This window comes from Escherichia sp. KTE96, from assembly GCF_000408525.1.
GTDB classification, from domain to species: domain Bacteria; phylum Pseudomonadota; class Gammaproteobacteria; order Enterobacterales; family Enterobacteriaceae; genus Escherichia; species Escherichia marmotae.
The window spans coordinates 1,275,418-1,333,088 of record NZ_KE137149.1 but is presented as its reverse complement, the minus strand read 5'-3'; the positions used below and the strand labels follow the sequence as shown (position 1 = coordinate 1,333,088).

Genomic DNA, 57,671 nt, shown 5'->3' with positions numbered 1-57,671 from the left:
AATCCCTCCACCACAGCCGTTTTCCCGACGCCCGCCTCGCCGGTCAGCAGCGGATTGTTCTGCCGACGACGCAGCAGAATATCCGTCATGGTACGAATTTCGTGTTCGCGGCCGGTGACCGGATCAATATTGCCTTCACGCGCCAGTGTAGTCATGTCCTGACAGTATTTCGCCAGCGCAGATTTACTTCCGCTTGATTCGCTGGCAAATACCTGGCTAGCTTCCCCCGGTACTGCAGAATTCAAACCCGAGCCGTCATATGGCATTTCTGTTATTTCAGAAGATGATGTGATTAAAGACGGAAGGATATCTAATAGTTCATCTACCGGTAGCCCAGCCAAAGGCGCACAGATATTTTTTAACACCCGATGCAATTCTGGCGTGGTTAACCAGGCAAGTAATAACCAGCCACTACGAATTTTTTGATCACCAAAACGGATACTTGCCAACATCCAGGCTTTTTCGACAGATAGATCGATATGATGGGAAAAATCGTTAATTACACTCGCCCCGGCAGGCAATATCTCCAGTTGTCGAATTAACGCATTCTCTACATCAGCAGATGTTATTTGATAGTGTCGAAGCACATTGTGAATGTCATTCTCTGGTTGTTGTATGAGTTGATGCAACCAATGTGTCAGTTCGACATAAGGATTAGCACGTAATTTACAGAACGTTGTCGCGGATTCCAAAGATCTAAATAAAGATTTTGTCAGCTTTCCATATAGTGCACTGCGTGAAACAGGAGTGTCCATCTGTTACACCTGATGATGTAAAATCATATAAATGATACATAAGCATAACTGTATCGATTAAAATTCCTAATTAATAGAATCATCAAAAACCCAGAATGAAACAATGATGCATATCACAGAACACAATGTAATATAGCAGTTAGTATCTTTTTTATGGTGATATTCAATATAGCAATTTAATTTCATATATATTATGAATATATTACACTAAAAATCACCACTATATATTTCCGCGAAGACTAATATTGATAAAGCAAATTGATCAGTATTGCTTATCTAAAAATTTTAATTAATTATTCTGTTGAAAAAAACACTCTACACAGTGATATGCAATGAAACAAAATATTACCTGGGGACTACAAAAAATACAGGCGCATGGGATCTCCGATAACACAATTTATGCGACTGCAGGAACCCAAATTATCTTCACCGTTACCACTCCCTGGATCCCTGTTTTTGAGGCAAATGATGATGTAAAGATTACCCTCAGTCTGACCCGCCACGAAGAGGCATGGTGGATAATTAATCAGTCTGATGAATATTGTTGCACGGTAAATGATCAGATTGTCGAGCCGCATCACCGTATGCGCCTGAACGAAGGAGACTTGATTGAATGGGGATTATCTTCATGGTGTCTTGTGCGCGGTAACCTACCATCCACGGCTTTACACGTGGAAAAGACGACAGCGCAGATTACCGCTTCACCAAAAACAATGATTGAGTATCTCGATCTCGACTGGTTTCGACAACAGCAAACACAACCGCAAAACCCGTTCGATATCATTCCGATCCACGGCGCAGTCACCACAGAAGTTGCCCCAGAAACAGATAACCCACTCCCCCTTCTTTATCAAGAATACCGCCAGGCGTTGTCGTCCCCCGAACAGGATATTCATCACCATGTTGATCCTTTTCCCCTGTACGAAGAGGCAGTCACACAGGATCTGACCTCCTTATGCAGCCTGACCTCTGAAACTGATACATTGCAGGATATAGTCACTGGTGGGCTAAGTATTGACGCGATTCTCGATGTGCTGGATACCACCGGCGAAGAAGAAACCACCTGGCCTGTCGAAACGATTCTCCCCGATATCCTGCATCTGCTTTCCCCGGAATATGCACAGGAAACGATACATAACGCCATTCTACCCGACCTGACACAACGTGAGCACCGCATCATCGGCATTGACAGTCATTACCGGGTCACCCCGGTACAACACGGAGATATTTATCATGACAAATAATAACGTGCTACCGGCGATGTTGTCGGCGCTATTGCGGGATTATTCTGTAGCGGAAGGAATTCAGATAGCGGAGCAACAGGTAAAGAAGCAGCCGACGTTGGCTTCACATCGGCACAATCTGTTTCAGTTATTGTGCGTGACAGGCTGTTGGTCGCGGGCGCTACAACAAATTCAGCTTTGCGCCCGAATAGACGCTAATTATACCCGAGAGGCTCAGATATTTGGGGAGCTGATCCGCTGTGAGATATACCGCCACACCTGCTTTCAGGGGGAACAGCGTCCCGGTTTTATTCTCTCCCCGCCCGCGTGGATGGAGAATTTGCTGGCCGCCCTCACCGGTAACACCCGTGGTGAAGCGCAGGAAGCTGATGTCCACCGCAACCGCGCACTTGAGGCCATCACAGACACTACCGGGCAGTGGAATGGCGGTAAATTTGACTGGATTAGTGACAGTGATTCCCGTACCGGCCCGGTACTCGAACTGATCGCGGGCGGTGTATATATCTGGCTACCATTTTCACAAATTCGTTCGCTGAAATCGCCACGGCCCGTGCATCTGACCGATTTGCTCTGGAAACCCGTCAACATCACCCTGCATAACGGTGACACGCACAGCGCCTGGCTGTTTTCCCGCTACAGCGGTTCTGAAAGTTCTTCTGACACCTTACGCCTTTGCCGGGAAACCGTCTGGCAGGACGGGCCAGGAGATACCCTGGTTACGGCACTGGGACAAAAAATGTGGCTCACCAGTCACGGCGATATCAGCCTGCTGGATATGACCGCCTGTACCTTTAATGCGCCCGAAGGTAGTGACGCATGAGCGACTTTCGCCTGCGCCATAGCAACCACCTGATGCCTACATTGTTTGATCGACTGTGTGACGATGCTCCACAGCAGAAGCGCGACCACGATATCAGCGTCAGTCCGGTACAGCTCAGGGAGATCATCCGTAGGGATTTGTCATTTTTGCTCAACACGGTCAGTCATGAAGATAATATTGATGCCGCGCGTTACCCGCAGGCTGCGGCTTCCGTACTGAACTACGGTCTGCCGCCGCTGGCTGGCAGCTTTCTGTATGAACACAAATGGGACGATATCCGCAGGGCCATTTTACGTACCATCATTCGGTTTGAACCCCGCCTGAAAGCATCCACTCTGCAAATCATCCCGCTCCAGGATGAGCGCCGCCAGAGCGGTCATAACACATTACAGTTTGAAATTCGCGGCGAAATCCTCACGCAGCCGTACCCTACAGCATTTCGGGTACGCAGCGTGCTGGATATGGAACAGAGCCACATTACATTTTTTTAATACAGAAGGTGACCGATGGATCCACGGCTACTGGAATACTACAACCGCGAACTGAGCTATCTGCGGGAAACGGGAGCCGAATTTGCCGCCCGTCATCCTAAAGTCGCCGCCCGGCTGGGTATGCATGGAACGGATATTGCCGATCCGTATGTAGAAAGGATGGTTGAGGCCTTCAGCTTCCTGACCGCCCGCACGCAGCTTAAAATTGATGCTGAATTCCCCCGATTCACCCAGCGTCTGTTGGAGGTCGTCAGCCCTAATTACGTTACCCCCACGCCCTCAATGAGTGTGGCGCAACTCCATCCCGACCCGGAAGAAGGTGATCTGGCAAAGGGGTTCACCGTACCGCGCAGCACTGCCTTTTTTTCCGCCATCCCGGAAGGTGAAAGCACCGCCTGTCAGTTTCGCAGCAGCCAGGATGTGACACTGTGGCCACTCGCCATCGAAGAAGCACGTCTGACCGCCGCACCGCCAGATATGCCCGCCCTGCACCGCTACCTGCCTGCTAACATTCACGTTGCTGGCGCGCTGCGTATTACCTTGCGCACCTTCGGTGAACTGACTTTCAGCCAGCTTGCCGGGCTGGACAGGCTGCCGCTTTATCTCTGCGGCGAGGAACGCACGGCTTCACACCTGTTCGAACTGCTGCATACCAGCGCTATCGCCACACTGGTTGGCGTTCCGGGCCATTTTGACGGCATGTTGGATGTGAACCTGAAACAGCCCGTCATGTATGAGGGTCTGGAGCCGGATCAGGGACTACTGCCGCTGGCGTGGAACGTATTCCACGGCCATAACCTGTTGCATGAATATTTCGCCTGCCCGGAGCGATTTTATTTTTTCACACCAACGGGACTGTCTGCCGGGCTACAGAAAATTCACGGCGGCGTGGCGGAAATCGTCATTTTGCTGAACCGCCTGCCGCCGGACTGGCTTAGCCACCAGACGGATGCCACACAGCTCAGTCTATTCTGTACCCCGGTTGTCAACCTGTTCCCCCGAGTCACCGCCCGGATCGACGTCACGCACAGCACGACGGAGCAGCATCTGGTAGTAGACAGAACCCATCCACTGGATTATGAGGTGTTCTCGGTTCAGGAAGTGGAAGGGCTGGAAACTGACACCACACGGAAGATAGCCTTTCGCCCGCTCTACCACACGCGCAATAACGATGAAGGCAACCACGGGCGTTATTTTTCCCTGCGCCGGGAACCGCGCCGCTTATCAGAAAACGCCCGCCGTTACGGCACCCGAACCCCCTATACGGGTTCGGAAGTGTTCCTGTCACTGGTTGATCAGTATGAAGCGCCGTACCCGGAAAATCTGCGCCATATCACCATCACGGCCATGATAACCAACCGCGATCTCCCCTGTCTTATTACACGCAATGGCCGGAACGACCTGACCGTGGATGCGGCAATCCCGGTGGCGGGCGTCGGGCTTATCCGTCCACCGCGACCGCCGCAGCCCCCGCTGGCTGAACGTGAAATGGCCTGGCGGTTGATCCGCCAGTTATCTTTTAATTATCTGCCACTGGCCGATCTGGATCACCGCACCGGCGGCCAGGCGTTGCGCGATCTGCTGAGCCTGTTTATTCCGGCGCATGACAGCCCGCTGTCGCGTCAGGTGCGTAGTCTGGTTGGCTGCAAAACGACACCGGTCACACGTCGTCTGCCAGGTTCCGGTTTGCTGGTCTATGGTCGAGGCGTCAGTTGTGAACTGACCGTGGATGAAGAAGGCTTCTCGGGTATCAGTCCATATCTGTTCGGTCTGGTGCTGGAGCATTATATCGCCCGTCATGTTTCCATTAACACCTTCTCGCAAATGACGCTACACAGCATGCAGCGCGGCAGAATTATGACCTGGCCGGTCAGGGCTGGACAGCGGGGAAGCATATGAGCGGCAATTTCACGCAGGCGCAGGAAACTCCCTGGCGTTACGGTTTTCTGAACCTGATGCGTCGCGTTGATGTGCAGTTGTGCACCATCCCGGCTGGCGGCACATGGCAACCGAGGATGGAAAAATTTCGCCTGGGACAAACACCTGCGCTGACCTTTGCACCAAGGGAAATCGCCAGTGTGAGCTGGCAGGAAGGACGACTGAACATCAGCCTTTACAGCCTCGGGCTGTGGGGGCCGAACGGCCCGCTACCGCTGCACTACACAGAACTGGCACATAACCGGACCGAAAGCCGCCGCGATCCGACACTAACTCGTTTTTCCGATCTTTTTCATCACCGCTGGCTGACGCAATTTTACCAGGCATGGCGCAGCGCTCAGTCCGCCGGGGGCGGTCTGGATAATCCGCAACATGACCGCTTTGCCTTTTATATCGCCAGTCTCAGCGGACAGGATTTGCGGGAATGCGCCGACAGCCCGTTGCCGGATCACGTTCGCCTTGCGGCATCAGCTCATCTGGTGCGTGAATCCCGCAATCCGGACGGACTGGCAGCCACGCTGGCGCACTATTTCGGCGTGCCATTCCGGGTACAGGAGTACGTTTTGCACTGGATAGCCGTAGCAAATGACGAGATCACCCGACTGGGCATTCCTGCCCCCTCTTCCGTTATTGGCAACGGCGCACTCATAGGACAGGCCGTACCGGACATGCAGTATAAGTTTCGGCTGGTCATTGGTCCGCTGACACTAGAGGATTACCAACGTTTTCTGCCTGGCGGCAATAATTTGCCGGTGCTGACGGAACTGGTTCGCGCCTTCACCGGTTTTGAATACTGCTGGGAAATTGAGCTACAGCTTAAACCACACACTGCACCTCCGGTTGTTACAGGCGGCCCATACCAGCTTGGCTGGACTGCCTGGGCTGGAAAGGCCATGCATGATAACCCGGTGACGGGCATGATTTTCGAACCTGAACACTATCTGGCGTACTGAGGATAATTTAATGGAAACATCTCTGGCTGACCCTGTTTCGGCTGAATGCCCATGTGGCCCGGATCTGGAGTACGATCCTGAATACCTGCTGCTGTTCACCCGCGCAACGCCGCGTGAAGAAGCGCAATACGGCGATTTTGTCAGTACGCCGGAAACCATTAACTGGGCGGAGCTTGAGCGGGATGCCCGCCGCCTGCTGACGCGCAGTAAAGATATCCGTATTCTGGTTGTCCTGCTGCGCTGCCGGATCCAGCAGGCCGGTGCCAGAGGGCTGGCGGAGGCATTTACCTTACTGGAAATGCTGTGCGCCACGTACCCGGACACCATCCATCCACAACTGCTCGCGACTGAAGATATCACCGCCGAAGATGCTACAGTAGCACGCAGTAACGCGCTGTCGGCGCTGCTGGACCACGAAGGAGTAATGGCGGATATTCGTGGCATTATGCTGTCAAACAATGCTGCTATGCGCCTTCAGGTACGGGATGTGGAGCGTTCGCTGTCTGCATCACGCCCGACGGATGCGCTGGCACCAGAATCAGTACGCCAGCAACTGGCCGACCTGGAAGCTCAAGGCGCACTGCCGCTGGATGCCTTTCGCCAGGCCTCGGAAACCACAGAGCGCCTGCAATGTCATGCGCGTGCAACGCTGAATGATCATGCCCCGGACTTTTCGCGTCTTACACAGTTGCTGGCCCTATTGCCAGGAGCGGTGCAGAGCACCACGCCGGAGATCCCGCCGCAACCGCAGGCTGAACAGCCGGAGAACGCCGCCATCGATCATACTGAACAGATACAGGCAGAGCACGTTGTGCCACCGGTACATACTGCGGTGGGAATATCTCCGCTGCCCGGCGCAGAACCCCGGCAGATCCGTGACCGGAACGACGCGCTGGAACGTTTACGAGTTATACGTCGATGGTTTGAGCACAGCGAACCGAGCAGCCCGACTATTCCCTTGCTGCGCCAGGCGGAACGGCTGATTGGAAAACGCTTCTCGGAGGTAATAAATGAAATTCCAGCAGAACTGCTGGAGAAATGGGATGCGCTGGAATAACAGAAATGGACGGAATGTATAACGGCTGGCCATTATATTATGTGGCCATTTTTTAAATCATATCCGTTTTAATTCTGGGGCAACAAATTCCCTCAGCGTCCAAAACGACGAAAGCCCGAATCATTACTGATTCGGGCTTTCTGAATACTGGCGGAACGGACGGGACTCGAACCCGCGACCCCCTGCGTGACAGGCAGGTATTCTAACCGACTGAACTACCGCTCCGCGTTGTGTTCCGTTGGGAACGAGGCGAATATTACGGACTGCCTCGTTCTTCGTCAACGGTTTTTCTCATCTTTTGAATCGTTTGCTGCAAAAATCGCCCAACGTGCTATTTTTAGCGCCTTCAACGGATAATTATGCCCGCCAGAGGCAGCTTCCGCCCTTCTTCTGCACCAGATCAAGACGGGCTTCATGCGCTGCAAGCTCTTCATCTGTCGCAAAAACAACGCGTAACTTACTTGCCTGGCGCACAATACGCTGAATTGTCGCTTCGCCTTGTTGCTGCTGTGTCTCTCCTTCCATCGCAAAAGCCATCGACGTTTGACCACCGGTCATCGCCAGATAAACTTCCGCCAGGATCTGAGCATCGAGTAATGCCCCGTGCAGCGTACGCTTACTGTTATCTATTTCATAGCGAGCGCATAACGCATCGAGGCTGTTGCGCTTGCCAGGAAACATTTTCCTCGCTACCGCAAGGCTATCGGTTACCTTACAGAAGGTATTGGTCTTTGGAATATCGCGCTTGAGCAGCGAAAACTCGTAGTCCATAAAGCCGATATCGAACGCTGCGTTATGGATCACCAGCTCCGCGCCGCGGATATAGTCCATAAACTCATCAGCTACGTCGGCAAACGTGGGCTTATCAAGCAAAAATTCATCGGCAATACCGTGTACGCCAAAGGCTTCCGGGTCTACCAGCCGATCGGGCTTCAGATAAACGTGGAAGTTATTGCCCGTCAGACGACGGTTCACCACTTCAACGGCACCAATCTCAATAATCTTGTGGCCTTCATAGTGCGCGCCAATCTGGTTCATACCGGTGGTTTCGGTATCGAGAACGATCTGGCGTGTAATTGCAGTGCTCATAGCGGTCATTTATGTCAGACTTGTCTTTTTACAGTTCGATTCAATTACAGGAAGTCTACCAGAGATGCTTAAACAGGTAGAAATTTTCACCGATGGTTCGTGTCTGGGTAATCCCGGGCCGGGTGGTTATGGCGCTATTTTACGCTATCGCGGACGCGAAAAAACCTTTAGCGCAGGCTACACCCGCACCACCAACAACCGTATGGAGTTGATGGCTGCTATTGTCGCGCTGGAAGCGTTAAAAGAACATTGCGAAGTCATTTTGAGTACCGACAGCCAGTATGTCCGCCAGGGGATCACCCAGTGGATCCATAACTGGAAAAAACGGGGCTGGAAAACCGCAGACAAAAAACCGGTAAAAAATGTCGATCTCTGGCAACGTCTCGATGCCGCGTTGGGTCAGCATCAAATCAAATGGGAATGGGTTAAAGGCCATGCCGGGCATCCGGAAAACGAACGTTGCGATGAACTGGCTCGCGCAGCAGCGATGAATCCCACGCTGGAAGATACGGGCTATCAAGCCGAAGTTTAAGCCTGCGGCTTACGAAATTGCCGGGTGGCACCAACCGCCTGGCGAATTCGCGGTTTGTTTTTGCTCTGTTTCATCGGGTTGAGCGTTAGAGGAATAGTCCGTTTCCGGGCAACAATAAGTTGTAAGCAACCAAGCGCAGGAATATGCGTGCTCAATAGTTTTCCACCATATTTGTTCCACGGGAGAACATGGAAACGGCTGGCATGCACTACTTCAAAATTCAACAAAGAAAGCCAGTCCAGTTGCCGCATCAGGGTAAACATCCGGCTATTATAGGGCGATGTTTTTCGCAATACCGGCACAAGTTTACGTAATCCCATTAAACTGATGGGATTGAAGCCAGTAATAACCAGCCAACCATCATCAATCAATACCCTATCGGCTTCGCGTAATAAACGATGCGGGTCAGTGCACCACGGCAACGTATGCGCCAGTAGACAAACATCGACGGATTTATCGGCAAAAGGAAGATGAAGCGGATCCGCCTGCACTTGTACGGGCGTTCCTTGTGCAGAAACATTCACTTGATGAGAAACCGCGCACGCTTCGCAATTGATTTCTGCGCTTAAATTGCCAATCTTAAGCAGATGAAAACCATACATTTTAGCGAACCATGGGTTGAGCTGACGCTCCAGCGCCTTGCGATAAAGCTCTCCCCAGGGCAAATCGCCCCAGCAATCAGGAGCCACGACAGTTTGAGGGTTCCTTGCCGGTTTCATCACAACCTTCCGTTTCGCACTGAGAGGTAATCTATGAATCTTAACAGTATTTCCGCCTTTGATGACAATTACATCTGGGTTTTATCTGATGAAGCAGGTCGTTGCCTGATTGTCGATCCGGGAGAGGCAGAACCTGTATTAAAGGCGATTTCAGATAACAACTGGCAACCAGTAGCGATTTTCCTCACTCACCATCACCACGATCACGTTGGCGGTGTAAAAGAACTGGTAGAAAAGTATCCGCAAATTGTGGTGTATGGACCCGAAGAGACACAAGATAAGGGAACAACGCAGGTAGTCAAAGATGGCGATACTGCCTTCGTTTTAGGGCATGAATTTAGTGTAATTGCTACACCAGGTCACACTTTAGGACATATCTGTTACTTCAGTAATCCTTATCTATTTTGCGGCGATACTTTGTTTTCTGGAGGATGCGGGAGGATATTTGAAGGTACTCCACCACAGATGTATCAATCACTTAAAAAACTAAGTGAACTTCCTGATGATACATTGGTGTGTTGTGCTCATGAATATACTTTATCAAATATGAAGTTTGCCTTGAGTATTCTTCCGCACGATTTGTCCATAAATGATTATTATCGTAAAGTTAAGGAGTTACGGGCAAAAAATCAAATAACACTCCCCGTAATTCTGAAAAATGAGCGACAAATTAATGTTTTTTTGAGAACAGAAGATATTGATTTAATTAATGTAATTAATAAAGAAACATTATTGCAACAACCTGAAGAGCGTTTTGCATGGTTAAGGTCAAAGAAAGATAGGTTCTGATAAAACTTTCTTGTCATTGGCTTCGTTCGCCGTTATGATCGGTCGTCTTTTAAGCAACTATTGACACACACATGAAGGCAAAAGCGATATTACTCGCCTCTGTCCTGCTCGTAGGTTGCCAGAGTACCGGTAACGTTCAACAGCACGCACAGAGCCTTTCTGCAGCTGGTCAAGGGGAAGCAGCAAAGTTTACAAGTCAGGCACGATGGATGGACGATGGGACGTCTATCGCGCCAGATGGTGACTTGTGGGCTTTCATAGGCGACGAGCTAAAGATGGGAATTCCGGAAAATGACCGGATTCGCGAACAGAAACAGAAATATTTACGCAATAAGAGCTATCTCCACGATGTAACTTTACGGGCAGAGCCGTATATGTACTGGATTGCCGGGCAAGTTAAAAAACGTAACATGCCTATGGAACTGGTACTACTACCCATAGTGGAGAGCGCTTTTGATCCTCACGCAACGTCTGGCGCCAATGCCGCAGGCATCTGGCAGATCATTCCGAGCACGGGGCGCAATTATGGTTTGAAACAGACCCGCAATTATGATGCGCGTCGCGATGTTGTTGCTTCAACAACGGCTGCGCTGAACATGATGCAGCGTCTGAACAAAATGTTTGACGGCGACTGGCTTCTGACCGTAGCGGCTTATAACAGCGGCGAAGGTCGAGTCATGAAGGCAATAAAAACGAACAAAGCGCGTGGTAAATCCACGGACTTCTGGTCGTTACCGTTGCCACAGGAAACGAAGCAGTACGTGCCTAAAATGCTGGCATTGAGTGATATTCTCAAGAACAGCAAGCGTTATGGCGTACGTCTACCGACGACCGATGAAAGCCGTGCTCTGGCGCGTGTACACCTGAGTAGCCCAGTTGAAATGGCGAAGGTTGCAGATATGGCGGGAATTTCTGTCAGCAAGCTGAAGACATTCAACGCTGGCGTAAAAGGTTCCACGCTGGGCGCAAGTGGTCCGCAATACGTGATGGTGCCAAAGAAACATGCAGATCAACTGCGTGAATCTCTGGCTTCAGGCGAAATTGCTGCCGTACAATCAACACTGGTTGCCGACAATACGCCACTTAACAGCCGTGTTTACACCGTACGCTCTGGCGACACGCTTTCAAGCATCGCTTCACGTCTCGGCGTAAGCACAAAGAATTTGCAGCAGTGGAACAATCTGCGCGGTTCTAAGCTGAAACCCGGCCAAAGTCTGACGATTGGCGCGGGTAATAGCGCACAGCGGCTGGCAAACAACAGCGATAGCATTACGTATCGTGTGCGCAAAGGCGATTCGCTTTCAAGCATTGCTAAGCGTCACGGCGTGAACATCAAAGATGTGATGCGCTGGAACAGCGACACTGCGAATCTGCAACCAGGCGATAAGCTGACGTTGTTTGTAAAAAACAACAACATGCCAGATTCCTGACAAACCAGATAACAGAAAGGCACCGATTCCCCCGGTGCCTTTTTTATTTATGCCGCTTTATGAGCTTCAATCATAATAGTATCACTGGTGAAAGAGCCATCATTCTGCAAGGCAAAATACGTTTTCACCTCTGTAGATGCGCTCTGTTGGTAAACACGAATAGCGTCTGCTAATACTTCTGGCGTGCGCATTCTCGCGACCCACGAAGAAAATTCCAGCGGCAATTTATCGGTGATCAAGTTATCAACAACCAGACTGGCTTCATTGACTAACGCCAACCATTCGCCACTGGAGTAGTTGCGCACGTGAGAAGTATCACGTAACGCTTCTACCGTCTGTAACCAAATATCGCGCACCGAATGACCCGGTGACATCACATCCATCACAATCAACAGACCACCGGGCTTCAGTACCCGATTCACTTCACGCAGTGCCGCACCGACATCATGCCAGTGATGGGCAGAATAACGACTGATAACAATATCAAAAGAGCGATCGGCAAATGGCAGGCATTCAGCATATCCCTTGCGAGTAGTGATATTTGTCAGTTGCCGTGCATTGGCCGCTTGTGTAACAACATCCAGCATTTGTGAAGATAAATCATACGCCACCACCGCCTGCACATTTTGCGCCGCGACAAAGCTGGCATGTCCTGCTCCACAGCCCATATCAAGCACGCAAGCTTCAGGATATCCGGCCAGACGCGCAGCCAGACGCTGCAAGTCTCGCCCGGATGCATGCACGGTACTGGTTAAATACTCACTGGCCTGCGAGCTAAACTGCTTTTCTACATGGTCATGGTGGGATTGTGTTGTCATTGCGCTGTCCTTTAGTTGTTTGAGTATTAAAGGGCAGCGCCAAACATTGGTCTGCCCTGTGGCAGACCTGACATACCTTATTTATCAGGCTTGCCGGGACCGAATTCAACGAGTAGCGGATTGTGATCGGAAGCGCGCGTAACCAGTACGGAAGCTTCACTAACATTCAGCCCACGGTAGAAAACAAAGTCGAGCGGACGACCAAACGCCCGACGGCGTTGATCATCAGTAAAACGCACCTGACGCAGCGACATTTCCCGCGCAAAGCGGTATAAGGCATTCATCCTTCTACGGCTCCAGGCATTGAAATCTCCCGCCATAATGACCGGGCCGCTGTGGTGGGCTATCTGATCGCCAATAGGAAGTAACTGCTTACTATAGACATCCACGCCCAGGCTGAAGTTAACGGCATGAATATTCACCACCATCAATAAACGCGTATCTGGCAATGGGTAGACCGTCACCAGCGCCGACTTTGCCAGACGCAAAATAGGTTCTCGTTCACGTAACGGGCAGCAATAAACAGGATGCGCCGCCGAAAGCGTCATAACACCGGAAGGATGTTGTGGCAGTACGAAAGCAGGCACCTGATCAGCGGCGAGATAGTTAGCGGTCGCAAACTGCACTAACTCTGGTGTTGTTTGCGCTTCCTGCAATAACACCAGATGCGCATCTTTGCCGTAATTTTTCAGTACCGACAACCATTCAGCACGTTGCTGTTTGTAAATGTTCCACACCAGGATCCGAATACGCTCTTCGGTACTTAACGGCTCTCCGGGGGGTAATGCCTGGCCGATGCTCGCAAAAGACCCTGGCGGTAAGATCCTTTCCGCAGGTTGTCCGGCAACATAGCGCATGGCATAGGTGTTTTTTCGCACTTTTGACTTTGAAACCTCTATTACGTCAACCCTTCCGCACTCGGGAGGGTTCTACTGTTATAGGGATTTTAGCTCACTCTTTCAACGAGCAATTGTATATTGTTATGTAAGCAAGTGCTTACATCGGACAGAATTTGGCTCATCATTGATGATCATTAAATCGGATGACTTATCACCTGTCCGAATGGTTTAATAACAAATAAATTCAAAATCTCTTTTATATTTTGCAACAGGAGCAAAAATGAAAGCCACGTCGGAAGAACTCGCCATTTTTGTTTCGGTAGTCGAAAGCGGAAGTTTTAGCCGGGCGGCAGAACAATTAGGACAAGCGAACTCTGCGGTAAGCCGGGCGGTGAAAAAGCTGGAGATGAAACTTGGCGTTAGCCTGCTTAATCGCACCACGCGACAACTTAGCCTGACGGAGGAAGGGGAACGTTATTTTCGGCGTGTGCAGTCGATTTTGCAGGAAATGGCCGCAGCAGAATCAGAAATCATGGAGACACGTAATACGCCACGCGGACTGTTACGAATCGATGCCGCGACCCCCGTGATATTGCACTTTCTGATGCCGTTGATTAAACCATTTCGTGAACGCTATCCGGAAGTTACTTTATCGCTAGTCTCCTCCGAAACCATTATTAATTTGATCGAAAGAAAAGTGGATGTTGCGATTCGCGCCGGCGCATTAACGGATTCCAGCCTCCGAGCCAGACCGTTGTTTAACAGCTATCGAAAAATTATCGCCTCCCCCGATTATATTGCCCGCCACGGGAAGCCAGAAACTATCGACGATTTAAAGCAGCATGTTTGCCTGGGATTCACTGAACCAGCCTCCCTCAATACCTGGCCGATAGCCTGTAGCGATGGGCAATTACATGAGGTGAAGTACGGTTTGTCATCCAATAGCGGGGAAACGCTGAAACAGCTTTGCCTGAGTGGCAACGGGATCGCGTGTTTATCTGACTATATGATCGACAAAGAAATTGCACGTGGTGAACTGGTAGAGTTAATGGCAGATAGAGTACTGCCAGTGGAAATGCCTTTCAGCGCCGTTTATTACAGCGACCGTGCAGTGAGCACCCGTATACGAGCCTTTATCGATTTCCTTAGTGAGCATATAAAAACAGCTCCCGGAGGAGCTGTCAGAGAAGTTTAATCCCATTCAGGAGCCAGACCTTCCGGACTTACGAGGCGGTCGTTGCAATCCAGCGTGGCGATCGCTTTTTTGTCTTCGGCATCAAGCTGTAAATTTACTGCCTGCAGGTTACTCTCCAGATTTTCGCGTTTAGTAGAAGAAGGAATAACCGAGTAACCTTCCCCCATCGCCCATGCCAGAATCACTTGTGCCGGAGTCGCATTGTGTTTCGCGGCGATACGAGCAATAACCTCATCTTTCAATGCATTCCCATAAGCCAGCGTCATGTAGGAGGTAATATGAATGTCGTGCTGTTTAGCCCAATCGACCACTTTATGGTTTTGCAGATAAGGAGAGAGCTCAATCTGGTTGGTGGCGATGTTTTCAGCGCCAACAGCAGTAATCGCTTTTTCCATCAACGGGATGGTGAAGTTGGAAATACCGATCTCACGCGTCAGCCCTTGTTTTTTCGCTTCCAGCAGCGCCTGCATAAACTCTTCTACTGATACCGCATCATTTGGTGACGGCCAATGGATCAGTGTCAGATCGACATAATCGGTACGTAATTTTTGCAGACTATCCTTCAAACTCGGGATCAGTTTGTCTTTGCTGAGATTTTCAATCCAGATTTTAGTGGTGATATAGAGTTCATTACGTGGTATGCCGCTTTCTGCAATCGCCTGACCTACAGCAGCTTCGTTATCATAGATTTGTGCGGTATCAATTGCGCGATAGCCAAGTTCCAGCGCGGTTTTTACTGATGCAATAACAACGTCATCCTTCAGACGGAAAGTACCTAAACCAAATGCAGGGATAGCCATAATATGCCTCTTTTAATGATATGTTCGTTAACTGAGATGATTATGGACTTCAGATTGTTGCGGAAAAAGAGCGTAAAATGCAGAGGATTTTTGCGATTCTGGCAATAATGAAATTGCAGACGAAAAAAAACCTCGAGCGTTAACTCGAGGCTTCTTAATAAGTGGCGGAACGGACGGGACTCGAACCCGCGACCCCCTGCGTGACAGGCAGGTATTCTAACCGACTGAACTACCGCTCCACCGAATTCTTTTACAACCACCAGTTTTATGACCGGCTTACTGCTAAATTTGATGCCTGGCAGTTCCCTACTCTCGCATGGGGAGACCCCACACTACCATCGGCGCTACGGCGTTTCACTTCTGAGTTCGGCATGGGGTCAGGTGGGACCACCGCGCTATCTCCGCCAGGCAAATTCTGTTTATTAACCCGCTTATCGCCGGTTAATCTAATCTGTATCAGGCTGAAAATCTTCTCTCATCCGCCAAAACATCTTCGGCGTTGTAAGGTTAAGCCTCACGGTTCATTAGTACCGGTTAGCTCAACGCATCGCTGCGCTTACACACCCGGCCTATCAACGTCGTCGTCTTCAACGTTCCTTCAGGAGACTTAAAGTCTCAGGGAGAACTCATCTCGGGGCAAGTTTCGTGCTTAGATGCTTTCAGCACTTATCTCTTCCGCATTTAGCTACCGGGCAGTGCCATTGGCATGACAACCCGAACACCAGTGATGCGTCCACTCCGGTCCTCTCGTACTAGGAGCAGCCCCCCTCAGTTCTCCAGCGCCCACGGCAGATAGGGACCGAACTGTCTCACGACGTTCTAAACCCAGCTCGCGTACCACTTTAAATGGCGAACAGCCATACCCTTGGGACCTACTTCAGCCCCAGGATGTGATGAGCCGACATCGAGGTGCCAAACACCGCCGTCGATATGAACTCTTGGGCGGTATCAGCCTGTTATCCCCGGAGTACCTTTTATCCGTTGAGCGATGGCCCTTCCATTCAGAACCACCGGATCACTATGACCTGCTTTCGCACCTGCTCGCGCCGTCACGCTCGCAGTCAAGCTGGCTTATGCCATTGCACTAACCTCCTGATGTCCGACCAGGATTAGCCAACCTTCGTGCTCCTCCGTTACTCTTTAGGAGGAGACCGCCCCAGTCAAACTACCCACCAGACACTGTCCGCAACCCGGATCACGGGTCCACGTTAGAACATCAAACATTAAAGGGTGGTATTTCAAGGTCGGCTCCATGCAGACTGGCGTCCACACTTCAAAGCCTCCCACCTATCCTACACATCAAGGCTCAATGTTCAGTGTCAAGCTATAGTAAAGGTTCACGGGGTCTTTCCGTCTTGCCGCGGGTACACTGCATCTTCACAGCGAGTTCAATTTCACTGAGTCTCGGGTGGAGACAGCCTGGCCATCATTACGCCATTCGTGCAGGTCGGAACTTACCCGACAAGGAATTTCGCTACCTTAGGACCGTTATAGTTACGGCCGCCGTTTACCGGGGCTTCGATCAAGAGCTTCGCCTTGCGGCTGACCCCATCAATTAACCTTCCGGCACCGGGCAGGCGTCACACCGTATACGTCCACTTTCGTGTTTGCACAGTGCTGTGTTTTTAATAAACAGTTGCAGCCAGCTGGTATCTTCGACTGATTTCAGCTCCACGAGCAAGTCGCTTCACCTACATATCAGCGTGCCTTCTCCCGAAGTTACGGCACCATTTTGCCTAGTTCCTTCACCCGAGTTCTCTCAAGCGCCTTGGTATTCTCTACCTGACCACCTGTGTCGGTTTGGGGTACGATTTGATGTTACCTGATGCTTAGAGGCTTTTCCTGGAAGCAGGGCATTTGTTGCTTCAGCACCGTAGTGCCTCGTCATCACGCCTCAGCCTTGATTCTCCGGATTTGCCTGGAAAATCAGCCTACACGCTTAAACCGGGACAACCGTCGCCCGGCCAACATAGCCTTCTCCGTCCCCCCTTCGCAGTAACACCAAGTACAGGAATATTAACCTGTTTCCCATCGACTACGCCTTTCGGCCTCGCCTTAGGGGTCGACTCACCCTGCCCCGATTAACGTTGGACAGGAACCCTTGGTCTTCCGGCGAGCGGGCTTTTCACCCGCTTTATCGTTACTTATGTCAGCATTCGCACTTCTGATACCTCCAGCATGCCTCACAGCACACCTTCAACGGCTTACAGAACGCTCCCCTACCCAACAACACATAGTGTCGCTGCCGCAGCTTCGGTGCATGGTTTAGCCCCGTTACATCTTCCGCGCAGGCCGACTCGACCAGTGAGCTATTACGCTTTCTTTAAATGATGGCTGCTTCTAAGCCAACATCCTGGCTGTCTGGGCCTTCCCACATCGTTTCCCACTTAACCATGACTTTGGGACCTTAGCTGGCGGTCTGGGTTGTTTCCCTCTTCACGACGGACGTTAGCACCCGCCGTGTGTCTCCCGTGATAACATTCTCCGGTATTCGCAGTTTGCATCGGGTTGGTAAGTCGGGATGACCCCCTTGCCGAAACAGTGCTCTACCCCCGGAGATGAATTCACGAGGCGCTACCTAAATAGCTTTCGGGGAGAACCAGCTATCTCCCGGTTTGATTGGCCTTTCACCCCCAGCCACAAGTCATCCGCTAATTTTTCAACATTAGTCGGTTCGGTCCTCCAGTTAGTGTTACCCAACCTTCAACCTGCCCATGGCTAGATCACCGGGTTTCGGGTCTATACCCTGCAACTTAACGCCCAGTTAAGACTCGGTTTCCCTTCGGCTCCCCTATTCGGTTAACCTTGCTACAGAATATAAGTCGCTGACCCATTATACAAAAGGTACGCAGTCACCCCATTAAAGAGGCTCCCACTGCTTGTACGTACACGGTTTCAGGTTCTTTTTCACTCCCCTCGCCGGGGTTCTTTTCGCCTTTCCCTCACGGTACTGGTTCACTATCGGTCAGTCAGGAGTATTTAGCCTTGGAGGATGGTCCCCCCATATTCAGACAGGATACCACGTGTCCCGCCCTACTCATCGAGCTCACAGCATGTGCATTTTTGTGTACGGGGCTGTCACCCTGTATCGCACGCCTTTCCAGACGCTTCCACTAACACACATACTGATTCAGGCTCTGGGCTCCTCCCCGTTCGCTCGCCGCTACTGGGGGAATCTCGGTTGATTTCTTTTCCTCGGGGTACTTAGATGTTTCAGTTCCCCCGGTTCGCCTCATTAACCTATGGATTCAGTTAATGATAGTGTGACGGATCACACTGGGTTTCCCCATTCGGAAATCGCCGGTTATAACGGTTCATATCACCTTACCGACGCTTATCGCAGATTAGCACGTCCTTCATCGCCTCTGACTGCCAGGGCATCCACCGTGTACGCTTAGTCGCTTAACCTCACAACCCGAAGATGTTTCTTACGAACCATCATCGTGTTGCGAAAATTTGAGAGACTCACGAACAACTTTCGTTGTTCAGTGTTTCAATTTTCAGCTTGATCCAGATTTTTAAAGAGCAAAACTTCGCAGTGAACCTTTGCAGGTACACTCTGAAGTATTTTTTATTTAATCACTACAGAGATGGTGGAGCTATGCGGGATCGAACCGCAGACCTCCTGCGTGCAAAGCAGGCGCTCTCCCAGCTGAGCTATAGCCCCATAACATGTAGTTAAAACCTCTTCAAATTTGCGGTGCAAATTTGGTAGGCCTGAGTGGACTTGAACCACCGACCTCACCCTTATCAGGGGTGCGCTCTAACCACCTGAGCTACAAGCCTGTAGAGGTTTTACTGCTCATTTTCATCAGACAATCTGTGTGAGCACTTCAAAGAACGCTTCTTTAAGGTAAGGAGGTGATCCAACCGCAGGTTCCCCTACGGTTACCTTGTTACGACTTCACCCCAGTCATGAATCACAAAGTGGTAAGCGCCCTCCCGAAGGTTAAGCTACCTACTTCTTTTGCAACCCACTCCCATGGTGTGACGGGCGGTGTGTACAAGGCCCGGGAACGTATTCACCGTGGCATTCTGATCCACGATTACTAGCGATTCCGACTTCATGGAGTCGAGTTGCAGACTCCAATCCGGACTACGACGCACTTTATGAGGTCCGCTTGCTCTCGCGAGGTCGCTTCTCTTTGTATGCGCCATTGTAGCACGTGTGTAGCCCTGGTCGTAAGGGCCATGATGACTTGACGTCATCCCCACCTTCCTCCAGTTTATCACTGGCAGTCTCCTTTGAGTTCCCGGCCGGACCGCTGGCAACAAAGGATAAGGGTTGCGCTCGTTGCGGGACTTAACCCAACATTTCACAACACGAGCTGACGACAGCCATGCAGCACCTGTCTCACAGTTCCCGAAGGCACCATCCCATCTCTGGAATGTTCTGTGGATGTCAAGACCAGGTAAGGTTCTTCGCGTTGCATCGAATTAAACCACATGCTCCACCGCTTGTGCGGGCCCCCGTCAATTCATTTGAGTTTTAACCTTGCGGCCGTACTCCCCAGGCGGTCGACTTAACGCGTTAGCTCCGGAAGCCACGCCTCAAGGGCACAACCTCCAAGTCGACATCGTTTACGGCGTGGACTACCAGGGTATCTAATCCTGTTTGCTCCCCACGCTTTCGCACCTGAGCGTCAGTCTTCGTCCAGGGGGCCGCCTTCGCCACCGGTATTCCTCCAGATCTCTACGCATTTCACCGCTACACCTGGAATTCTACCCCCCTCTACGAGACTCAAGCTTGCCAGTATCAGATGCAGTTCCCAGGTTGAGCCCGGGGATTTCACATCTGACTTAACAAACCGCCTGCGTGCGCTTTACGCCCAGTAATTCCGATTAACGCTTGCACCCTCCGTATTACCGCGGCTGCTGGCACGGAGTTAGCCGGTGCTTCTTCTGCGGGTAACGTCAATGAGCAAAGGTATTAACTTTACTCCCTTCCTCCCCGCTGAAAGTACTTTACAACCCGAAGGCCTTCTTCATACACGCGGCATGGCTGCATCAGGCTTGCGCCCATTGTGCAATATTCCCCACTGCTGCCTCCCGTAGGAGTCTGGACCGTGTCTCAGTTCCAGTGTGGCTGGTCATCCTCTCAGACCAGCTAGAGATCGTCGCCTAGGTGGGCCGTTACCCCGCCTACTAGCTAATCCCATCTGGGCACATCCGATGGCAAGAGGCCCGAAGGTCCCCCTCTTTGGTCTTGCGACGTTATGCGGTATTAGCTACCGTTTCCAGTAGTTATCCCCCTCCATCGGGCAGTTTCCCAGACATTACTCCCCCGTCCGCCACTCGTCAGCAAAGAAGCAAGCTTCTTTCTGTTACCGTTCGACTTGCATGTGTTAGGCCTGCCGCCAGCGTTCAATCTGAGCCATGATCAAACTCTTCAATTTAAAAGTTTGATGCTCAAAGAATTAAACTTCGTAATGAATTACGTGTTCACTCTTGAGACTTGGTATTCATTTAGCGTCTTGCGACATTAAGAATCCGTATCTTCGAGTGCCCACACAGATTGTCTGATAAATTGTTAAAGAGCAGTTGCGACGCGGCTTTCAGCTCACTGTCGCGAGGTGGCGTATATTACGCTTTCCTCTTTCAGAGTCAACCCTGAATTTCAGGATTTTTTCTCTTCAACCGAACCGGCTGTTTGTGTGAAGTGATTCACATCCGCCGTGTCGATGGAGGCGCATTATAGGGAGTCGTTTCAGGAAGACAAGCGGAAAAATGCATTTTTATTTCAACCGCTCATCTTTTAATCGTTACGCCGATTTTTGCTGCTTTTTTATCGCTTGCGGCAGGTCTGCCAGGCTATTTAACACCCAATCCGCTGCATTTTCAGCTTCAGGGGTAACAGGTTTCCCCGTACGCACCAGCACTTTTGTTCCCACGTTCGCCGCAGCCGCTGCCTGCATATCTTCTAATTTATCGCCCACCATATAAGAAGCGGCCATATCAATATGCAAATAATCGCGTGCTGACAAAAGCATTCCTGGATGTGGTTTACGGCAATCGCAGACCTGGCGAAACTCTTCAACACTGCCCTGCGGATGATGCGGGCAATAATAGATGCCATCCAGATCGACATCACGGTCCGCCAGCGACCAGTCCATCCACTCGGTCAGCGTTTCAAACTGCGCTTCAGTAAATTTGCCGCGCGCAATACCAGACTGGTTCGTTACCACCACCAGCGCAAAGCCCATTTTTTTAAGCTCACGCATGGCGTCAATGACACCGTCGATAAATTCAAAGTTATCGATCTCATGGACATAGCCGTGATCGACATTAATGGTGCCGTCACGGTCAAGAAAAATTGCGGGTACGCTCTTCGCCACCTTTTATAGCTCCTTAATAAGGCATGTGCCGCTAGTATCGCATGTTTCGACCTGCAAGAAAGTGCTCTTCGTATAAACCTGATTGATTTAGACGTCTGGATGCCTTAACATCCATTTCATTGACGGCTTTGACCGTATCAGGCAGTCGAAATGCCACGACTAACTTAATGACGATAATAAATAATCAATGATAAAACTTTCGAATATCACCAAAGTGTTCCACCAGGGCACCCGCACTATCCAGGCGTTAAACAACGTCAGTCTGCATGTGCCAGCCGGACAAATTTATGGCGTTATCGGTGCCTCTGGCGCGGGTAAGAGTACGCTTATCCGTTGTGTAAACCTGCTGGAGCGCCCAACCGAGGGTAGCGTTCTGGTCGATGGCCAGGAACTGACCACGCTGTCAGAATCCGAGTTGACCAAAGCGCGCCGTCATATTGGCATGATTTTCCAGCACTTTAACCTGCTCTCTTCGCGTACTGTTTTTGGTAACGTGGCACTGCCGCTGGAGCTGGACAACACGCCAAAAGAGGAGATCAAACGTCGCGTGACGGAATTACTGGCGCTGGTTGGTCTTGGCGACAAACATGATAGCTACCCGTCGAATCTTTCCGGTGGGCAGAAACAGCGTGTGGCGATTGCTCGCGCATTAGCCAGCAATCCCAAAGTGTTGCTGTGCGACGAGGCCACCAGCGCACTGGACCCGGCAACCACGCGTTCTATTCTCGAACTGCTGAAAGACATCAACCGCCGTCTGGGTTTGACGATTCTGTTAATCACCCACGAAATGGACGTTGTGAAGCGTATTTGTGATTGCGTGGCGGTTATCAGCAATGGTGAGTTGATCGAGCAAGACACAGTAAGTGAAGTGTTCTCGCATCCGAAAACGCCGCTGGCACAGAAATTTATTCAGTCGACCCTGCATCTGGATATCCCGGAAGATTATCAGGAACGTCTGCAAGCGGAGCCGTTCACTGATTGTGTCCCCATGCTGCGCCTGGAGTTTACCGGTCAGTCAGTAGATGCCCCGTTGCTTTCTGAAACCGCACGTCGTTTCAACGTTAATAACAACATTATTAGCGCGCAGATGGATTACGCCGGAGGCGTTAAGTTCGGCATCATGCTGACCGAAATGCACGGTACACAACAAGATACGCAAGCCGCCATTGCCTGGCTGCAAGAACACCATGTAAAAGTAGAGGTACTGGGTTATGTCTGAGCCGATGATGTGGTTGCTGGTTCGTGGCGTATGGGAAACGCTGGCAATGACCTTCGTATCCGGTTTTTTCGGTTTTGTGATTGGTCTGCCGGTTGGCGTCCTGCTTTATGTCACACGTCCGGGGCAAATTATTGCTAACGCGAAGTTGTATCGTACCGTATCTGCGATTGTGAACATTTTCCGTTCCATTCCGTTCATTATTTTACTGGTATGGATGATTCCGTTTACTCGCATTATTGTCGGCACATCGATTGGTTTGCAGGCGGCGATTGTTCCGCTGACAGTTGGCGCAGCACCGTTTATTGCCCGTATGGTCGAAAACGCCCTGCTGGAGATCCCAACCGGGTTGATTGAAGCCTCCCGCGCAATGGGTGCCACACCGATGCAGATCGTGCGCAAAGTGCTGTTACCAGAGGCGTTGCCGGGTCTGGTAAATGCCGCAACTATCACCCTGATTACTCTGGTCGGTTATTCCGCGATGGGTGGTGCAGTCGGAGCCGGTGGTTTGGGTCAGATTGGCTATCAATATGGTTACATCGGCTATAACGCAACGGTGATGAATACGGTGCTGGTATTGCTGGTCATTCTGGTTTATTTAATTCAGTTCGCAGGCGATCGCATCGTCCGGGCTGTCACTCGCAAGTAACGTTCAACACAACATAAATAATTGAAGAAGGAATAAGGTATGGCGTTCAAACTCAAAACCTTTGCGGCAGTGGGAGCCCTGATTGGATCACTGGCACTGGTAGGCTGCGGTCAGGATGAAAAAGATCCAAACCACATTAAAGTCGGCGTGATTGTCGGTGCCGAACAGCAAGTTGCAGAAGTCGCGCAGAAAGTTGCGAAAGACAAATATGGCCTGGACGTTGAGCTGGTCACCTTCAACGACTACGTGCTACCGAACGAAGCATTAAGCAAAGGCGATATCGACGCCAACGCCTTCCAGCACAAACCGTACCTCGATCAGCAACTGAAGGATCGTGGCTACAAACTGGTTGCAGTAGGCAATACTTTTGTTTATCCGATTGCCGGTTATTCCAAGAAAATCAAATCACTGGATGAACTACCCAATGAAGCACAGGTTGCCGTACCGAATGATCCGACTAACCTCGGCCGTTCACTGCTGCTGCTGCAAAAAGTGGGGTTGATCAAGCTGAAAGATGGCGTAGGTCTGCTGCCGACCGTGCTTGATGTGGTTGAGAATCCTAAAAATCTGAAAATTGTTGAGCTGGAAGCACCGCAATTGCCACGTTCCCTGGACGATGCACAGATTGCTCTGGCGGTTATCAACACCACCTATGCCAGCCAGATTGGCCTGACTCCGGCGAAAGACGGTATCTTCGTGGAAGACAAAGAGTCTCCTTACGTAAACCTGATCGTGACCCGTGAAGATAACAAAGACGCGGAAAACGTGAAGAAATTCGTCCAGGCTTATCAGTCTGATGAAGTTTATGAAGCGGCAAATAAAGTGTTTAACGGCGGTGCGGTTAAAGGCTGGTAATTTTTAGGCTGTTTCCACAATTTGTAATATCATTCAGGACGGGCGCTTGCCCGTCTTGTCATTTTTACAAGCGCCTGATTCAATATTGACGTTTTGATCATACATTGAGGAAATACTATGCGTGCTTTACCGATCTGTTTATTAGCACTCATGCTAAGCGGCTGTTCTATGTTAAGCAGATCCCCTGTCGAATCCGTTCAAAGCACTGCACCCCAGCCGAAAGCGGAGCCTGCAAAACCGAAAGCGCCGCGCGCCACGCCGGTCCGAATTTATACCAATGCTGAAGAATTAGTCGGCAAACCGTTCCGCGATCTCGGTGAAGTCAGTGGCGACTCTTGCCAGGCCTCTAATCAGGATTCTCCACCGAGCATCCCAACCGCACGTAAGCGGATGCAAATCAATGCCTCCAAAATGAAAGCCAATGCGGTATTACTGCATAGCTGTGAAGTCACCAGCGGTACGCCAGGCTGCTATCGTCAGGCTGTGTGCATCGGTTCAGCGCTTAACATTACGGCGAAATGAGCAGTTTCCAGTTTGAGCAAATAGGTGTTATTCGCTCACCCTATAAAGAAAAATTCGCCGTTCCGCGCCAGCCTGGGCTGGTAAAAAGCGCCAACGGAGAACTGCACCTTATTGCTCCTTACAACCAGGCCGATGCCGTACGCGGCCTGGAAGCGTTCAGCCATTTATGGATCCTTTTCGTCTTTCATCAAACGATGGAAGGTGGCTGGCGCCCGACTGTGCGTCCGCCTCGTCTCGGCGGTAACGCCAGAATGGGCGTTTTCGCCACGCGTTCTACTTTTCGCCCTAACCCGATTGGGATGTCACTGGTAGAGCTGAAAGAGGTTGTTTGCCATAAAGATAACGTGATTCTGAAGCTCGGCGGTCTGGATCTGGTCGATGGTACGCCGGTGGTGGATATAAAACCTTACCTCCCCTTTGCCGAATCGCTTCCCGATGCCAGCGCCAGCTATGCGCAAAGCGCGCCAGTAGCAGAGATGGCGGTGAGATTTACCGCAGACGTCGAAAAGCAACTTTTGACGCTGGAGAAGCGTTATCCGCAGTTAACGCTGTTTATCCGCGAAGTACTGGCGCAGGACCCGCGCCCGGCCTATCGTAAAGGTGAAGACACGGGTAAAACCTATGCCGTCTGGCTGCATGATTTTAACGTCCGCTGGCGAGTCACCGAGACTGGTTTTGAAGTCTTTGCGCTGGAAGCGCGTTAAATTCACGCCCTTCTCTTTTGACATTTCTTCTGCACTGGTAAACTAAATCACTTTTTTTGTCCCAGGCTCGCCTTGAGCCTGTTCTACCTTCCAACTGGAACCGTAACAACATGCGTACTAGCCAATACCTGCTCTCCACTCTCAAGGAGACACCTGCCGACGCCGAGGTGATCAGCCATCAACTGATGCTACGCGCCGGGATGATCCGCAAGCTGGCCTCCGGGTTATATACCTGGCTGCCGACCGGCGTGCGCGTTCTGAAAAAAGTCGAAAACATCGTGCGTGAAGAGATGAACAACGCCGGTGCGATCGAGGTGTCGATGCCAGTGGTTCAGCCAGCCGATCTGTGGCAAGAGAGTGGTCGTTGGGAACAGTACGGTCCGGAACTGCTGCGTTTTGTTGACCGTGGCGAGCGTCCGTTCGTACTCGGCCCAACTCATGAAGAAGTTATTACCGACCTGATTCGTAATGAGCTGAGTTCTTACAAACAGTTACCGCTGAACTTCTATCAGATCCAGACCAAGTTCCGTGATGAAGTTCGTCCACGTTTCGGCGTCATGCGTTCCCGCGAATTCCTGATGAAAGATGCTTACTCTTTCCACACTTCTCAGGAATCCTTGCAGGAAACCTACGATGCAATGTATGCGGCCTACAGCAAAATCTTCAGCCGTATGGGGCTGGATTTCCGCGCCGTACAGGCCGACACCGGTTCTATCGGCGGCAGCGCCTCTCACGAATTCCAGGTGCTGGCACAGAGCGGTGAAGACGATGTGGTCTTCTCCGACACCTCTGACTACGCAGCTAACATTGAACTGGCAGAAGCTATCGCGCCGAAAGAACCGCGCGCTGCTGCAACTCAGGAAATGACGCTGGTTGATACACCGAACGCGAAAACCATCGCTGAACTGGTTGAACAGTTCAATCTGCCGATTGAAAAAACCGTTAAAACACTGCTGGTTAAAGCCGTTGATGGCAGCAGCTTCCCGCTGGTTGCGCTGCTGGTGCGCGGTGACCACGAACTGAACGAAGTAAAAGCGGAGAAACTGCCGCAGGTTGCCAGCCCGCTGACTTTCGCAACCGAAGAAGAAATTCGTGCCGTCGTTAAAGCAGGCCCGGGTTCACTGGGTCCGGTAAACATGCCGATTCCGGTTGTAATTGACCGTACCGTTGCGGCGATGAGTGATTTTGCTGCCGGTGCTAACATCGACGGTAAACACTACTTTGGTATCAACTGGGATCGCGATGTCGCAACCCCGGAAGTTGCTGACATCCGTAACGTAGTGGCTGGCGATCCAAGCCCGGATGGTCAGGGTACGCTGCTGATCAAACGCGGTATCGAAGTCGGTCACATCTTCCAGTTGGGTACTAAGTATTCTGAAGCTCTGAAAGCCTCCGTACAGGGCGAAGATGGCCGCAACCAGATCCTGACTATGGGTTGCTACGGTATTGGGGTTACGCGTGTAGTGGCTGCGGCGATTGAGCAAAACTACGACGAGCGCGGCATCGTATGGCCTGACGCGATCGCACCGTTCCAGGTAGCTATTCTGCCGATGAACATGCACAAATCCTTCCGCGTACAAGAACTGGCCGAGAAACTTTACAGCGAACTGCGTGCGCAGGGAATCGAAGTCCTGCTGGATGACCGTAAAGAACGTCCGGGCGTGATGTTTGCCGATATGGAACTGATCGGTATTCCACACACTATCGTGCTGGGCGACCGTAACCTCGACAACGACGATATCGAATACAAATACCGTCGTAACGGCGAGAAGCAATTAATTAAGACCGGTGACATCGTCGATTATCTGGTGAAACAGATTAAAGGCTGATGCCAGAAAGGGTCCTGAATTTCAGGACCCTTTTTTACATGGATTGTATAAAATGAATAAACCAAAGGCGTACTGTCGTCTGCTTCTCCCTTGCTTTCTTTTACTTTCGGCCTGTACCGTTGATATTAGTCAGCCAGACTCATCAGCCACAGCGGTAGATGCCGAGGCGAAAACATGGGCAGTCAAATTCCAGCATCAAAGCTCTTTTACCGAACAATCAATAACTGAAATAACTGAATCTGACCTCAAGCCCGGCGATTTGCTGTTCTCCTCAAGCCTTGGGGTAACCTCATTCGGTATCCGCGTCTTCAGCACTTCCTCGGTGAGTCACGTTGCCATCTATTTAGGTGATAATAACGTCGCAGAAGCGACAGGCGCTGGCGTCCAGATTGTTTCCCTGAAAAAAGCCATGAAGCATAGTGATAAGCTTTTCGTCTTACGAGCCCCGGATCTTACCCCGCAACAAGCCACAGATATCACCGCGTTCGCCAACAAAATCAAAGATAGCGGGTATAACTATCGCGGCATTGTCGAATTTATTCCGTTTATGGTGACCCGCCAGATGTGCTCACTGAATCCTTTTTCCGCAGATTTCCGCCAACAGTGCGTCAGCGGCCTGGCGAAAGCGCAGTTAAGCAGTGTTGGCGAGGGGGACAAAAAATCGTGGTTTTGTTCGGAATTTGTCACGGATGCATTTGCCAAAGCCGAGCATCCGCTTACGCTGGCGCAGTCAGGTTGGATTAGTCCTGCCGATCTGATGCATATGCGTGCTGGCGATGTCTCTGCGTTTAGGCCAGAAGCACAGTTACAGTATGTTGGGCATCTGAAACCAGGGATTTATATCAAAACGGGTCGCTTCGTTGGACTGACCCGGTGATAAAAGCCAGTCTCAGAGTGTTTATGCCGGATGTGGATTAAACGTTTGATCACTCCTAAGGAATGGGGGTGTTTTGTAGGCATGATAAGACGCGCCAGCGTCGCATCAGGCGTTGTGCACAGAATGCCGGATGCGGTGTGAACATCTTATTCGACCTACAAAATCGTGCTAATTCAAAACATTGCAATCTACTCTGTAGGCCTGATAAGCGTAGCGCATCAGGCAATTTTGCATTTATTTCTGCCACAAGCAGGTTTACTGCCCCAAACTACTGCAATCCTGGTTCGGGAAAAATTTACCAGCCGTATCGGGCGCTAATACCTTAGTCGGTGCCCCGATATCCGGATTAGCCTCAAGCGTAAAGTGACCTTCTACTGACAGCAGCACCGGTTTTTCACTGCTGCCGCGAGCAGCCAGATAGCCTCGTTCCAGCTCTGCGTTATTTGCCACCGCGAATCGTTTTCCGGTCGCACAATCAGTAAAAGTTGCTGCGTCAGCCATATAAAAATACATGCCACGCATGGTCATCGGCGTCATGGGCAAGCTGGATTTTGCCGGTTCCAGTGTGTAGTTGAACTGCGATTCAATCGGATTACCTTCACGATCGAGCATCTCCAGCGCATCACCTTTTGCCCGATAATATGACTTTTCGCCTTTAGTATCGGTTAATACAAGTTTGTCTGCGGTTCTCGCCCATGTACCGTAGGAAGCAAAAGATGAAGGCTCTTCACGAGCGCCCAGATAGCGCTCATTCATTACCCAGGTTCCATCTTTTTCGAGAAACAAAGAGGTTTCGATCCCTTCACAATCAGCACACGGCAGCACACCACGCCAGCTTTGCGGCATCGGTTTCAGCTCGGCGGCCTGCGCTGGGGAAAGCATATCTACTTCGGCCCGATTATTACATCCCATTAGAGTAAAGAGACTGATTACAGTCATCGCTGCTACTATCGCTTTTCTCACCATCAATTCCTTCTTTTTATTCCCGACCGCTGCGCACTTTGCCACGCAACGCCTTCACGGTTGATTTTTGTGCTTTCGATACCAGCCTGCGCTCTTTCGATGCACGGGTAGGTCGCGTCGGTCGTCGGGATTTTTGTACCGTTGTTAATTCTTTAATCACTGCCACCAGTCGGGCCAGTGCCGCTTCGCGGTTCAGTTCCTGGCTGCGGTATTCCTGAGCCTTAATGACAATCACACCATCACTACTAATCAGGTGATGGCTGGCGGCGAGCAGGCGCTCTTTGTAATACTCTGGCAGGCTGGAGGCCCGAATGTCAAAACGCAGATGAATAGCCGTTGAGGTCTTATTGACATGCTGCCCGCCCGCCCCTTGAGCACGAATGGCGGTGATCTCAAGCTCGCCATCGGGGATAGCAACATGTCGGGAAATCACAATCATGACGGTTGTTGCCAGACAGTTAAGTTTACTTCCAGATTATTCTTATCATCCGATAACCAGATAATGCCGTCCTGAATCGTTGCCTGTAGTGTCATGGTGCGATCGGCAAAGGCACTCACTTTTGCCAGTTGCTCGTCGTCCAGATACCAGACGGAAAGATTGGCAAACTGCGCGCATTTGTTCTGATTTTGCTGCCACCAGATCTGCGCCGCCCGACTATTATAGGCAAACAGTGCCACTTCCGCGGCCTGGGTGCAGGCTTTCTTAATTCGCCGCTCGTCCGGCAGCCCCAGTTCAATCCACAAATCAATACCTAAATGATCATTACGCAGCCACGCTTCCGGCTCGTCATCGGCACACAAACCACGGGTAAATTGCAGACGTTCATCGGCATATTTCAGCCATGCCAGAAGGCGCAGCATCATGCGCTCCTGAGTTTCTGAAGGGTGGCGCGCCAGCGTCAGAGAGGCATCGAGAAACTGGTTGCGGTCAAGATCGGCCACATTAACCGTCGCTTTATAAATTGTCGCTTTAAGCGCCATAAGAAAACTCCTTTCGAATCAGGAGGCCATTGTAACGGAATACGTGCAGTTGCGGCGCTGATATTGCAGAAATGAGTGTGGTATAGTCACCTTGCGAAACAGGGTTTATCTTCGTAGGCTTAGACTTGCATCCACGGTTAAGTCAGAGTGCTGACAGGAGGGCATGTGGAAAAATATTGTGAGTTAATACGCAAGCGGTACGCGGAAATCGCCAGCGGAGACTTAGGATACGTTCCGGACGCGCTGGGCTGCGTTTTGAAAGTGCTGAATGAAATGGCTGCCGACGATGCCCTTTCAGAGGCTGTCAGGGAAAAAGCAGCATACGCTGCGGCAAACTTACTGGTGAGCGATTATGTCAATGAATGATACGTATCAACCTATCAATTGTGATGATTACGATAATCTTGAGCTCGCCTGCCAGCATCACCTGTTGCTGACGCTGGAGCTGAAAGATGGCGAAAAATTGCAGGGCAAAGCCAATGATTTAGTGTCCCGCAAAAATGTGGAATATCTGGTCGTCGATGTCGCTGGCGAAACCCGCGAGTTGCGCCTGGATAAAATTACCAGCTTTAGCCATCCGGAAATCGGTACGGTAGTGGTGAGTGAGTCCTGATTCACTTTTGCCGGATGCGACGCATAGCGCGTCTTATCCGGCTACGCTGAACTAACTATTTCTCTGCCAGAAAAAACTTACACCAGCCTCATCTTCAGCAAAGCCTTCACGTGTAACAAAAATTCCCGCTGCCGCAATCAACGTTTCGCCATAAAACAGCAGTGGCGTAGTATCACGCAGCCACGGCGGCACGCCCAGTTCCTGCCAGATTTTCTTTAACTTACGTCCACCGTTGCGCCCGACAATGTGCAGCAATCCCGACGCCTTAAAACGAACGCTAACCGCTTCGTCAGCACGCGGAGGACGAATATCTCCTCCCGCAGTAAACTGCACACTTCCCAGATCAGCCGGTAATTCCAGCGGCTGTTGCCACGCCAGCCACGGCACAATGGTTTCGCTTTGTCCGGCAACGGATTTAATCCACCACAGTTGCGACAGATAGCGACGGATTTCAAACGCGCCAAAGCGCAAACAGGGGGAAGCATCTTCCCGCGCCAGTGCAACTTCTTGCCAAATCCGTACCAGCGCATCGCGGGAAGGCATCGGCGCATTCAGCCCAGCCAGCCAGCGGCGGATAATCGCCGCGCGGCGGACATCGCTCATCGCCATCATTGGCGCAATCTGTAGCGTTCCCTGCGACGTTTGGCAGTGCGCTAAATCATCCGCCAGCAGTTCATCCAACAGGCTCTCTTGTTCAGCGCAAAGCGTGGCGCTGCGTGCCGTTGCTTCGGCAAAATGCGGCCAACGCTGCTGTAATAACGGCACCACGTGCAGGCGCAGGAAGTTACGATCGTAGCTATCGTCCTGATTACTTTCGTCTTCAATCCAGCGTAAGCCATGTTTATGTGCCCACTGCTCCAGCTCTCCACGTGTGCGAGTGAGCAACGGGCGGATAAGCCGGGTTCCGGCAAAATCAGATACTTCTCCCATAGCGGAAAGCCCGGCAGGGCCACTGCCACGTTTTAACGCCAGCAAAAAGGTTTCACATTGATCGTTAAGATGTTGTGCAGTGACCAGAACTTCTCCGGGTAACAGCGTTCGGGCAAATGCCTGATAACGCGCCTGCCGTGCCTGGGCCTCAATGCCTAACCCCTCTTGCGCAAGCTGCACGCGCTCAACCACCAGCGGCACCTGCCACTGCTGGCAGATATTTTCACAATGCACGACCCAGGCATCAGCATTAGCACTTAAACCGTGATGCACATGGATAGCGCGTAACGTGACGTCCGGATTTTCAGCCCGCCACTGCACCAGTTGATGCAGTAAAACGGTGGAGTCCAGTCCGCCACTAAAGGCCACCAGAATATGGCGTGAGGCGAGAAGTTGAGTATTCAGCGTGAGTGTCATGATAGTGCGAATCTACAATAGAGATGCCCGGCACGTTACCGGGCAAATGCGGCGATGACAAGCCTTACTGCTCATACAGTTCCAGTGGCAGCCCGTCAGGATCGTTAAAGAACGTAAAGCGTTTTTGCGTATACGGGTCGACACGTATCGCTTCACATTTCACATTATGGCTTTCAAGGTGCGCCACTGCCGTATCAATATCATCAACGCTAAATGCCAGATGGCGCAGGCCGCAGGCTTCCGGTCGGCTGGGGCGCTCCGGTGGGAATGGAAATGAGAAAAGCTCAATCACGTACTGCCCGTTAAGCGCCAAATCCCCTTTCCACGAATCACGCGCTTCGCGATAAACTTCGCTTTGCAGCGTGAAGCCGAGAATATCGCAGTAGAAGGCTTTGCTCACCGCATAATCCGTCGCAATAATCGCAATATGGTGAACCTGTTTTAAACCCAACATAGAATCTCCTGCATTGATATGATACGCACGTGCATCGCTATATATTGATAATACGCACAAATTACAGGAAAGATGAATCAGACATTTATACTCGTCATACTTTAAGTTGCATGTGCTGCGTCTGCGTTCGCTCACACCAGTCACTTACTTATATAAGCTCCTGGTGATTCACTCGCTTGTCGCCTTCCTGCAACTCGAATTATTTAGAGTATACTCTGATTTTAAAACAACATCTCAAACGCCTGTAATAGCGGTTGAGATGCGGTTTGGTGAAGCGCTTTGCGGGAGATTACTCTGCGCTATTCTTGCTAACACTCTCGGCAATGCGGCGCAAATATTCGTTATTCTTAAACGCTATCATAATTAATTCGAAAGTCATACGACAGCTTATAAGGCCAATGACGGTATAAGCTACCCCTAAGATAATGTTTCCGCTAAATATGGAGAAGACACCGCCTATCAGTGTCAGCACCATAGCCAGCCAGTAGAAAAACACCAGAACACGCGGCATAAGAAGATGATCGAATCCTAAAATTGCTTTCATATTTTATCCTTAAAAATTCTATGAGATTGATAAATTTATATTATTTTTGACCACTGTGTATATTTGTATATGCCTCCGAAATCGGAGTTATCAACATGAGTTCAAGAATTTTATGGCAGGGGAAAACGAAAGAAAGATTATCTAAATGTATTTATAATATGACTAAATAAACTACATAGAAAAAAAGGCCACCGAAGTGACCCTTTTCAGAAAATTTGCTGATTACGCGTAACCGTAGCTCATCAGTCGCTGATAACGACGATTTTTTAAATCTTCAGTGCTTAACACGTCGAGATCGGCCAGATCCGCCAGCAGTTGCGCTTTCAGAGACGCAGCCATCGCTTCCGGGTTACGGTGAGCGCCGCCCAGTGGTTCCGGGATGATGGAGTCAATCAGTTTCAGTTCTTTCAGACGCGGAGCGATGATGCCCATCGCTTCAGCCGCCAGCGGGGCCTTGTCTGCGCTCTTCCAGAGGATAGAGGCACAACCTTCCGGCGAGATAACGGAATAGGTGCTGTATTGCAGCATATTCACTTTATCGCCCACGCCAATGGCCAGCGCACCGCCAGAACCACCTTCACCGATAACCGTACAAACGACCGGTACGCCGAGGCGAGACATTTCACGCAGGTTACGCGCGATGGCTTCAGACTGACCACGTTCTTCTGCGCCCACACCCGGATAAGCCCCAGGGGTGTCGATAAAGGTGATGATTGGCATCTTAAAGCGTTCAGCCATTTGCATCAGACGCAGTGCTTTGCGGTAACCTTCTGGCGCTGGCATACCAAAGTTACGACGAATTTTCTCTTTGGTTTCACGGCCTTTCTGATGACCAATGATCATCACCGGACGACCGTCAAGACGGGCGATACCACCGACGATAGCTTTGTCATCTGCATACGCGCGGTCGCCTGCCAGTTCGTCAAATTCATCAAATGCCAGGCGAACGTAATCCAGGGTATAAGGGCGCTGTGGATGGCGTGCCAGTTGGGCAATCTGCCATGCACCGAGATCGGCGAAGATTTTACGCGTCAGTTCTACGCTTTTTTCACGCAGACGATGCACTTCTTCATCGATGTTAATATCCAGTTTCTCATCCTGGCGGCTAACCGCAGTCAGAGAATCGATTTTCGCTTCCAGCTCTGCAATCGGCTGTTCAAAATCAAGGAAATTCAGACTCATAGTATTCCTGTATTAGTCAAACTCCAGTTCCACCTGCTCCGAACCAATGAGGCCACGGAGATCGTTTAACAAACGATCGCTCGGAGAGACACGCCACGTCGCGCCAAAACGCAACCGTGCACGTGCATCCGCCCTCTGATAGTAGAGATGTACTGGAATTGTCCCAGAGCGGTGGGGTTCCAGAGACTGACGGAGTCGGTTTAAAAGCTGGTCATCAATTTGCCTGTCCGTCAGCGAGATAGCAAGCCCGCGAGCATATTTTTCCCGGGCTTCGTCAATATCCATCACTTCGCGAGCGGTCATTTTAAGCCCACCGCTGAAGTCATCAAAGCTGACCTGTCCGCTGACGATAAGTATGCGGTCTTTTTCCAGCAATTGCTGGTATTTATCCAGGGCGTCAGTAAATAACATCACTTCCAGCCGCCCGGAACGGTCATCCAGCGTGCAGATACCGATACGATTGCCGCGCTTGGTGACCATAACCCGCGCGGCAACAACGAGCCCCGCAGCCGTGGTGACTTTACCACGTTCTGTCGGGTGCATGTCTTTCAGCCTTACGCCTCCGACATAACGCTCAATCTCTTTTAAATACTGGTTGATCGGGTGGCCCGTCAGGTACAGACCCAACGTTTCGCGCTCCCCATCTAACACCACCTGCTCCGGCCACGGCTGGCAGCTAGCGTAGGATTGTTCAATTTGTTCCGGCTCTTCTGCCAGCACGCCGAACATATCGGCCTGGCCGATGGCTTCCGCTTTCGCGTGTTGATCTGCCGCTTTTAACGCATCGCCCAGCGAGTTCATTAACGCCGCGCGGTGTGGCCCCAGGCGGTCAAATGCCCCTGACATGATCAGTTTTTCCAGCACCCGCCGGTTCAGTTTTTTGGTGTCGGTACGGGCGCAAAGATCAAACAGTTCGCGGAAGTAGCCACCTTTATTACGGGCTTCGATGATGGCCTCAATTGGCCCTTCACCCACCCCTTTGATAGCGCCAATACCATACACGATTTCCCCGTCATCGTTGACGTGGAAATGGTAAAGACCGGAGTTTATATCTGGCGGCAGGATTTTAAGGCCCATCCGCCAGCACTCATCCACCAGGCCAACCACTTTCTCGGTATTGTCCATATCGGCAGTCATTACCGCCGCCATAAACTCTGCCGGATAGTGCGCTTTCAGCCATAACGTTTGATAAGACACCAAAGCATAGGCCGCAGAGTGCGATTTGTTAAATCCGTAACCCGCAAATTTCTCTACCAGGTCGAAGATTTTCATCGCCAGTTCGGCATTGATGCCGTTCTTTTCTGCACCTTCGGCAAAAACAGAACGCTGCTTGGCCATCTCTTCCGGCTTTTTCTTACCCATCGCACGACGCAGCATATCCGCGCCGCCGAGGGTATAGCCAGAAAGTACCTGGGCAATCTGCATTACCTGTTCCTGATACAGGATAATACCGTAAGTTGGCTCCAGAACCGGTTTCAGGCTTTCATGCTGCCACTGCACGTCTGGGTAGGAGATCTCCTCGCGACCATGTTTACGGTCGATAAAGTTATCCACCATCCCTGATTGCAACGGACCTGGGCGGAACAGCGCCACCAGTGCGATCATATCTTCGAAGCAGTCAGGTTGTAGACGCTTGATCAAATCTTTCATGCCGCGCGATTCAAGCTGGAATACCGCTGTGGTTTCCGAGCGTTGCAGCATGTCGAAACTTTTCTTGTCATCCAGCGGGATCGCGGCGATATCCAGCGGCGGCTCGCCATTTTTCGCCCGCCGCTTGTTGATCATCTCCAGCGCCCAGTTGATGATGGTGAGAGTACGCAGGCCGAGGAAGTCGAACTTCACCAGTCCGGCGTATTCAACGTCGCTTTTATCAAACTGAGTGACCGGATGTTTGCCTTCTTCATCGCAATAAAGCGGCGCAAAATCGGTAATTTTGGTCGGCGCGATAACCACCCCACCGGCGTGTTTACCCGCGTTACGGGTAACCCCTTCCAGTTTACGCGCCATGTCGATCAGCGCCTTAACTTCTTCATCCGCTTCGTAAATTTCTGGCAACTGCGGCTCGGCTTCAAACGCTTTCGCCAGCGTCATCCCCGGATCTGGCGGGATCAGTTTCGAGATACGATCGACAAAGCCATACGGATGCCCCAGCACGCGACCTACGTCGCGGATCACCGCTTTTGCCGCCATCGTACCGAAGGTGATGATCTGCGATACCGCATCGCGACCGTACATGTCCGCCACATGTTCGATAACCTGGTCGCGTTTCTCCATACAGAAGTCAACGTCGAAGTCAGGCATGGAGACACGTTCCGGGTTAAGGAAACGTTCGAACAGCAGGTCAAATTCTAGCGGATCGAGGTCAGTGATTTTCAGCGCGTAGGCCACCAGTGACCCCGCACCGGAACCACGGCCAGGCCCTACCGGTACACCGTTATCCTTCGACCACTGGATAAATTCCATAACGATGAGGAAGTAGCCAGGGAAGCCCATCTGGTTGATAACCTGGAGTTCAGTATCCAGACGCTCGTCATATTCCGGGCGGCGCTTAAGACGTTCTTCTTCGTCAGGGAATAAAAATGCCAGACGCTCTTCCAGACCTTCTTTTGCTCGCTTAACCAGATAATCTTCGGTGCTCATGTCCCCGGTCGGGAACTGCGGCAGGAAGTATTCACCAAGACGCACGGTCACGTTACAACGTTTGGCAATCTCCACGGTGTTAGCAAGAGCTTCCGGGATGTCGGCAAACAGCTCGCACATCTCCTCTTCGCTACGCATATATTGCTGCGGCGAATAGTTACGCGGACGTTTGGGATCGTCGAGGGTAAAGCCGTCGTGGATCGCGACGCGGATTTCGTGCGCGTCGAAATCACTGCTGTCAATAAAGCGCACGTCGTTGGTTGCCACAACAGGCAAACCGCGCCTTTCCGCCAGTTCCACCGCCGCGTGCAAATAGCTTTCTTCATCCGGCCTGCCGGTGCGAATCAATTCGAGAAAATAGCGATCCGGGAAGTGCTCTTCATAAAACGCGACACACTCATCTACCAGTGCGCTGTTACCACGCAAAAGGCTGCGCCCGACGTCGCCCATGCGTCCGCCGGAGAGGAGGATCAACCCTTCGTTTAATTCGATAAGCCAGTCGCGATCGATGATCGGCCCGGCGGCACCATACCCGCGCTGATACGCTTTTGAGATCAGCAACGTCAGATTCTGATAGCCGGTATTGTTCGCCGCCAGCACCGTCAGGTGGGTTAACTCATCACCCAGCAGGTCGCACTGGACATTAAAATCCGCCCCGACGATAGGCTTAATCCCTGCGCCATGTCCCGCTCCGTAGAACTTCACCAGACCGCAAAGGTTGGTGAAATCAGTGATCGCCAGTGCCGGCATCCCCAACGCCGCCGCCTTTTTTACCAGCGGCGCGGTTTTTGCCAGACCATCGATCATCGAGTAGTCGCTGTGCACCCGTAGGTGAACGAAACGTGGTTCAGACATCTTCAGATTCCGGTTTACTTAATCTCGACACAAGAATCAGGACGCAAGTCCCAGTGCGCGTTTGACAGGGCCAAAGCTGCGCCGATGGTGTTCGGTCGCACCGTGTTCAGCCAGTTTTTCCAGATGAAAAGCCGTTGGATACCCTTTGTGTTGGGCAAATCCATATTGTGGGTAAATGATGTCCAGCTCCGCCATTTCAGCATCGCGTGTCACTTTCGCCAGGATAGACGCCGCACTGATTTCCGGCACGCGACTGTCGCCTTTAACAACCGCCATCGATGGCATCGGTAATTTCGGGCAGCGGTTACCATCAATCAACACATATTCCGGCGCAATATGCAGCCCCGCTACGGCACGCTGCATCGCCAGCATGGTTGCGTGTAAAATATTCAGTTCGTCGATTTCATGAGGTTCCGCGCGACCCAGACTCCAGCTTAACGCCTTCTCTTTGATCTCTTCACAGAGCGCCAGACGGCGTTTTTCACTCAGCTTTTTGGAATCATTCAACCCGACAATCGGGCGCGCCGGATCGAGGATCACGGCAGCGGTAACGACCGCACCGACCAACGGCCCGCGCCCAACTTCATCCACACCTGCAACAAGCTGCGTATGCGGATAAACAAATTCGATCATTGTGCTAACTCCAGAACGGCCTGCGCCGCCTGCTCATCGGCATTGCAGCGGATCTGCTGATGCAGCTCGCGGAAAGTGTCGTGCATCGCATGGCTGGTTTTACCATTCGCCAACAGCGGTAACAGCGCCGCAGCCAGTTTTTGCGGCTCACACTCTTCCTGCAATAACTCTTTGACTAACTCTCTGCCCGCCAGCAAATTTGGCAGTGAGACATAATCAGTTTTCACCAGCCGTTTCGCCAGCCAGAAGGTGAAAGGCTTCATACGATAGCCCACCACCATCGGACATTTCGCCAGCATACACTCCAGTGCTGCCGTGCCCGACGCCAGTAGCGCCGCATCGCTGGCGACCATCGCCTCACGGCCCATCCCATCCAGCAAATGAACCGACAGGTCTGGCGCGACTTCAGCTTTGATGCGTTCAAACTGCTCGCGGCGTTTGGCATTCACCAGCGGCACCACAATCTCAAGATCCGGATATGTCTGGCGCAAAAGCTGGGCCGTTTTCAGGAAATCGGCACTAAGCATTTCGACTTCCGCGCCACGGCTCCCCGGCAGCAACGCCAGGCAGTGGGCATCGTGAGGGATCCCCAACACATCTCGTGCGGCATTTTTATCTGGATCTAACGGCATGGCATCAGCCATTGTGTGGCCGATAAAACGGCACGGCACGTTGTATTTGTCGTAAAACGCTTTTTCGAAAGGCAGAAATGCGAGGACTAAATCAGTGGCTCTGCCTATTTTGAAAACGCGTTTCTGTCGCCACGCCCACACGGACGGACTGACATAATGAATGGTTTTGATACCCTGCTTTTTGAGGTTACCTTCGAGGGTAATATTGAAGTCAGGCGCATCAATGCCAACAAAAACATCTGGCTTCAGTTCGCCAAAACGCTTTGTCAGATCGGCACGAATATGCAGTAAGCGACGCAGACGACCAAGCACTTCAACAATGCCCATCACCGCCAGTTCTTCCATTTCGTACCAGGCTTCGCAGCCTTCAGCCTGCATCCGTGGCCCGGCAACACCGACAAAGCGGGCGTTGGGCACACGTTCTTTCAGAGCGCGGATTAAACCGGCCCCCAGGATATCGCCGGAGGTTTCTCCGGCGACCAGGGCAATCGTTAATGGACGCTGTTCAGCCATTAACGAATCAGACCGCGCGTTGAGCGAGCAAAGAAATCGGCAAAGGCTTTCACTTCCGGATGCGTTTCCGCCAGTTCAGCAATTTCCGGTTTCACTTCATCAAGCGTTTTACCGCTGCGATAAATCAGCTTGTACGCATTGCGGATAGCGGTAATCGCCTCACGGCTGAATCCGCGGCGCTTCAGCCCTTCGATATTGACACCGAACGGCGTTGCGTGGTTACCCTGCGCAATGACATAAGGAGGGACGTCCTGTGCCACACCGGAGCAACCGCCAACCATCACATGCGCACCAATGATGCAGAACTGATGGACTGCGGTCATGCCGCCGATGATCGCAAAGTCGTCTACCGATACGTGCCCCGCCAGCGTTGCGTTGTTGGCGAGAATGCAGCGGTTACCTACCGTACAATCGTGCGCAATGTGCGCATTGATCATCAGTAAGTTGTCGCTGCCCACCTTCGTCAATCCACCGCCCTGGACTGTGCCACGATGAATGGTGACGCTTTCGCGAATGCGGTTACGATCGCCAATCTCTACACGGGTCGGTTCGCCAGCATATTTCAGATCCTGGTTAACTTCACCGATGGAGGCGAACTGATAAATCTCATTGTCGCGGCCAATTTTAGTATGACCATTCACGACAACGTGAGATTTCAGTACGGTATTCTCACCAATTTCGACATGGGGTCCAACGATACAAAAAGGACCAATGTGAGCGTTGGCACCAATCGACGCGCCCTCTTCCACAATGGCGGTTGGATGCACAAAGGCGGATTTATCAATCACGTATCAGGCCTCCCGGCTACGAGCACACATCATCGTTGCTTCGCAAACTACCTTACCGTCGACCAGAGCAACCCCTTTAAAACGGGTCAGGCCACGGCGCGTTTTTTCGAAAGTGACTTCCATGATCATTTGATCGCCTGGTACAACCGGGCGCTTGAAGCGCGCTTCATCAATACCGGCGAAGTAGTAAAGCTCACCCGGTTCCAGTTTTCCTACGCTTTTAAACGCCAGAATACCTGTTGCCTGTGCCATAGCTTCCAGAATCAGCACTCCCGGGAAAATCGGTTTTCCAGGGAAATGGCCCTGGAAGAATGGCTCATTGACAGAGACATTTTTAACTGCGCGCAGAAAACGACCTTCTTCAAAATCCAGCACGCGATCCACCAGTAAGAATGGGAAACGGTGCGGTAGAAGTTCTAAAATCTCTTCAATCTGCAGAGTATGAGTGTTAGTAGTCAAGATACTCTTCCTGTCAAAATATAAGAAACGATAATAATAACACGGCCTGCCGCAATCGTAAGAATGAGACAGGCCGTAAAGTTTGGCGAACAATAGATGGAACGTTAGTCTTGCTGATTAACCTTGCGCTCAAGCGATTTCAGACGCTTGCTCATATCATCAATGTTCATCACCAGTGCAGCGGTTTTGCGCCAGACTTTGTTGGGTTGCAGCGGAATGCCTGAGGAATAGACGCCAGGTTCAGTAATAGGACGCATCACCATACCCATGCCCGTAACCGTCACTTTATCGCATATTTCCATATGCCCGTTGATTACGCTGGCACCGCCGATCATGCAGTAACGACCAATTTTCAGGCTGCCCGCCATAATGACGCCACCGGCAACCGCCGTATTGTCGCCAATCACGACGTTATGTGCAATCTGACACTGATTATCAATGATCACGCCATTGCCGATCACCGTGTCATCCAGCGCGCCGCGATCGATGGTAGTACAGGCACCAATCTCCACGCGATCGCCAATAATCACGCGACCAATCTGTGGGATCTTCACCCAGTTACCACGATCGTTGGCATAGCCAAAGCCGTCTGCACCGATCACAGTTCCGGATTGGATCAGGCAATTCTGACCGATCTGGATCTCATGGTAAATGGTTACGTTCGCCCAAAGGCGCGAACCTGCGCCGATTTTGCTGTTTTTACCAACGAAGCAACCGGCACCGATAATCACGTTATCACCCAGCTCAACGCCGGACTCAATGACCGCGTTAGCGCCAATTGAGACGTTGTTACCCAGCTTCGCCGTTGCATCAATCACCGCACTTGGTGCAATGTTCTGCGCGGGCTGCGGCGTGGTATCTAAAATTTGCGCCATGCGCGCGTAAGTCAGGTAGGGATTCTTCACTACCAGTGCGGCACTTTTCGCGAAAGGAAGATCGTCCTGGGTCATCACAACCGCGGACGCCTGGCACAAGCCTAAATGTTCACGGTATTTAGGATTAACCATGAACGTAATATGACCTGTTTGTGCAGATTGCATGGACGCAACGCCGGTGATGACGATATCGCCATCACCGTGTAGTTCTGCATCCAACTGCTGCGCTAAATCAGCCAGTCGAATTGAAGGCATTACTTATTTAACCTGTTTCAGTACGTCGGCAGTGATGTCTTTTACATCGCTGCTGTTGTAAGCAACGGCGTTTGCATCAACAACCAGATCGATGCTCTGGCTGCTGGCAACGGATTTCACAGCAGTCTGGATACGAGTAACCAGTTTGCCGCGTTCTTCGTTGGAACGACGTGCGCGATCTTGTTCAAAAGCCTGCGCTTTCTGAGCAAAAGTCTGGCGCTGAGCCATCACGTCTTTTTCCAGCTTAGTACGATCGCTACCGGCTTTCATGGACTGCAGCTTTTTCATTTTAGCCTGCAGATCGGTTTCCATACGCTGCAGTTCGCTGGCACGGCCTTTGAACTCATTTTCCAGCGTGTTAGAAACACCGGTTTTCTGTGCTACCTGCTGGAACAGGCTACCCATATTGACGATTGCAATTTTGTCAGCCGCCTGAGCAGAAGTTGCCAGTGCTAAACCGAGACCTGCAGCTAATAACCACTTTTTCACAATAAACTCCTTACCATCCCATTTGCACCGGAAGGTGCAGTTCTTTGCGTGGCCCGGCGATCTTATAAAGATCGCCAAAAGTCATCGCTACACTACCACTACATTCCTTTGTGGAGAACACTTACCAGGTTTTACCAATGTTAAACTGGAACTGTTCTGCTTTGTCTCCATCGTACTTTTTGAACGGCTGGGCGTAGGAGAACACCAACGGCCCCAATGGGGACATCCATTGTAATGCGATACCCGCAGACATACGGATATTGCTTGGATCACTATAGTCCGGATATCCAGAATATTGGCTGGAATCCCAGTTTGTATCCCAAACAGTACCCATATCCCAGAAGAAGGAAGTGCGGACTGAGTTAGCATACTTGTCGCTAATGAACGGTGTCGGGGTGATGAGTTCGAGGCTGGCAACCGCCATGGCGTTACCGCCTACGGCATCATCCGATTTACACAGATCTTTTGCGCCGTCCTGAGTCGCACATTCGTAGTCGTAGTCCGGATCATAATTACTGGCCTGATGCGGGAAGTAAACCGCTTTCGGACCAATGGTGTTGGACTGGAAGCCACGCACGGTGCTGGAACCACCGGCATAGAAGTTTTCATAGAACGGCATCTCTTTGCCGCCTAAGCCATCACCGTAACCCCAACGAGTACGGCCCAGCACAACCCATTTGTGATCGTCGTCGATCGGCACATAGGTCGCCGTGTCTAACGTCACTTTGTAGTATTCGTTATCCGATCCCGGAATGGTCACTTTACCCGTCAGGTTGACACGCGAACCATCCGTCGGGAAGTAACCACGGTCGAGCTTGTTATAGGTCCAGCCATAGTTGAACGTGAAGTCGTCCGTTTTGAAGCTGTTATCTTGATCAGAGGTGCTCGGATGTTCACCCATAGAGTAGAGATAACGCCACATCGCGACCTGCGGCTGCATGTTAGACAAGGAGTTATGTACATAACCCAGACCTGCACGCAGCGAGTTGTATTCGTTAACCGGGAAGCCTAACGTCACGTCTGTACCATAACTCTTGTTGGTATAGTCGGACAGGTCGGCGTCATCTGCCTGGAAGTCATTATAGAAGACACGACCACCAAGGCTTACGCCATCTACAGTGAAGTATGGGTTGGTAACGGACAGTTCAGCATAGGTCTGGTAATCGTTTTTAGTACCGTTAATACCAACAGCATAACCCGTACCTAACCAGTTATCCTGCTGTACGCCCGCCTGGAAGCTCACGCCACTTTCTGTACCGTAACCAATACCGAAGTTGAAGCTACCGGTGTTACGTTCTTTGACCTTGTAAACCACATCAACCTGGTCCGGACTACCCGGGACACGTTGGGTATCGGTATCAACCGTTTCAAAGAAGCCCAGACGATTCAGACGTTCTTTACCCTGATCAACCAGATCGCTGCCTAACCAGGCACCTTCCATCTGGCGCATTTCACGGCGCAGGACGGCATCTTTCGATGTGTCGTTACCTTCAAAACGGATCTTACGCACGTAGAAACGGTTACCCGCATCGACATTCACACGTAATTTAACGGTTTTGTCGGCATCGTTAATTTCAGGCATCGACTGTACGCGCGGATAGGCATAACCATAGCGACCGAGAAGCTTTTTAATATCATCTTCCATTTTGGTCACTTTGGTGCCGTTATACAGCTCACCCGGCTCGATTTTCGTCAGTTGCTCAATTTCAGCGGAGTGGCCGGCAAGATTGCCGCTCACTTCAACACCAGAGAGCTTATACTGATCGCCTTCGGTGATGTTCACCGTGACGTAGATACCTTTCTTATCCGGCGTCAGACTGACCTGAGTCGAGTCAATGTTGAAACGGGCATAACCGCGATCCAGATAGTAACTGCGCAGGGTTTCAAGATCGCCCGCCAGTTTCTGTTTCTGGTATTTACGATCACCTACCACGTTCCACCACGGCACTTCGTCACGCAGTTGGAAATGAGAGATCAGTTCGTCGGTGGTGAAAGCATGGTTACCAACAATGTTGATTTGCTGGATTTCTGCTGACACACCTTCCTGGAACACCAGTTTAAGGTCAACACGGTTACGCGGCAGTGGTGTCACGACAGCTTTTACGCTGGCGCTGTATTTACCGACGCTGTAGTAGAAGTCTTCCAGACCTTTTTCGATATCAGCAATGGTGGTGCGATCAAGAGATTCGCCCACACGCACGCCAGAAGCCTCGAGGTTTTGCTTCAGCATGTCATCTTTCACCGATTTGTTACCGGAGAAAGTGATGCTGGCAATGGTCGGACGTTCTTTTACCTGAACCAGAAGGGTATCACCATCACGAAGGACGCGAACATCCTCAAAGTTGCCGGTAGCAAACAGAGCGCGAATGGTATTACTGATATCTTCATCATTAACCGTGTCGCCTGTGCGCACCGGCATACTGAGGAGGGCCGCACCAACGGCGACACGCTGAAGGCCTTCGAAATGAATGTCTTTCACTACGAACCCTTCAGCACCGTATACGGTGGCGCTGCTAAACAGCAGCGACGCTATGAGCAACTTTTTCATCGCCATCGTTATTATGCGTTCTTCCTAACTAACTCTCATAACCGAGAGAAATCATTGAAAAGTGCAAGCCCCATTAACAACACCAGCAGAATCGAGCCAATGCGATAACAAAAGTCTTGAACCCGCTCGGATACCGGTCCGCCCTTGATCTTTTCGATCGCAAGGAACAGCAGATGCCCCCCGTCAAGTACGGGCAACGGAAACAGGTTAATTATCCCTAAGTTCACGCTAATAAGCGCAAGAAACGGCAGATAATAAACAACCCCGAGTTCCGCTGTCATCCCAGCCCCCTTGGCGATAGAGATCGGCCCACTGAGGTTGTTCAGTTTCACATCACCGGTGATCAATTTTCCCAGCATACTGACCGTCAGCTTCATCAACTGCCACGTTTTGTCCGTGGCTTCGACGATGGCGTTGAACGGCCCATACTGGCGTACAACTTTATACTCATCTGGCAAAGGAATGACTTTCGGCTCAATACCGACAAAGCCAATCGCCTTGCCATTACCCGGTTTGCTCTCCGGGACTAATGTTAAAGACAAGGGACTCCCCTGCCTTTCAATTTCCAACGCTAAGGCTTTACCCGGGTTATCCCGGACAAGCATCACAAACGCCACCCATTGCGTTAATGGCTGACCATCGACTTTAACGATCCTGTCGCCTGCTTGCAAACCCGCCTTGCTTGCCGCTGAGTTTGGCTGCACATTTTCCAGTACAGGTTCAATTTGCGGCCCACGGGGACGAATCCCCAAAGAAGATACAGGATCTTCTTTATCAGGCTCAAACGCCCAGTGACGTAAATCGAGCCTTACATCGCGTCGCTGGTCGCTGCCGAATGGTGCTACGGTAACGGTGGTACTTTCATCGCCAATTTTATCGACCAACTGCAAACGCACAGCATCCCAATCAGGCGTTTCGATACCATCAACGGCTTTTAGTTCCGTACCTGGTGCAATTTGTGCTTGCGCAGCTATCGAGTTGGGCAATATTTCGCCAACCACCGGACGAACACCAGGCACGCCAATGATAAAAACCAGCCAGTAGGCAAAGATAGCAAAAATGAAGTTTGCAACCGGACCTGCGGCTATAATCGCCGCACGTTGGCCGACAGATTTATTATTGAAGGCCTGGTGGCGGAGTTCCGGAACAACCGGTTCTGCGCGCTCATCCAGCATTTTGACATAACCGCCCAACGGGATCAGGGCGATGACATATTCAGTGCCTGACTTATCAGTCCGGCGCCAGAGCGCCTTACCAAAGCCTATCGAGAATCGCTCAACGCGGACACCACAACGCCGGGCAACCCAGAAATGACCAAATTCATGCACGGTGATAAGCACACCCAGTGCAACGATGAACGAAGCCAAATCCCAGAGAAAACTCAGCATAATACCTTCCGTCAAAGCGTCCTGAATACCAGCAACAACAGACAAGCAAAGACCGGCACCGCAGCCGTCAGGCTATCAATACGATCCAAAATACCGCCGTGTCCTGGAATTAAATGACCGCTGTCCTTAATTCCTGCTTCACGCTTAAACATGCTCTCGGTCAAGTCGCCTAACACTGAGGCTAACGCCGCGACAATAGAGCAAATGAGTAAGGTGATAGGTGCAACGTTCAAATTCGCCCACATGCCGTAACCCCATGAGATTACCGCTGCGGTCGCGAGTCCGCCAATAAAGCCCTGCCAGGTCTTGCCTGGAGAAACCTTCGGTGCCAACTTATGTTTGCCAAACAATTTGCCAAACATATATGCGCCAGAGTCGGCTCCCCAGACCAGGATCATGACATAGAGCAGCCATATCGCGCCACTGTAATGATTCTCGTCATAGTGCCATGTCCGTAACGCCAGCATGCCCCAAAAGAAGGGAACAATGGTTAATACACCAAAGATAATGCGCAATGTTTTGGAGTTTCGCCAGATTGCCGCAGAACCGGGGTAGAATAACACCAATAACAACGCAGCAACCCACCAGCCAAGCGAAGCCCAAAGCGAGACTTCAACCAGCGGTTGATGGATATTTCGGTGATATTCTGGCAACAGAAAAAGCATCAGCGCCAGCAATAACCCGCACAGCACCGCCAGCCATACCCGCTGCGAGCGAGTGGTAAAACCGCTAAGCTGTCCCCATTCCCACGCTGCCAGCATACAGACCACCAGCGTAACAATAGCGAACCCCACCGGCGGCAACAGAAACAGTGCCGCGATGACTACGGGTATTAAAACAAAAGCAGATATCAGGCGATACTTCAGCAAAAGCGACCCCCATCAGGCTGTTTCATCACCAGGCTCGGTGCCGCCGAAACGACGCTCTCGATTAGCAAAGGCATTTAACGCCCCTTCAAAGTCTTGTTCATCGAAATCGGGCCAGAGAACATCTGTAAAGTAAAGTTCGGCATAGGCAATTTGCCAAAGCAAAAAGTTACTAATGCGATGCTCTCCCCCAGTCCTAATTACTAAATCTACAGGGGCCAGTTCATGCATACAGACATGCTGGTTTAGCATCTCTTCATCTATCTGATCCGGTTGCAGATTTCCTTGCTGCACCTTTTCAGCCAGTTGCCTGACGCCCTGGACTATATCCCAACGTCCACCGTAGTTCGCCGCAATATTCAACGTCAGACCGGTATTCCCGGCAGTTAACGCTTCAGATTTACGAATACGTTCTTGCAAACGCGAGTTAAAGCGACTGGTATCGCCAATAATACGCAGACGCACGTTATGCCGATGCAGGCTTTTTACTTCACTATCAAGCGCCCACACAAACAGTTCCATTAACGCACTGACTTCCTGCGCTGGTCGGTTCCAGTTTTCACTACTAAAGGCATACAGCGTTAACGCCTCAATACCGTTGTTGGCCGCAAAAGAGACCGCCCGACGGACCGATTTAGCCCCGGCTTTATGCCCGAAGGCACGAATTTTCCCTTGCTTTTTTGCCCAGCGCCCGTTGCCATCCATAATGATCGCGACATGGCGACAGCCATGAACTGGCAATTTTTCGCTAAGTGGTTGAGTAGCAGACAACATCACGCGTTTCTTATTCCCTGAAAGGGTTTACGGTACTCAGGAATACTGAAGCCTATACAAAAAAAAGCCGTGTCAAACCACGGCATACCTGACCTTAGAAAGCCAACTACTTACGATCAGATGGCGCAGACTATATCACTGAAGCCCTACGCTAACAAATAGCACGACTCTCTGTAGCCGGATTATCCTCAGCTTGCGAGACGCATCACCTCTTTTCTGGCGACCTCGCGCGCATTGACATCAACAGACAACACATCGTCCACGCATTGTGGTTCGCGCATATCCATTTTTTCCAGCACGGATAAATTCAACGCGGCGATATCCGTAAAACGAATCCGTTGCGCAAGGAAGGCTGCAACACTAATTTCGTTTGCGGCGTTCAATGCCGTCGTCGCAGCCTGGCCTTGTTCAAACGCATCCATCGCCAGTTTCAGACATGGATAACGTTCATAATCCGGTGCGGAAAATGTCAACGCACTCAGTTTGCAAAAATCGAGCGGCTTCACGCCAGAGTTCACGCGATTCGGCCATGCCATGGTGTGGGCAATTGGCGTTCGCATGTCGGGTTCACCCAACTGCGCCAGAACACTGCCGTCCTGATAACGCACCATTGAGTGAATCACTGACTGCGGATGAATCAGCACTTCCATCTGGCTGGCGCTAGCGTTAAACAACCAGCGCGCTTCAATGTATTCCAGACCTTTGTTCATCATGGTGGCCGAATCGACGGAAATTTTACGTCCCATCGACCAGTTCGGATGACGACAAGCTTGATCTGGCGTCATTGTTGCCAAATCACGCAATGGCGTCTCACGGAAAGGGCCACCAGACCCGGTAAGTAAAATGGACACCACGCCATTTTGCTCAAGGTCAGCGTATCCCAGATTGTGCTGAATAGGTTGCGGTAAACTCTGAAAAATGGCGTTGTGTTCGCTATCGACGGGTAATAACTGCGCTTTGCTCTGCTTTACGGCGTCCATGAACAGACGTCCACAGGTGACCAGTGATTCTTTGTTTGCCAGCAGTATGGTTTTACCCGCGCGGATCGCGGCAAGCGTAGGTAGCAGGCCTGCGGCACCGACAATCGCAGCCATCACCTGATCAACATCGTCAAGCGCCGCCATATCGCAAGCAGCCTGCTGGCCACTTAAGACTTCGGTGCGGCTACCTTGTAGTTGTAGTGTCGTTTTAAGAAGTTTCGCACTCGCTTCATCGTCCATAACAGCATAGCGGGGAGAGAATTCCAGGCACTGTTCTACCATACGAGTGACATTTTTTCCTGCCACCAGCGCAACTACGCGGAAGTGTTCGGGATTATGGCGCACCACGTCCAGCGTGCTGCAACCAATCGAGCCGGTCGAGCCCAGAATGGTGAGTTGCTTCATGAAACATCCAGAGTTGAGACAGAATAAAAAGCAAAACGCCGCCAGCCGATCCGCAAGGATCTACTGAGCGGCGTTTTTGTCGTTCAAGAAATCAGAACTGCATCAGTTCTGCTTCTTTGTCTGCCAGCGCCGCTTCAATTTTCTTGATTGCAGCGTCAGTCAGTTTCTGTACATCGTCTTGAGAACGGCGATCATCATCTTCGCTGATCTCTTTTTCTTTCAACAGTGCTTTCACTTTGTCGTTCGCGTCACGGCGCACGTTACGCACCGCAACACGTGCTTGTTCTGCTTCACCACGAACGATTTTGGTCAGATCTTTACGACGTTCTTCCGTCAGCGGAGGCAGTGGAACACGAATGTCGCTACCCGCAGAATTCGGGTTCAGGCCGAGGTCGGACGCCATAATCGCTTTTTCAACGGCCGGAGACATTGAACGGTCAAACACGTTGATTTTCAGTGTACGGGAATCTTCTACCGTTACGCTTGCCAGTTGACGCAGCGGCGTCGGCGTGCCGTAATATTCCACGACAATGCCATCCAGCAGGCTGGGAGAAGCACGACCCGTGCGTATTTTGCTGATTTGGGTTTTGAACGCTTCTACGCATTTGTCCATGCGTACTTCAGCATCTTTTCTGATATCGCTAATCACGTTACGAATCCTTGAAAACTTGTCTCAGTCAGACCAGACAGTCACACACAGTGGAAGTGTGCTAAGTATAGCCCTGATTAAACATATTACGGGTAATCGTCTGGATTATTAGACTATTTTATTTGCCATTTTGACCCTGGGCAGTGCTCGCAATCCTCACGTACTTTTGTACGCTCCGGTTGTTGCGCGCTGGCCGTGACCAAACTGCCTGAAACAATAACGCCTTATAATCAGACTTACGCCCCCGCGATACTTATGCGGAATCTTACCCTTATTTATCCATTACGGGAATTATTCCGTAATCAAAGTCCCTTCTTTTTCACCCATTACCACACGGCGCAGCGCACCCGGTTTGTTCATGTTGAAAACACGAATCGGTAATTTGTGGTCACGAGCCAGCGTAAAGGCAGCCAGGTCCATCACTTTCAGTTCTTTCTCCAGCACTTCACTGTAGGTCAACTGCTCGTACATAGTTGCAGTTGGATCTTGCGCCGGGTCAGCGGTAAACACACCGTCAACTTTGGTTGCTTTCAGCACCACATCGGCTTCAATTTCGATACCACGCAGGCAAGCTGCAGAGTCAGTGGTGAAGAATGGGTTACCAGTACCGGCAGAGAGGATCACCACACGGTTATTACGCAACAGGCTGATAGCTTCGGCCCAACTGTAGCTGTCACACACGCCATTCAATGGAATAGCGGACATCAGACGAGCGTTCACATAGGCGCGGTGCAGTGCATCACGCATTGCCAGGCCGTTCATCACGGTCGCCAGCATGCCCATGTGGTCGCCCACAACGCGGTTCATACCCGCTTTCGCCAGACCAGCACCACGGAACAGGTTACCCCCACCAATCACCACACCAACCTGAATACCCAGTTCAACCAGTTCTTTGATTTCCTGAGCCATGCGATCCAGTATGCTTGCATCAATACCGAAGCCTTCAGTGCCCTGCAGAGCTTCGCCACTTAACTTAAGCAGAATGCGTTTATAGACGGGTTTTGCATTGGTAGCCATGTTTCTTTCCTGAGACTGTCAACGATTGAAATGAATTAATACTGGCGACATTGTACGTCGCTTTTCAGCGCAGCCCCATAAGGGTTAGCTGAATTTACAAGATGGGCGCAAAAAGAAGCCGCCCTCAGGCGGCTCCTTTTCGATAATTAAGACTGCTTGGACATCGCAGCAACTTCTGCTGCAAAGTCAGTCTCAACTTTCTCGATGCCTTCACCCACTTCGAAGCGGATGAAGCCAGTCACTTCAGCGTTATGCTCTTTCAGCAGTTGACCAACAGTTTTTGCCGGTTCCATAACGAACGGCTGACCGGTCAGAGAAACTTCGCCGGTGAATTTCTTCATGCGGCCTTCAACCATTTTCTCTGCGATTTCTTTCGGCTTACCAGACTGCATCGCGATGTCCAACTGTACCTGGTATTCTTTCTCTACCACTTCAGCGGATACGTCTTCCGGTTTGATGAATTCTGGTTTGCTTGCAGCAACATGCATAGCGATGTGTTTAACCAGCTCTTCGTCAGCGCCTTTAGCAGCAACCAGAACGCCGATACGCGCGCCGTGCTGATAAGAACCCAGAACGTCGCCTTCCAGCGCAGCAACACGGCGAATGTTGATGTTTTCACCGATTTTCGCTACCAGCGCAACACGTTCTTCTTCGAACTGTGCTTTCAGAACTTCAACGTCAGTGATTTTGCCAGCAACCGCTGCGTCCAGCACTTTGTCTGCGAACGCCTGGAAACCAGCATCTTTTGCCACGAAGTCAGTCTGGCAGTTAACTTCCAGAATGATGCCGTAGTTGCCGTCGATTTTGGTTTTGATCACGCCGTCAGCAGCAACGTTGCCTGCTTTTTTCGCTGCTTTGATCGCACCAGACTTACGCATGTTTTCGATTGCCAGCTCGATGTCGCCGTTAGCTTCAGTCAGTGCTTTTTTGCAATCCATCATGCCTGCGCCAGTACGCTCACGCAGCTCTTTTACCAGGGATGCGGTAATTTCAGCCATTCTAAAATCCTCGGAGATGTGATCTGCCCGGAATTAAACCGCACAGATATAAAAGTGAAAAAGGGGGCCATATGCAGGCCCCCTAACCAAACGTGTACTACCTGGTCTATAAGGGCTCTCCCCTTCATATTTCAAGCTGCAGGCGCGTTGTCTTCGCTCGCTCACTCAGGTCACTTACTTAAGTAAGCTCTCTGGGATTCTCGAGCTTGCCGCCTTCCTGCAACTCGAACTATTTCGGGGGAGTTATCAAGCCTTATTACTCAGCTTCTACGAAGCTTTCTTCCGCCTGGGAAGCCAGATCCTGAGAACGGCCTTCACGAACGGTTGCAGCAACAGCGCCCAGGTACAGGGTTACAGCACGGATTGCGTCGTCGTTACCCGGGATAACGAAGTCAACACCGTCCGGATCAGAGTTGGTATCAACGATAGCAAATACCGGAATACCCAGGTTGTTTGCTTCTTTGATAGCAATGTGTTCGTGGTCAGCATCGATTACAAACAGAGCGTCCGGCAGACCGCCCATGTCTTTGATACCGCCCAGGCTGTTTTCCAGTTTCTCCAGCTCACGAGTGCGCATCAGCGCTTCTTTCTTGGTCAGCTTGTCGAAAGTACCGTCCTGAGACTGAGTTTCCAGATCTTTCAGACGTTTGATGGACTGACGAACGGTTTTCCAGTTAGTCAGCATACCGCCCAGCCAGCGATGGTTCACGAAGAACTGGTCGCAGCTCAGAGCAGCGTCTTTCACCGCTTCGCTTGCAGCGCGTTTAGTACCAACGAAAAGGATTTTACCTTTGCGAGAAGCAATCTTGTTCAGTTCAGCCAGAGCTTCGTTGAACATCGGTACAGTTTTCTCAAGGTTGATGATGTGAACTTTGTTACGCGCACCGAAAATGAACGGCTTCATTTTCGGGTTCCAGTAACGGGTCTGGTGACCGAAGTGAACACCAGCCTTGAGCATGTCGCGCATGGAAACAGTTGCCATGATTAAAACCTCTATATAAAAGTTGGGGTTATGCCTCCACGTATCCCATATTACCGACCCCAAAGGGCACCCCGGAATATGTGCCGATACGTGTGTGTTGTTACACAAAGTGAGATTGTCGCTTCCGTCCAGTCTGTGTATACGAAATGGATCGGAAGTCCGGCGCGCTTTATACCACAAATACGCCGTGGACTCCAATAATTGTTGGTGCGGTGTACAACATCACACGATGAATTTTCTATTACAGGAAACCCTCGGTGGCACGTTTCGCGAAGTTCAGAATGATTCTCAATTTGGCAGGGTGTGATACCATTGACAGCACTTAAATATATATTGTCGGTATCACCGACGCTGATGGACAGAATTAATGGCTATCTCAATCAAGACCCCTGAAGATATCGAAAAAATGCGCGTCGCTGGCCGCCTGGCTGCCGAAGTGCTGGAAATGATCGAACCGTATGTTAAACCGGGCGTCAGCACCGGCGAACTGGATCGCATCTGTAATGATTATATTGTTAATCAGCAACACGCAGTTTCTGCCTGCCTCGGCTATCACGGTTATCCGAAATCCGTTTGCATTTCTATTAATGAAGTGGTGTGCCACGGTATCCCGGACGACGCCAAACTGCTGAAAGACGGCGACATCGTTAACATTGACGTCACCGTAATCAAAGATGGTTTCCACGGCGACACCTCAAAAATGTTTATCGTCGGTAAACCAACCATCATGGGCGAACGCCTGTGTCGCATTACGCAAGAGAGCCTGTATCTGGCGCTGCGTATGGTAAAACCGGGCATTAATCTGCGTGAAATCGGCGCGGCAATTCAGAAATTTGTCGAAGCAGAAGGCTTCTCCGTCGTTCGTGAATATTGCGGGCACGGCATTGGTCGCGGCTTCCATGAAGAGCCGCAAGTGCTGCACTATGACTCCCCAGAAACCAACGTCGTGCTGAAACCGGGGATGACCTTCACCATCGAGCCAATGGTCAACGCGGGTAAAAAAGAGATCCGCACCATGAAAGATGGCTGGACGGTAAAAACCAAAGATCGCAGCTTGTCTGCACAATACGAGCATACTATTGTAGTGACCGATAACGGCTGTGAAATTCTGACGCTACGCAAGGATGACACCATCCCGGCGATAATCTCGCACGACGAATAAGAGGAAGACAAACGCAAAATTGCCTGATGCGTCCTACCTTCTCCATTTGCAAGAAGTTGTAGGCCGGATAAGGCGTTCACGCCGCATCCGGCATGAACAAAGCGTACTTTGTCAACAATCTGAAGCCGGCGAATGCCGGCTTTTTTAATGCGATAATTTAATCTTATGGGTGGCGCACAATGAATACCCTTCCAGAACAGTACGCAAACACCGCTCTCCCCACCCTTCCCGGTCAACCGCAAAACCCTGGCGTCTGGCCCCGTGATGAATTAACCGTCTGTGGAATAAAAGCCCATATCGACACTTTCCAGCGTTGGCTGGGCGATGCCTTTGACAGCGGGATTTCTGCGGAACAATTGATTGAGGCGCGCACTGAGTTTATCGACCAGCTCCTGCAACGTTTATGGATAGAAGCGGGTTTCAGCCAGATTGCCGATCTGGCGCTGGTTGCCGTCGGTGGCTATGGTCGCGGCGAGTTACATCCGCTTTCAGATATCGATTTACTGATCTTAAGTCGTAAAAAACTCCCGGACGATCAGGCGCAAAAAGTGGGCGAACTGTTAACGCTGCTCTGGGATGTGAAGCTGGAAGTCGGTCATAGCGTGCGCACCCTTGAAGAGTGTATGTTGGAAGGGTTATCGGATTTAACCGTCGCCACCAATTTAATTGAATCACGTCTGTTGATTGGCGATGTGGCGCTATTTCTCGAACTGCAAAAGCATATTTTCAGCGAAGGATTCTGGCCTTCTGACAAGTTCTACGCGGCGAAAGTTGAGGAGCAAAACCAGCGCCACCAGCGTTATCACGGCACCAGTTACAACCTCGAACCAGATATCAAAAGCAGCCCCGGCGGCTTGCGTGATATCCACACCCTGCAATGGGTCGCCCGCCGACATTTCGGTGCTACATCGCTGGATGAAATGGTGGGGTTTGGCTTCTTAACGTCTGCGGAGCGGGCGGAATTAAACGAGTGTCTGCATATATTGTGGCGCATTCGCTTTGCCCTGCATCTGGTCGTTAGCCGTTACGATAACCGACTGCTGTTTGATCGCCAGTTAAGCGTCGCCCAGCGTCTGAATTACAGTGGCGAAGGTAACGAACCGGTCGAACGAATGATGAAGGATTATTTCCGCGTCACGCGTCGCGTCAGCGAACTCAACCAGATGCTGCTGCAACTGTTCGATGAAGCCATCCTCGCCCTCCCCGCAGATGAAAAACCACGTCCGATTGACGATGAATTTCAGCTACGTGGTACGCTGATCGACCTACGCGATGAAACGCTGTTTATGCGCCAGCCGGAAGCCATCTTGCGCATGTTTTATACCATGGTGCGCAATAGCGCGATCACTGGTATTTACTCCACCACGCTGCGTCAGTTGCGCCATGCCCGGCGCCATCTGCAACAACCGCTGTGTAATATTCCGGAAGCGCGAAAACTGTTTTTAAGCATTCTTCGACACCCTGGCGCAGTGCGTCGCGGACTTTTGCCAATGCATCGTCATAGCGTGCTCGGTGCCTATATGCCGCAGTGGTCGCATATCGTCGGGCAGATGCAGTTTGACTTGTTCCACGCTTACACAGTGGATGAACACACCATTCGCGTGATGCTGAAACTGGAAAGTTTTGCCAGTGAAGAGACGCGCCCTCGCCACCCGTTGTGTGTGGATGTCTGGCCACGCCTGCCATCGCCGGAGCTGATTTTCATCGCCGCATTGTTTCATGATATCGCCAAAGGACGCGGCGGCGATCACTCCATACTCGGCGCACAAGACGTGGTGAATTTTGCTGAACTCCACGGGCTGAACTCGCGCGAAACGCAACTGGTGGCCTGGCTGGTTCGCCAGCACTTGCTAATGTCGGTAACCGCTCAGCGCCGTGATATTCAGGACCCGGAAGTCATCAAACAGTTTGCCGAAGAAGTACAAACGGAAAATCGTCTGCGCTATCTGGTATGCCTGACGGTGGCTGATATTTGTGCCACTAACGAAACGCTGTGGAATAGCTGGAAGCAAAGTCTGTTGCGTGAGCTCTATTTTGCTACCGAAAAGCAGCTACGACGCGGAATGCAAAATACGCCGGATATGCGCGAACGGGTTCGCCATCACCAGCTTCAGGCGCTGGCTCTGTTGCGCATGGATAACATCGACGAAGAGGCGCTGCACCAAATTTGGTCGCGCTGTCGCGCTAACTATTTTGTCCGCCATAGCCCAAATCAACTGGCCTGGCACGCGCGCCATTTATTACAGCACGATTTAAGTAAGCCGCTGGTATTACTTAGCCCGCAAGCCACGCGCGGTGGCACCGAGATTTTTATCTGGAGCCCGGACCGCCCATACCTGTTTGCCGCCGTTTGTGCCGAGTTAGACCGTCGCAATTTAAGCGTTCATGACGCGCAAATTTTCACCACCCGCGACGGTATGGCGATGGATACCTTCATCGTGCTGGAGCCAGATGGCAGCCCTCTGTCCACTGATCGCCATGAAGTTATTCGTTTTGGTCTGGAGCAGGTACTGACACAAAGTAGCTGGCAGCCACCTCAGCCGCGTCGTCAACCCGCCAAACTGCGTCATTTTACCGTTGAAACCGAAGTGACGTTTTTGCCAACCCATACCGACCGAAAATCATTCCTCGAGCTGATTGCTCTCGACCAGCCTGGACTGCTGGCACGGGTAGGGAAAATTTTTGCCGATCTGGGAATTTCGCTTCATGGTGCCAGAATTACAACCATTGGTGAGCGAGTAGAAGATTTATTCATAATCGCCACCGCTGACCGACGTGCACTTAATAACGAGTTGCAGCAGGAAGTACATCAGCGGTTGACAGAGGCCCTCAATCCAAACGATAAAGGGTGATGTGTTTACTGATATGAAAAGAGTTTAACAATGCAGCAGTTACAGAACATTATTGAGACCGCTTTTGAACGCCGTGCCGAGATCACGCCAGCCAATGCAGACACCGTTACCCGCGAAGCGGTAAATCAGGTGATCGCCCTGCTGGATTCCGGCGCACTGCGTGTTGCGGAAAAAATTGACGGTCAGTGGGTGACGCATCAGTGGTTAAAAAAAGCGGTGCTGCTCTCTTTCCGTATTAATGATAATCAGGTGGTAGAAGGAGCAGAAAGCCGCTACTTCGATAAAGTGCCGATGAAATTCGCCAACTACGACGAAGCACGTTTCCAGAAAGAAGGCTTCCGCGTGGTGCCACCCGCGGCAGTGCGTCAGGG

52 protein-coding genes, 4 tRNA genes and 3 rRNA genes (2 of these 59 only partly in view) are annotated in these 57,671 nt (G+C 51.1%); 22 read left to right on the top strand and 37 right to left on the bottom strand.

Annotated elements, in window-relative coordinates; translation table 11 throughout:
- Positions 1-755: the 5' portion of a type VI secretion system ATPase TssH gene (gene tssH / locus A1WG_RS08150; RefSeq protein WP_001515756.1), read on the bottom strand. 1,888 nt of this gene lie to the left of the window's left edge; only the first 755 of its 2,643 coding nucleotides appear in the window; the start codon lies at positions 753-755; its stop codon lies off the left edge, out of view.
- Between the two features lie 332 nt (positions 756-1,087).
- Between tssH and tagK the strand changes: the two genes are divergently transcribed.
- From tagK to A1WG_RS08180, 6 genes are read left to right on the top strand one after another with little or no spacing between them, the layout of a single operon-like run.
- Complete coding sequence (tagK, locus tag A1WG_RS08155; RefSeq protein ID WP_016242577.1) at positions 1,088-1,999, top strand: type VI secretion system-associated protein TagK; 912 nt, start codon at positions 1,088-1,090, stop codon at positions 1,997-1,999.
- Positions 1,989-2,819 (top strand): type VI secretion system accessory protein TagJ, encoded by an 831-nt coding sequence (locus A1WG_RS08160; protein ID WP_001515755.1) that lies wholly within the window; start codon positions 1,989-1,991, stop codon positions 2,817-2,819. The genes tagK and A1WG_RS08160 overlap by 11 nt, the downstream gene beginning before the upstream one ends.
- Positions 2,816-3,310, top strand: a complete 495-nt coding sequence (gene tssE, locus A1WG_RS08165) for a type VI secretion system baseplate subunit TssE (RefSeq protein WP_001515754.1) — start codon at positions 2,816-2,818, stop codon at positions 3,308-3,310. Before A1WG_RS08160 ends, tssE begins: the two co-directional genes overlap by 4 nt.
- Before the next feature lie 15 nt (positions 3,311-3,325).
- Positions 3,326-5,209, top strand: coding sequence for a type VI secretion system baseplate subunit TssF (gene tssF, locus A1WG_RS08170; protein WP_001515753.1), 1,884 nt, complete (start codon positions 3,326-3,328; stop codon positions 5,207-5,209).
- Positions 5,206-6,201, top strand: coding sequence for a type VI secretion system baseplate subunit TssG (tssG, locus tag A1WG_RS08175; protein WP_001515752.1), 996 nt, complete (start codon positions 5,206-5,208; stop codon positions 6,199-6,201). The genes tssF and tssG overlap by 4 nt, the downstream gene beginning before the upstream one ends.
- 10 nt (positions 6,202-6,211) lie before the next feature.
- Positions 6,212-7,258, top strand: coding sequence for a type VI secretion system protein TssA (locus A1WG_RS08180; RefSeq protein WP_000450215.1), 1,047 nt, complete (start codon positions 6,212-6,214; stop codon positions 7,256-7,258).
- Between the two features lie 148 nt (positions 7,259-7,406).
- Here the strand turns inward: A1WG_RS08180 and A1WG_RS08185 are convergent.
- Positions 7,407-7,483, bottom strand: a tRNA-Asp gene (locus A1WG_RS08185).
- Positions 7,484-7,615: 132 nt separating this feature from the next.
- A complete protein-coding gene (dnaQ, locus tag A1WG_RS08190; protein WP_010379295.1) occupies positions 7,616-8,347 on the bottom strand; it encodes a DNA polymerase III subunit epsilon in 732 nt (243 codons plus the stop codon).
- A gap of 64 nt (positions 8,348-8,411) precedes the next feature.
- On the opposite strand from dnaQ, the gene rnhA reads away from it, so the two are divergent.
- Positions 8,412-8,879, top strand: a complete 468-nt coding sequence (rnhA, locus tag A1WG_RS08195; protein ID WP_000917882.1) for a ribonuclease HI — start codon at positions 8,412-8,414, stop codon at positions 8,877-8,879.
- Here the strand turns inward: rnhA and A1WG_RS08200 are convergent.
- Positions 8,876-9,598: a class I SAM-dependent methyltransferase gene (locus A1WG_RS08200; RefSeq protein WP_001515751.1), complete on the bottom strand. Its 723-nt coding sequence runs from the start codon at positions 9,596-9,598 to the stop codon at positions 8,876-8,878. The genes rnhA and A1WG_RS08200 overlap by 4 nt on opposite strands.
- 33 nt (positions 9,599-9,631) lie before the next feature.
- Here A1WG_RS08200 and gloB point away from each other — a divergent pair, with 33 nt between their 5' ends.
- Both gloB and mltD read left to right on the top strand, forming a co-directional pair.
- Positions 9,632-10,387: a hydroxyacylglutathione hydrolase gene (gene gloB, locus A1WG_RS08205; protein WP_001515750.1), complete on the top strand. Its 756-nt coding sequence runs from the start codon at positions 9,632-9,634 to the stop codon at positions 10,385-10,387.
- A gap of 71 nt (positions 10,388-10,458) precedes the next feature.
- Positions 10,459-11,817 carry a murein transglycosylase D gene (mltD, locus tag A1WG_RS08210; RefSeq protein ID WP_000644687.1) on the top strand — a complete coding sequence of 453 codons (1,359 nt, stop codon included), beginning with the start codon at positions 10,459-10,461 and terminating at the stop codon, positions 11,815-11,817.
- Positions 11,818-11,864: 47 nt separating this feature from the next.
- On the opposite strand, the gene A1WG_RS08215 is transcribed toward mltD, so the two are convergent.
- Together A1WG_RS08215 and A1WG_RS08220 are read right to left on the bottom strand one after the other, a co-directional pair.
- Positions 11,865-12,635, bottom strand: a complete 771-nt coding sequence (locus A1WG_RS08215) for a class I SAM-dependent methyltransferase (RefSeq protein WP_000211694.1) — start codon at positions 12,633-12,635, stop codon at positions 11,865-11,867.
- A gap of 77 nt (positions 12,636-12,712) precedes the next feature.
- Positions 12,713-13,513 carry an endonuclease/exonuclease/phosphatase family protein gene (locus A1WG_RS08220; protein WP_001230982.1) on the bottom strand — a complete coding sequence of 267 codons (801 nt, stop codon included), beginning with the start codon at positions 13,511-13,513 and terminating at the stop codon, positions 12,713-12,715.
- Between the two features lie 241 nt (positions 13,514-13,754).
- Between A1WG_RS08220 and yafC the strand changes: the two genes are divergently transcribed.
- Entirely contained in the window at positions 13,755-14,669 is a 915-nt protein-coding gene (yafC, locus tag A1WG_RS08225) for a DNA-binding transcriptional regulator YafC (RefSeq protein ID WP_000648552.1), read from the top strand.
- Here the strand turns inward: yafC and dkgB are convergent.
- The 8 genes from dkgB to gmhB form a co-directional block, all read right to left on the bottom strand.
- Positions 14,666-15,469 (bottom strand): 2,5-didehydrogluconate reductase DkgB, encoded by an 804-nt coding sequence (dkgB, locus tag A1WG_RS08230; protein ID WP_001515747.1) that lies wholly within the window; start codon positions 15,467-15,469, stop codon positions 14,666-14,668. The two genes, yafC and dkgB, sit on opposite strands and share 4 nt — an antisense overlap.
- Before the next feature lie 162 nt (positions 15,470-15,631).
- A tRNA-Asp gene (locus A1WG_RS08235) sits at positions 15,632-15,708 on the bottom strand.
- Positions 15,709-15,762: 54 nt separating this feature from the next.
- Positions 15,763-15,878 (bottom strand): 5S ribosomal RNA (gene rrf / locus A1WG_RS08240).
- 94 nt (positions 15,879-15,972) lie between these two features.
- Positions 15,973-18,877: ribosomal RNA gene (locus A1WG_RS08245) — 23S ribosomal RNA — on the bottom strand.
- A gap of 183 nt (positions 18,878-19,060) precedes the next feature.
- Positions 19,061-19,136: transfer RNA gene (locus tag A1WG_RS08250), tRNA-Ala, on the bottom strand.
- Between the two features lie 42 nt (positions 19,137-19,178).
- A tRNA-Ile gene (locus tag A1WG_RS08255) sits at positions 19,179-19,255 on the bottom strand.
- 68 nt (positions 19,256-19,323) lie between these two features.
- Positions 19,324-20,865: ribosomal RNA gene (locus tag A1WG_RS08260) — 16S ribosomal RNA — on the bottom strand.
- The 16S, 23S and 5S rRNA genes sit together here with 3 tRNA genes alongside, the layout of an rRNA operon.
- A 366-nt stretch (positions 20,866-21,231) precedes the next feature.
- On the bottom strand, positions 21,232-21,804 hold the full coding sequence (gmhB, locus tag A1WG_RS08265) for a D-glycero-beta-D-manno-heptose 1,7-bisphosphate 7-phosphatase (RefSeq protein WP_001140179.1): 573 nt from the start codon (positions 21,802-21,804) through the stop codon (positions 21,232-21,234).
- A gap of 187 nt (positions 21,805-21,991) precedes the next feature.
- On the opposite strand from gmhB, the gene metN reads away from it, so the two are divergent.
- The 7 genes from metN (at position 21,992) to A1WG_RS08300 (ending at position 28,456) form a co-directional block, all read left to right on the top strand.
- Positions 21,992-23,023, top strand: coding sequence for a methionine ABC transporter ATP-binding protein MetN (gene metN / locus A1WG_RS08270; protein ID WP_000593986.1), 1,032 nt, complete (start codon positions 21,992-21,994; stop codon positions 23,021-23,023).
- Positions 23,016-23,669 carry a methionine ABC transporter permease MetI gene (locus tag A1WG_RS08275; protein WP_001517783.1) on the top strand — a complete coding sequence of 218 codons (654 nt, stop codon included), beginning with the start codon at positions 23,016-23,018 and terminating at the stop codon, positions 23,667-23,669. Before metN ends, A1WG_RS08275 begins: the two co-directional genes overlap by 8 nt.
- A gap of 39 nt (positions 23,670-23,708) precedes the next feature.
- Positions 23,709-24,524: a methionine ABC transporter substrate-binding lipoprotein MetQ gene (gene metQ / locus A1WG_RS08280; protein WP_000874673.1), complete on the top strand. Its 816-nt coding sequence runs from the start codon at positions 23,709-23,711 to the stop codon at positions 24,522-24,524.
- A 117-nt stretch (positions 24,525-24,641) separates the two neighbouring features.
- On the top strand, positions 24,642-25,046 hold the full coding sequence (gene rcsF / locus A1WG_RS08285) for an Rcs stress response system protein RcsF (protein ID WP_001202319.1): 405 nt from the start codon (positions 24,642-24,644) through the stop codon (positions 25,044-25,046).
- Positions 25,043-25,750, top strand: a complete 708-nt coding sequence (tsaA, locus tag A1WG_RS08290; RefSeq protein WP_000094002.1) for a tRNA (N6-threonylcarbamoyladenosine(37)-N6)-methyltransferase TrmO — start codon at positions 25,043-25,045, stop codon at positions 25,748-25,750. The genes rcsF and tsaA overlap by 4 nt, the downstream gene beginning before the upstream one ends.
- Before the next feature lie 110 nt (positions 25,751-25,860).
- Positions 25,861-27,579 (top strand): proline--tRNA ligase, encoded by a 1,719-nt coding sequence (gene proS, locus A1WG_RS08295; RefSeq protein WP_001517782.1) that lies wholly within the window; start codon positions 25,861-25,863, stop codon positions 27,577-27,579.
- 52 nt (positions 27,580-27,631) lie between these two features.
- Entirely contained in the window at positions 27,632-28,456 is an 825-nt protein-coding gene (locus tag A1WG_RS08300) for a YaeF family permuted papain-like enzyme (protein ID WP_001517781.1), read from the top strand.
- A gap of 255 nt (positions 28,457-28,711) precedes the next feature.
- Here the strand turns inward: A1WG_RS08300 and nlpE are convergent, their stop codons facing one another.
- From nlpE to A1WG_RS08315, 3 genes are read right to left on the bottom strand one after another with little or no spacing between them, the layout of a single operon-like run.
- Positions 28,712-29,422 (bottom strand): envelope stress response activation lipoprotein NlpE, encoded by a 711-nt coding sequence (gene nlpE / locus A1WG_RS08305; protein ID WP_000251764.1) that lies wholly within the window; start codon positions 29,420-29,422, stop codon positions 28,712-28,714.
- Positions 29,423-29,435: 13 nt separating this feature from the next.
- Complete coding sequence (arfB, locus tag A1WG_RS08310; protein WP_000635552.1) at positions 29,436-29,858, bottom strand: alternative ribosome rescue aminoacyl-tRNA hydrolase ArfB; 423 nt, start codon at positions 29,856-29,858, stop codon at positions 29,436-29,438.
- On the bottom strand, positions 29,855-30,400 hold the full coding sequence (locus A1WG_RS08315; RefSeq protein WP_001185278.1) for a YaeQ family protein: 546 nt from the start codon (positions 30,398-30,400) through the stop codon (positions 29,855-29,857). Before A1WG_RS08315 ends, arfB begins: the two co-directional genes overlap by 4 nt.
- A 165-nt stretch (positions 30,401-30,565) precedes the next feature.
- Here A1WG_RS08315 and A1WG_RS08320 point away from each other — a divergent pair, with 165 nt between their 5' ends.
- Positions 30,566-30,766, top strand: coding sequence for a YaeP family protein (locus A1WG_RS08320; protein WP_000417058.1), 201 nt, complete (start codon positions 30,566-30,568; stop codon positions 30,764-30,766).
- Entirely contained in the window at positions 30,753-31,013 is a 261-nt protein-coding gene (gene rof / locus A1WG_RS08325) for a Rho-binding antiterminator (protein WP_001517780.1), read from the top strand. Before A1WG_RS08320 ends, rof begins: the two co-directional genes overlap by 14 nt.
- Before the next feature lie 51 nt (positions 31,014-31,064).
- On the opposite strand, the gene tilS is transcribed toward rof, so the two are convergent.
- The 20 genes from tilS to rpsB all read right to left on the bottom strand — a co-directional run bounded on the left by tilS (position 31,065) and on the right by rpsB (position 53,286).
- On the bottom strand, positions 31,065-32,360 hold the full coding sequence (gene tilS, locus A1WG_RS08330) for a tRNA lysidine(34) synthetase TilS (protein ID WP_001517779.1): 1,296 nt from the start codon (positions 32,358-32,360) through the stop codon (positions 31,065-31,067).
- 64 nt (positions 32,361-32,424) lie between these two features.
- On the bottom strand, positions 32,425-32,814 hold the full coding sequence (locus tag A1WG_RS08335) for a VOC family protein (protein ID WP_000901101.1): 390 nt from the start codon (positions 32,812-32,814) through the stop codon (positions 32,425-32,427).
- 289 nt (positions 32,815-33,103) lie between these two features.
- On the bottom strand, positions 33,104-33,358 hold the full coding sequence (locus A1WG_RS08340; protein WP_000644312.1) for a DUF4282 domain-containing protein: 255 nt from the start codon (positions 33,356-33,358) through the stop codon (positions 33,104-33,106).
- A gap of 222 nt (positions 33,359-33,580) precedes the next feature.
- Positions 33,581-34,540, bottom strand: coding sequence for an acetyl-CoA carboxylase carboxyl transferase subunit alpha (gene accA, locus A1WG_RS08345; RefSeq protein ID WP_000055741.1), 960 nt, complete (start codon positions 34,538-34,540; stop codon positions 33,581-33,583).
- 12 nt (positions 34,541-34,552) lie between these two features.
- Positions 34,553-38,035 (bottom strand): DNA polymerase III subunit alpha, encoded by a 3,483-nt coding sequence (dnaE, locus tag A1WG_RS08350; RefSeq protein WP_001294787.1) that lies wholly within the window; start codon positions 38,033-38,035, stop codon positions 34,553-34,555.
- A 36-nt stretch (positions 38,036-38,071) separates the two neighbouring features.
- Positions 38,072-38,668 (bottom strand): ribonuclease HII, encoded by a 597-nt coding sequence (gene rnhB / locus A1WG_RS08355; RefSeq protein ID WP_000569435.1) that lies wholly within the window; start codon positions 38,666-38,668, stop codon positions 38,072-38,074.
- On the bottom strand, positions 38,665-39,813 hold the full coding sequence (gene lpxB, locus A1WG_RS08360; RefSeq protein WP_000840596.1) for a lipid-A-disaccharide synthase: 1,149 nt from the start codon (positions 39,811-39,813) through the stop codon (positions 38,665-38,667). The genes rnhB and lpxB overlap by 4 nt, the downstream gene beginning before the upstream one ends.
- Positions 39,813-40,601, bottom strand: a complete 789-nt coding sequence (gene lpxA, locus A1WG_RS08365) for an acyl-ACP--UDP-N-acetylglucosamine O-acyltransferase (protein WP_000565976.1) — start codon at positions 40,599-40,601, stop codon at positions 39,813-39,815. Before lpxA ends, lpxB begins: the two co-directional genes overlap by 1 nt.
- A gap of 3 nt (positions 40,602-40,604) precedes the next feature.
- Entirely contained in the window at positions 40,605-41,060 is a 456-nt protein-coding gene (gene fabZ / locus A1WG_RS08370) for a 3-hydroxyacyl-ACP dehydratase FabZ (RefSeq protein ID WP_000210739.1), read from the bottom strand.
- A gap of 104 nt (positions 41,061-41,164) precedes the next feature.
- Positions 41,165-42,190, bottom strand: a complete 1,026-nt coding sequence (lpxD, locus tag A1WG_RS08375) for a UDP-3-O-(3-hydroxymyristoyl)glucosamine N-acyltransferase (RefSeq protein WP_001139277.1) — start codon at positions 42,188-42,190, stop codon at positions 41,165-41,167.
- A 3-nt stretch (positions 42,191-42,193) separates the two neighbouring features.
- Positions 42,194-42,679, bottom strand: a complete 486-nt coding sequence (skp, locus tag A1WG_RS08380; RefSeq protein ID WP_000758958.1) for a molecular chaperone Skp — start codon at positions 42,677-42,679, stop codon at positions 42,194-42,196.
- Positions 42,680-42,800: 121 nt separating this feature from the next.
- Positions 42,801-45,233 carry an outer membrane protein assembly factor BamA gene (bamA, locus tag A1WG_RS08385; RefSeq protein ID WP_001240903.1) on the bottom strand — a complete coding sequence of 811 codons (2,433 nt, stop codon included), beginning with the start codon at positions 45,231-45,233 and terminating at the stop codon, positions 42,801-42,803.
- Positions 45,234-45,262: 29 nt separating this feature from the next.
- On the bottom strand, positions 45,263-46,615 hold the full coding sequence (gene rseP / locus A1WG_RS08390) for a sigma E protease regulator RseP (protein WP_000948226.1): 1,353 nt from the start codon (positions 46,613-46,615) through the stop codon (positions 45,263-45,265).
- An 11-nt stretch (positions 46,616-46,626) separates the two neighbouring features.
- Positions 46,627-47,484 (bottom strand): phosphatidate cytidylyltransferase, encoded by an 858-nt coding sequence (gene cdsA, locus A1WG_RS08395; protein ID WP_000922453.1) that lies wholly within the window; start codon positions 47,482-47,484, stop codon positions 46,627-46,629.
- A 12-nt stretch (positions 47,485-47,496) separates the two neighbouring features.
- Entirely contained in the window at positions 47,497-48,255 is a 759-nt protein-coding gene (gene ispU / locus A1WG_RS08400; protein WP_001517776.1) for a (2E,6E)-farnesyl-diphosphate-specific ditrans,polycis-undecaprenyl-diphosphate synthase, read from the bottom strand.
- Between the two features lie 188 nt (positions 48,256-48,443).
- Complete coding sequence (gene ispC, locus A1WG_RS08405) at positions 48,444-49,640, bottom strand: 1-deoxy-D-xylulose-5-phosphate reductoisomerase (protein WP_001517775.1); 1,197 nt, start codon at positions 49,638-49,640, stop codon at positions 48,444-48,446.
- 91 nt (positions 49,641-49,731) lie between these two features.
- Positions 49,732-50,289, bottom strand: coding sequence for a ribosome recycling factor (gene frr / locus A1WG_RS08410; protein ID WP_000622419.1), 558 nt, complete (start codon positions 50,287-50,289; stop codon positions 49,732-49,734).
- A 291-nt stretch (positions 50,290-50,580) separates the two neighbouring features.
- Positions 50,581-51,306, bottom strand: a complete 726-nt coding sequence (gene pyrH / locus A1WG_RS08415; RefSeq protein ID WP_000224575.1) for a UMP kinase — start codon at positions 51,304-51,306, stop codon at positions 50,581-50,583.
- Between the two features lie 146 nt (positions 51,307-51,452).
- The gene (gene tsf / locus A1WG_RS08420; protein ID WP_000818112.1) at positions 51,453-52,304 is read right to left on the bottom strand and encodes a translation elongation factor Ts; all 852 of its coding nucleotides are present in this window, start codon (positions 52,302-52,304) and stop codon (positions 51,453-51,455) included.
- 256 nt (positions 52,305-52,560) lie between these two features.
- Positions 52,561-53,286 (bottom strand): 30S ribosomal protein S2, encoded by a 726-nt coding sequence (rpsB, locus tag A1WG_RS08425; protein WP_000246882.1) that lies wholly within the window; start codon positions 53,284-53,286, stop codon positions 52,561-52,563.
- 367 nt (positions 53,287-53,653) lie between these two features.
- Between rpsB and map the strand changes: the two genes are divergently transcribed.
- The 3 genes from map to dapD all read left to right on the top strand — a co-directional run.
- Positions 53,654-54,448 (top strand): type I methionyl aminopeptidase, encoded by a 795-nt coding sequence (gene map / locus A1WG_RS08430; RefSeq protein ID WP_001018205.1) that lies wholly within the window; start codon positions 53,654-53,656, stop codon positions 54,446-54,448.
- 179 nt (positions 54,449-54,627) lie between these two features.
- A complete protein-coding gene (gene glnD / locus A1WG_RS08435; protein WP_001517774.1) occupies positions 54,628-57,300 on the top strand; it encodes a bifunctional uridylyltransferase/uridylyl-removing protein GlnD in 2,673 nt (890 codons plus the stop codon).
- 30 nt (positions 57,301-57,330) lie between these two features.
- On the top strand, positions 57,331-57,671 hold the start of the coding sequence (gene dapD / locus A1WG_RS08440; RefSeq protein WP_001186657.1) for a 2,3,4,5-tetrahydropyridine-2,6-dicarboxylate N-succinyltransferase. The gene runs 484 nt beyond the window's last position; only the first 341 of its 825 coding nucleotides appear in the window; its start codon is at positions 57,331-57,333; the stop codon falls past the right edge of the window.

What these genes read in the sequence shown, in the direction of transcription:
- rnhB (WP_000569435.1), bottom strand. Translation starts at nt 38,668, where the DNA reads ATGATCGAATTTGTTTATCCGCATACGCAGCTTGTTGCAGGTGTGGAT.
- arfB (WP_000635552.1), bottom strand. Translation starts at nt 29,858, where the DNA reads ATGATTGTGATTTCCCGACATGTTGCTATCCCCGATGGCGAGCTTGAG.
- dnaQ (WP_010379295.1), bottom strand. Translation starts at nt 8,347, where the DNA reads ATGAGCACTGCAATTACACGCCAGATCGTTCTCGATACCGAAACCACC.
- accA (WP_000055741.1), bottom strand. Translation starts at nt 34,540, where the DNA reads ATGAGTCTGAATTTCCTTGATTTTGAACAGCCGATTGCAGAGCTGGAA.
- A1WG_RS08160 (WP_001515755.1), top strand. Translation starts at nt 1,989, where the DNA reads ATGACAAATAATAACGTGCTACCGGCGATGTTGTCGGCGCTATTGCGG.
- A1WG_RS08335 (WP_000901101.1), bottom strand. Translation starts at nt 32,814, where the DNA reads ATGTTGGGTTTAAAACAGGTTCACCATATTGCGATTATTGCGACGGAT.
- bamA (WP_001240903.1), bottom strand. Translation starts at nt 45,233, where the DNA reads ATGGCGATGAAAAAGTTGCTCATAGCGTCGCTGCTGTTTAGCAGCGCC.
- map (WP_001018205.1), top strand. Translation starts at nt 53,654, where the DNA reads ATGGCTATCTCAATCAAGACCCCTGAAGATATCGAAAAAATGCGCGTC.
- ispC (WP_001517775.1), bottom strand. Translation starts at nt 49,640, where the DNA reads ATGAAGCAACTCACCATTCTGGGCTCGACCGGCTCGATTGGTTGCAGC.
- A1WG_RS08215 (WP_000211694.1), bottom strand. Translation starts at nt 12,635, where the DNA reads ATGACAACACAATCCCACCATGACCATGTAGAAAAGCAGTTTAGCTCG.
- metN (WP_000593986.1), top strand. Translation starts at nt 21,992, where the DNA reads ATGATAAAACTTTCGAATATCACCAAAGTGTTCCACCAGGGCACCCGC.
- rnhA (WP_000917882.1), top strand. Translation starts at nt 8,412, where the DNA reads ATGCTTAAACAGGTAGAAATTTTCACCGATGGTTCGTGTCTGGGTAAT.
- tsaA (WP_000094002.1), top strand. Translation starts at nt 25,043, where the DNA reads ATGAGCAGTTTCCAGTTTGAGCAAATAGGTGTTATTCGCTCACCCTAT.
- tssF (WP_001515753.1), top strand. Translation starts at nt 3,326, where the DNA reads ATGGATCCACGGCTACTGGAATACTACAACCGCGAACTGAGCTATCTG.
- rseP (WP_000948226.1), bottom strand. Translation starts at nt 46,615, where the DNA reads ATGCTGAGTTTTCTCTGGGATTTGGCTTCGTTCATCGTTGCACTGGGT.
- dkgB (WP_001515747.1), bottom strand. Translation starts at nt 15,469, where the DNA reads ATGGCTATCCCTGCATTTGGTTTAGGTACTTTCCGTCTGAAGGATGAC.
- A1WG_RS08300 (WP_001517781.1), top strand. Translation starts at nt 27,632, where the DNA reads ATGAATAAACCAAAGGCGTACTGTCGTCTGCTTCTCCCTTGCTTTCTT.
- tssE (WP_001515754.1), top strand. Translation starts at nt 2,816, where the DNA reads ATGAGCGACTTTCGCCTGCGCCATAGCAACCACCTGATGCCTACATTG.
- A1WG_RS08180 (WP_000450215.1), top strand. Translation starts at nt 6,212, where the DNA reads ATGGAAACATCTCTGGCTGACCCTGTTTCGGCTGAATGCCCATGTGGC.
- lpxD (WP_001139277.1), bottom strand. Translation starts at nt 42,190, where the DNA reads ATGCCTTCAATTCGACTGGCTGATTTAGCGCAGCAGTTGGATGCAGAA.
- pyrH (WP_000224575.1), bottom strand. Translation starts at nt 51,306, where the DNA reads ATGGCTACCAATGCAAAACCCGTCTATAAACGCATTCTGCTTAAGTTA.
- proS (WP_001517782.1), top strand. Translation starts at nt 25,861, where the DNA reads ATGCGTACTAGCCAATACCTGCTCTCCACTCTCAAGGAGACACCTGCC.
- A1WG_RS08315 (WP_001185278.1), bottom strand. Translation starts at nt 30,400, where the DNA reads ATGGCGCTTAAAGCGACAATTTATAAAGCGACGGTTAATGTGGCCGAT.
- nlpE (WP_000251764.1), bottom strand. Translation starts at nt 29,422, where the DNA reads ATGGTGAGAAAAGCGATAGTAGCAGCGATGACTGTAATCAGTCTCTTT.
- tagK (WP_016242577.1), top strand. Translation starts at nt 1,088, where the DNA reads ATGAAACAAAATATTACCTGGGGACTACAAAAAATACAGGCGCATGGG.
- A1WG_RS08200 (WP_001515751.1), bottom strand. Translation starts at nt 9,598, where the DNA reads ATGAAACCGGCAAGGAACCCTCAAACTGTCGTGGCTCCTGATTGCTGG.
- yafC (WP_000648552.1), top strand. Translation starts at nt 13,755, where the DNA reads ATGAAAGCCACGTCGGAAGAACTCGCCATTTTTGTTTCGGTAGTCGAA.
- A1WG_RS08275 (WP_001517783.1), top strand. Translation starts at nt 23,016, where the DNA reads ATGTCTGAGCCGATGATGTGGTTGCTGGTTCGTGGCGTATGGGAAACG.
- tilS (WP_001517779.1), bottom strand. Translation starts at nt 32,360, where the DNA reads ATGACACTCACGCTGAATACTCAACTTCTCGCCTCACGCCATATTCTG.
- ispU (WP_001517776.1), bottom strand. Translation starts at nt 48,255, where the DNA reads ATGTTGTCTGCTACTCAACCACTTAGCGAAAAATTGCCAGTTCATGGC.
- rpsB (WP_000246882.1), bottom strand. Translation starts at nt 53,286, where the DNA reads ATGGCAACTGTTTCCATGCGCGACATGCTCAAGGCTGGTGTTCACTTC.
- tsf (WP_000818112.1), bottom strand. Translation starts at nt 52,304, where the DNA reads ATGGCTGAAATTACCGCATCCCTGGTAAAAGAGCTGCGTGAGCGTACT.
- rof (WP_001517780.1), top strand. Translation starts at nt 30,753, where the DNA reads ATGTCAATGAATGATACGTATCAACCTATCAATTGTGATGATTACGAT.
- metQ (WP_000874673.1), top strand. Translation starts at nt 23,709, where the DNA reads ATGGCGTTCAAACTCAAAACCTTTGCGGCAGTGGGAGCCCTGATTGGA.
- glnD (WP_001517774.1), top strand. Translation starts at nt 54,628, where the DNA reads ATGAATACCCTTCCAGAACAGTACGCAAACACCGCTCTCCCCACCCTT.
- A1WG_RS08340 (WP_000644312.1), bottom strand. Translation starts at nt 33,358, where the DNA reads ATGAAAGCAATTTTAGGATTCGATCATCTTCTTATGCCGCGTGTTCTG.
- mltD (WP_000644687.1), top strand. Translation starts at nt 10,459, where the DNA reads ATGAAGGCAAAAGCGATATTACTCGCCTCTGTCCTGCTCGTAGGTTGC.
- dnaE (WP_001294787.1), bottom strand. Translation starts at nt 38,035, where the DNA reads ATGTCTGAACCACGTTTCGTTCACCTACGGGTGCACAGCGACTACTCG.
- lpxB (WP_000840596.1), bottom strand. Translation starts at nt 39,813, where the DNA reads ATGGCTGAACAGCGTCCATTAACGATTGCCCTGGTCGCCGGAGAAACC.
- rcsF (WP_001202319.1), top strand. Translation starts at nt 24,642, where the DNA reads ATGCGTGCTTTACCGATCTGTTTATTAGCACTCATGCTAAGCGGCTGT.
- tssG (WP_001515752.1), top strand. Translation starts at nt 5,206, where the DNA reads ATGAGCGGCAATTTCACGCAGGCGCAGGAAACTCCCTGGCGTTACGGT.
- gloB (WP_001515750.1), top strand. Translation starts at nt 9,632, where the DNA reads ATGAATCTTAACAGTATTTCCGCCTTTGATGACAATTACATCTGGGTT.